Source organism: Pseudomonas sp., assembly GCF_017744435.1.
In the GTDB taxonomy this organism is placed as follows: domain Bacteria; phylum Pseudomonadota; class Gammaproteobacteria; order Pseudomonadales; family Pseudomonadaceae; genus Aquipseudomonas.
On sequence record NZ_JAGIBG010000012.1, the window covers coordinates 77,633 to 134,652 of the forward strand.

Genomic DNA, 57,020 nt, shown 5'->3' on the forward strand with positions numbered 1-57,020 from the left:
TGCGAAGGTTACGTCCCCTTCGTCTAGTGGCCTAGGACACCGCCCTTTCACGGCGGTAACAGGGGTTCGAGTCCCCTAGGGGACGCCATTTTTACCCGCGTTTTGCGGGACTTTAAAGGCTCATTCGCTTATTGAATGGGCCTTTTGTTTTTCTCCCTTCCTAAAAATCCCGGCGCCGACAAGTGGTGGCAAATTCTGCTTGCCAAAAAATATGATGAGAATAATATTTCGATCATCATATTTTGCGAGACGAGCCGCCGAATGAGCGACAAGAAGAGCAAGACCCGCGAACGCATTCTTGAAGCGGCCCGCAGCGCGCTGATCCAGCATGGCCCGGCCGAACCGAGCGTCAGCCAGGTCATGGGCGCGGCAGGCCTGACCGTTGGTGGTTTCTATGCACACTTCGAGAGCAAGGACGAGCTCATGCTCGAGGCCTTCCGCCAGTTGTTGAGCGAGCGCCGTGCCTTGCTTGCCCAGGTCGACCCGAACCTGGATGGGGAAGGGCGTCGGGCTTTGGTCAGCGCCTTCTACCTGTCGCGCAAGCACCGTGACGCCGAAGTGCATGCCTGCCCGCTGCCCAACTCGCTCGGCGAGATGCAGCGCCTGCCCGAAGCCTTCCGTGAGGTGCTGGCCGAGCATATCGAGCTGATGACGGCGGCCATGGTCGACCGCCCGGAAGACGCCGACAAAGCCTTGGCTGACCTGGCCTTGATGATTGGTGGCCTGGCCCTGGCGCGGGCCTTGGGCCCGGGTGAGTTGTCTGATCGCATTTTGCGTGCCGCCAAGTCGGCAGTTCTCTGATACCCCTGATCCTGGAGCAAGGCAATGACTACCCTGAGCTGGATTCGTGGCGTGAATGGCACCCTGGGTCGACTGGCCCCCGAACACATTGCCGGCAAGATGCGCCGTGCCTTCATGACCCCGCGCAACCTGCCGCCCCGGCAGTGGGAGCTGCCGCTGCTGGCCAGTGCCGAGCGCATCACCTTGCGCTTCGGCCTGTCGGCCTTGCGTTGGGGCAAGGGGCCGACGGTGTTGCTGATGCATGGCTGGGAGGGGCGCCCAACCCAGTTCGCGGCGCTGATCGAAACCCTGGTGCAGGCGGGGCATACGGTGGTATCGCTGGAGGGTCCGGCCCATGGCCGCTCGCCCGGCCAGCAGGCGCACGTGGTGCTGTTTGCCCGGGCGCTGCTGGAAGCGGCCGCCGAGCTACCGCCTTTGCGCGCCGTGATCGGTCATTCCATGGGGGGCGCCAGTGTGTTGCTGGCCCTGCAGATGGGGCTGCGTGCCGAGGCCGCAGTGAGCATTGCGGCGCCAGCGCAGTTGCTCGATGTACTGCGTGGTTTTGCCCGTCGTCTGGGCTTGCCGGCGCGGGCCAGGGCGGCGTTCATTCGTCAGGTCGAACAGGATGTCGGCATGCAGATCGCCCGTCTCGATGTCAGTGGCTATCAGCTTGAGCTGCCGGGGCTGGTGGTGCATGCCGCAGATGACGCGCTGGTGCCTGCGGGTGAGGCGCAGGTCATCCACAAGGCCTGGTTCGACAGCCGGCTGATGCTGCTGGAGGAGGGCGGGCACCAGCGCGTGCTGGCTGATCCGCGCCTGGGCGAGGCGGTGCTCGAGCTGCTGGCCCGTGAACCTGCGCGGCAGAGTGCTTGAACATCCGTTACACTCGGCCCGTTCACTGACATTGGGAGCGGGCATGAGCTGGGACCTGGCAACGCCATTCATCATCGACCTGCGCGTCGGCAGCGAGGACATCGACGGCCTCGGCCACGCCAACAACGCGGTCTACGTCACCTGGCTGGAGCGCTGCGCCTGGCGCCACTCCCAGCGCCTGGGCCTGGATCTGGCCGAATACCGGCGCCTGGACCGGGCCATGGCGGTGGTGCGCCACGAAATCGACTACCTCGCCGCAGGCTACGAAGACGATGAGCTGCAACTGGCCACCTGGATCATCGACTGGGACCAGCGCCTGCGCATGACCCGGCGCTTCCAGCTCAAGCGTCCACGCGATGGTGTGACCTTGCTGCGTGCGCAGACCACCTTCGCCTGCATCGAGCTGTCCAGCGGCAAGCCCAAGCGCATGCCGGCAGAGTTCCTCGACGGTTATGGGCCGGCGCTGATCGGCAGCTGAAGCGGCAGCATTTTTTGCTAGACTGCCGCCTTTTTCCGCCGAGACCCAGACATGCAAATTGCCCTGGCCCCCATGGAGGGGCTGGTCGACAACATCCTGCGCGACGTCCTGACCCGAGTGGGCGGCATCGATTGGTGCGTCACCGAGTTCATCCGCGTGTGCGACCGCCTGCTGCCGGCGTCCTCGTTCGACAAGCTCGCCCCTGAGCTGCGCCAGGGTGCACGCACGGCGGCTGGCGTGCCGATGCGCGTGCAGTTGCTGGGTTCGGACCCGGTATGCCTGGCGGAAAACGCCGCGCTGGCCTGCGAACTGGGCGCGCCGGTCATCGACCTGAACTTTGGCTGCCCGGCCAAGACCGTGAACAAGTCGCGTGGCGGCGCGGTGCTGCTCAAGGAGCCGGAGTTGCTGCATGCCATCGTCCGTGAAGTGCGGCGTGCGGTGCCGGCGCATATCCCGGTCACTTCCAAGATGCGCCTGGGTTTCGACAGCCCGGATGGGGCGCTGGAGTGCGCCACGGCCTTGGCCGAGGGCGGCTCGGCGCACCTGGTGGTGCATGCGCGGACCAAGGTTGAAGGCTACAAGCCACCCGCTCACTGGGAGTGGGTGGCGCGGGTGCAGGATGTGGTTCGGGTGCCGGTGTTTGCCAACGGTGAAATCTGGACCGTTGACGACTGGCGGCGTTGCCGCGAGGTCAGCGGTGCCGAAGACATCATGCTGGGGCGCGGGCTGGTGTCGCGCCCGGACCTGGCCCTGCAGATCGCGGCGGCGCGTGATGGGCGCGAATACCAGCCGATGAGCTGGGATCAGTTGCTGCCATTGCTGCGCGAGTTCTGGCGCCAGGCCCAGGCCAAGCTGTCGCCGCGCTATGCGCCGGGGCGGATGAAGCAGTGGTTGGCGATGCTGACCCGCAGTTATCCCGAGGCGGTGGTGTTGTTTGCCGAGTTGCGTAGAGAGGACGATTGCGCCCGCATCAGCCGGTTGCTTGGCGTTGAGGCGACCACCGTTGAGGCATGTGTTGCCTGATCTGGCCCCTTCGCGGGCACGCCCGCTCCCACAGGGATAGCACAAGACTTGAGGGCAGTGCTGTACCTGTGGGAGCGGGCGCGCCCGCGAAAAGCCCAACACTGATTTCAGATTTTTTCAGCTCGCCCCTTGAAAGCTTTCCCGCCGACCTTATCTCTTGAGTACGCGATGCCGAAGTCGGGTCGCGTAGTGACTTTACTTGCTGAATCTCAGGAGTTTATGACCATGACTACCGCTTTCTCTCTCGCTCCACTGTTCCGCCATTCCGTTGGCTTCGACCGTTTCAATGACCTGTTCGAATCCGCGGCACGCAATGAGGCGGGTAGCAGCTACCCTCCCTACAACGTGGAAAAACATGGCGATGACCACTATCGCATCGTGGTTGCCGCAGCCGGTTTCCAGGAGCAGGACCTCGACCTGCAAGTCGAAAAGGGTGTCCTGACCGTCATCGGTGGCAAGCGCGAAAACGGCGCCGCTGAAGTGACCTACCTGCACCAGGGGATTGCCCAGCGCGCCTTCAAGCTGTCGTTCCGCCTGGCTGACCATATCGAGGTCAAGTCGGCGGGCCTGGCCAACGGCCTGCTCAGCATCGATCTGCTGCGCATCGTGCCTGAAGAGGCCAAGGCCAAACGCATCCCGATCAATGGCGACAAGCCGGCTCTGAACTGAGTTCGGCGGGATGAAAGAAAGGGCACCTTCGGGTGCCCTTTCTTCGTTTCAGTAATCCGCCGGTGCTTCCAGCAACATCTGCCTGAACTCCGGCAGCGGCAGCGGCCGGCTGTGCAGGTAGCCCTGGTACAGGTGGCAGCCCAGGCGTTCGAGGAACGCCAGTTGCTCGGTCAGCTCCACCCCTTCGGCAATCACTGCCAGGTCCAGGCTACGGGCCATGGCCACGATGGCGCGGACAATCTCGGCATCGTTGGGGTCTTCCGGCGCGTCGCGGACGAACGTCTGGTCGATTTTCAGCGCATCCACCGGCAGGCGCTTGAGGTAGGTCAACGAGGAATAGCCGGTACCGAAGTCGTCCATGGCAAAGCTCACGCCGTAGCGCTTGAGTTCACGCATCTTGCTGATGGTGTCTTCCAGGTTCTGGATGACGATGCCCTCGGTGATCTCCAGTTTCAGCATCTGCCGCGGCAGGTGATAGTCGTCCAGGCTGCGCAGCACCCGCTCGACGAAATCGTTCTGGCGGAACTGCCGCGGGCTGATGTTCACGCACAGGCTGAAGTCATTGGCGTCGATCAGGCCGTCTTCCAGCAAGTGTGCACAAGCGTCGCAGGCTTCGTCGAGGATCCAGCTGCCAACTTCGAGAATCAGGCCGCTTTCTTCCAGTACCTGAATGAATTGCGCGGGAGGTTGCTGGCCCAGCTGTGGATGGTGCCAGCGCAGCAGCACTTCGGCACCGACGATGCGATTGTCGCGGGCATCGACCTGGGGCTGGAAATGCAAGGCCAGCTCGCCGCGGGCCAGGGCCAGGCGCAGGTCGCTCTCCATGCGCAGGCGCTCGCTGGCGGCCTTTTGCATGGTGGTGTGGAATAGCTGGGTGGTGTTGCGCCCAGAGTCCTTGGCCCGGTACAGGGCAATATCGGCGCGCTTGAGCAGGTCGGCCGGGGTCGCACCATGGTCGGGGATCAGCGCCACACCGATGCTCGGTGTCACCTGCAGGCGCTGGCCGTCCAGCGACATCGGCTCGGCCAGCAGTTCGCGCAAGGTGTCGGCAAGCTCGCGGACCTTGCTTTCCACGGCCTCGCGGCTGCCTTCCAGACCGCTGAGCAGCACCACGAACTCATCGCCACCCAGGCGCGCCACGGTGTCTTCCAGGCGTACGCTGGCCTCCAGGCGGGCGGTAATGATCTTCAGCACCGTGTCGCCTACCGGGTGGCCGAGCGAGTCGTTGATGTGCTTGAAGTGGTCGAGGTCGAGGAACAGCAGCGCGCCACGCAGGTTGTGGCGGCGCAGCAGGGCGATCTGCTGGCTCAGGCGGTCCATCAGCAAGGCGCGGTTGGGCAGGTTGGTCAGCGGGTCGTGGTAGGCGAGGTGGCGGATCTGCGCCTGGGCGTTCTTCAGCTGGCTGACATCGCGGGCGGTCAGCAGCAGGCAGTCGACCTCATTGAGGCTGATCGGCTCCACCGACACCTCCACAGTGAGGATGTCGCCGCGCTTGTTGCGCCCCAGCATCTCCCGGTGGTGCACCCGGCCGCGCTCCTTGAGCTCGGTGAGCAGGGCGCTGCGCTGCTTGTCGTCGGCCCAGATGCCGATTTCGTAGACGCTGCGGCCGATCACTTCGTCAGCGCTGTAGCCGGTCAGCCGGCAGAAGCCGTCGTTGACTTCCAGGTAGCGGCCACTGCGGCGTTCGGTGATGGTGATGGCGTCGGGGCTGGAGTGGAAGGCCTTGGCGAACTTCTCTTCGCTGGATTTGAGCGCCGCCTCGGCGCGTTGCTGCTGGGTGATGTCGCGCAGGGTGGTGACGCTGCACGGCTGGTCATCGACGCTGATCAGGCGGCTGGCGATGACACAGGTCAGCGGCGAGCCATTGCGGTGGTTGACCACCACCGCCACATTGCTCAGTGCCTGTTCGCGAATCACCCGTTCGATGCGCTGGGCGCGTTCGATCGATTCGGCCCACAGGCCGATCTCTTCGGCGGTGCGGCCGATCACCTGTTCGGCATTCCAGCCGAAAGTCTGGGTGAAGGCCGGGTTGATCTCGATGAACTGGCCCGTGTCCTGGCGGGTCACGCAGATCGGGTCGGGGCTGACCTGGAACAGGCTGGCGAATTTTTCTTCCGAGGCGCTCAGGCGCTGTTCGCGTTCAACTTGCTCGGTGATATCGAGCAAGGTGCCCGCCATCCGCAACGGGTTGCCCTGGTCATCGCGATACAGGCGTGCACGGCTTTCGATGTAGCGCGAGGTGCCGTTTTCCAGTTGCACGCGGTAGGTGATCTGGTAGTTGCCGGCCGGGCCCTCGCGCAGGCTGCGGTAGGCCTGGCGCATGCTGGCGCGCTCGTGTTCCGGTACGCCTTCGAAGAACGAGTCGAACGACTCATGGAACGGCACCGGGTCCAGCCCGTGCAGTTGTGCAGCGCGGGCCGAGCCGTAGAGCATGCCGCTGGGGATGTGCCAGTCCCAGGTGCCCAGTTGCGCCGAGTCCAGCGCCAGGTCGAGGCGCTCCTGGCTGTCCTTGAGGGCCTGTTCGGCGCGTTTGCGCTCGGTGGTGTCGACGAAGGTGCTGATCAGGTAGGTGACGCCCTCCATCTCGATGCTCTGGGTGCACAGGATGCCGTCGTGGAGCTTGCCGGTGCTGGCGCGAAACTGCACTTCCATGATCGTCGGGCCGTGGTTGCTGCGGGTGGCCTCGATAACCTGATGGCGTTGTTCGGGGTTGACCCACAGGCCCAGCTCGATGCTGGTCTTGCCGATCACCTGGCCGCCGGGCCAGCCGAACATGTCCTCGAAGTGCTGGTTGACCTCGATGATCATGCCGTCCTGGCGGCGGCTCAGCAAAATGGCGTTGGGGCTCAGGTGGAACAGCGTGGCGAAGCGCTTTTCCGAGTTGATCAGCGCGGTTTCCCGCTCGCGCTGGCGGGTGATTTCGCGGATCACCCCGATCATCTGCCGTCGGCCGTGGCGGTCGTGGGTCAGGCTGCCGTTGATTTCCAGCCAGTGCAGGCTGCCGTCCGGCCAGCGGATGCGATGGCGCATGGCCTGTTCCACCGGCTCGCCATTGACCACAGCGTGGAACAGCTGGCGGGTGCGGGCGCGGTCTTCTTCCGGTAGCAGGTCGAGGTAGTCGATGTCGTTGGGCAGCGGGCGTTGCGGGTCGAAGCCGAACAGTGCCTGGGTGCCCCGTGACCAGCTGATCCGACCGGTGTCGATATCCCACAGCCAGGCACCCAGGCGTGCGCCATTGAGTGCGGCCAGCAGCTGCGGGGCGTTCTGCCAGGCCTGCTCCGATTCCTGCGGGTCGGCCGCAGGGATACGCGGCAGGCGCGGAAAGCGATTTGCTGATTTGGGCATTGGTACCAGACCTTTGGCGTATGACGCGTCCATGAGTTGGAAATGCCGAGCTGACGACCGGTCAGGCGGACCCTGCGTGGCTGTCGAGCAGGGCCATGAAGGCCCTTGCAGCGTTCGATAGCGTGCGCTCCGTGTGCAGAATGTAGCCTAGCTGGCGCGACAGCTGTATGCCGGGCAAGGCGATCGGTGCAACCTGATCATCCAGCATAGTCCGGGGCAGCACACTCCACGCCAGGCCGATCGAGACCATCATCTTGATGGTCTCCAGGTAGTTGGTGCTCATGGCGATGTTCGGCGTCAGGCCCTGGCTTTCGAACAGGCGCTGGACGATGTGGTGGGTGAAGGTATTGCCGCCGGGGAATACCGCCGGGTGGCGGGCGACATCGGCGAGGCTGACCGCCTGGTTGCTGGCCAGTGGATGCTCGGGCGCCGCCACGAAATCCAGGGCGTCGTCCCATACCGGTACGGCCCTGACCAGGTGGTGAGGCTCGGGAGCGAGGGTAATGACGGCAATTTCAGCGCGGCCATGGAGGATTTCATCGTAGGCCTGTTCTGAATCCATGAACTGAATATCCAACGCCACCGCAGGGTGCTGGCGGGTGAATGCCCGCAACAGCGGCGGCAGGCGGTGCAGGCCGATATGGTGGCTGGTGGCCAGGGTCAGGCGACCGCTCACCTCGCCGTTGAGGTTGGTCAGCGCCCGTCGGGTATCATCGAGGACGTTGAGGATCTGGTATGCGCGGGGCAGCAGGGCGCGGCCGGCTTCGGTCAGGGTCACCTCGCGGCCCAGGCGATCGAACAGGCGTACGTCCAGTTGCTGTTCCAGGCCGGCGATGCGTTTGCTGATGGCTGGCTGGGTCAGGAACAGGCGTTCGCCAGCGCCAGAGAAGCTGCCGGTCTCGGCAATGGCAATGAACGCGCTCAGGTTGGCCAGGTCCACGATTTCGGATTCCTTTTGGTTATCCAAAGCATAAAAATTATGAATTTGAGTTATTCAATCTAACCCCATAGCATCGTCCGTACAAGCCAAGGGGTCTTTGGCATAGAAAGACGCTGATGAGGAACAGTCTGATGGCTGGCAAAACGCTCTACGACAAACTCTGGGAAGCCCATGAGGTCAAGCGCCGTGATGACGGCTCGTCCTTGATCTACATCGACCGCCATATCATTCACGAAGTGACGTCGCCCCAGGCCTTCGAAGGCCTGCGCCTGGCCAACCGCAAGCCGTGGCGCATCGATGCCAACATCGCCACCCCGGACCACAACGTGCCGACCACGCCAGAGCGCAAGGGCGGCATCGAAGCCATCGTCGACCAGGTGTCGCGTCTGCAGGTGCAGACCCTCGATGAGAACTGTGACGAATATGGCATCGTCGAATTCAAGATGAACGACGAACGCCAAGGCATCGTCCACGTCATCAGCCCGGAGCAGGGCGCCACCTTGCCAGGCATGACGGTGGTCTGCGGCGACTCGCACACCTCCACCCACGGCGCGTTCGGTGCCCTGGCCCACGGCATTGGCACATCCGAGGTCGAGCACGTGCTCGCCACCCAGTGCCTGGTCGCCAAGAAGATGAAGAACATGCTGGTGCGTGTCGAAGGCCAGTTGCCGGCCGGCGTCACCGCCAAGGACATCGTCCTTGCCGTGATCGGCAAGATCGGCACTGCCGGTGGTAACGGCCATGCCATGGAATTCGCCGGCAGCGCCATCCGCGAGTTGTCGATGGAAGGCCGCATGACCATCTGCAACATGTCCATCGAGGCCGGTGCCCGTGTGGGCCTGGTAGCGACTGATGCCACCACCGTTGCCTACGTCGAAGGCCGTCCGTACGCGCCGAAGGGCGAGGACTGGAAGCGTGCCGTCGAAGCATGGAAAGACCTGGTTTCCGACGACGATGCCGTGTTCGACACCGTGGTCGAGCTCGATGCTGCGCAGATCAAACCACAAGTCAGCTGGGGCACTTCGCCGGAAATGGTATTGGCCGTCGACCAGCGTGTCCCGGACCCGGCCGCCGAGCCAGACCTGATCAAGCGTGGTTCGATCGAGCGTGCCCTCAAGTACATGGGCCTCGCCGCCAACCAGGCAATCACCGACATCAAGCTCGACCGCGTATTCATCGGCTCGTGCACCAACTCGCGCATCGAAGACCTGCGCGCCGCCGCCGAAATCGCCAAGGGCCGCAAGGTCGCCGCGACGGTCAAGCAGGCGCTGGTGGTACCGGGCTCGGGCCTGGTCAAGGCCCAGGCCGAGCGTGAAGGCCTGGACAAGATCTTCCTCGAAGCCGGCTTCGAATGGCGTGAGCCCGGCTGCTCGATGTGCCTGGCGATGAACCCGGACCGCCTGGAAAGCGGCGAGCACTGCGCGTCCACCTCCAACCGCAACTTCGAAGGCCGCCAAGGGGCCGGTGGTCGTACCCACCTGGTCAGCCCGGCCATGGCCGCCGCCGCCGCGGTGACCGGCCACTTCATCGATGTCCGCGAGTTGATCCAAGGGAGCGCAGCATGAAAGCCTTTACCCAGCACACCGGTCTCGTTGCGCCGTTGGATCGTGCCAACGTCGACACCGACCAGATCATCCCCAAGCAGTTCCTCAAGTCGATCAAGCGCACCGGCTTCGGCCCCAACCTGTTCGACGAATGGCGTTACCTGGATGTCGGCCAGCCGTACCAGGACAACAGCAAGCGCCCGCTGAACCAGGAATTCGTGCTCAACCACGCACGTTACCAGGGGGCCAGCGTGCTGCTGGCGCGGGAGAACTTCGGTTGCGGTTCGAGCCGTGAGCACGCGCCATGGGCACTGGATGAGTACGGCTTCCGCAGCGTGATTGCACCGAGCTTCGCCGACATCTTCTTCAACAACAGCTTCAAGAACGGCTTGCTGCCGATCATCCTCAGCGACGAGGAAGTCGACGAGCTGTTCAAGCAGGTCGAAGCCAACCCGGGCTACCAGTTGACCATCGACCTGCAGGCGCAGGCGGTGACCCGCCCGGATGGCAAGGTGCTGCACTTCGAGATCGATGCGTTCCGCAAGCACTGCCTGCTCAATGGCCTGGACGACATCGGCCTGACCTTGCAGGACAGCGACGCGATCAAGGCATTCGAAGGCAAGCACCGCGTCGGCCAGCCTTGGCTGTTCCGGGATGCCTGATTATTTGTAGGTGGCAGTACCGGCCTCTTCGCGGGCAAGCCCGCTCCCACAGCGATAGGTGATCCCTGTAGGAGCGGGTTTACCCGCGAAGGGGCCAGAACAGGCAACAAAAAACTTAAAGGATTTAGCCATGACCAGCACCACCCACACCGATGTGGTCCAACGCCAGTTCGGCGAACAGGCCAGCGCCTACCTCAGCAGCGCCGTGCACGCCCAGGGCAGCGAATTCGCCCTGCTGCAGGCTGCACTGGCGGGGCAGGGCGATGCCCGCGTGCTGGACCTGGGTTGCGGTGCCGGTCATGTCAGTTTTCACGTCGCGCCCCTGGTCGCCGAAGTGGTCGCCTACGACCTCTCGCAATCGATGCTCGACGTGGTCGCCAGCGCTGCCAGCGAACGCGGCCTGGGCAATATCTCCACCGAGTGCGGTGCCGCCGAACGCCTGCCGTTCGCCGACGCTTCGTTCGATTTCGTTTTCAGCCGCTATTCGGCGCACCACTGGAGCGACCTCGGCCTGGCCCTGCGCGAAGTACGCCGGGTGCTCAAGCCGGGTGGCGTGGCAGCGTTCATCGACGTGATGTCGCCGGGCAGCCCGTTGCTCGACACCTACCTGCAAACCGTGGAAGTGCTGCGTGACACCAGTCACGTGCGCGACTACTCCGCCGCCGAATGGCAGCGTCAGGTCAGCGAAGCCGGCCTGCATGTGCGCAGCCACACGCGTCAGCCGTTGCGCCTGGAGTTCGCCAGCTGGGTCGAGCGCATGCGCACCCCTGAGCCGATGCGCGTTGCCATCCTTCAATTGCAGCAAGCCATGGGCGAAGAAGTACGGCAGTATTACCAGATCGAGGCCGATGGCTCGTTCAGCACTGATGTGCTGGTGTTGTGGGCCGAGCGATAAGAACTTTTCGGTGGGGCCCGCTTGGCCACACCGCGTGAATGGATAGAGGAAAGCATGAGCAAGCAGATTCTGATTCTCCCAGGTGATGGCATTGGTCCGGAAATCATGGCCGAGGCGGTCAAGGTGCTGGAGCTGGCCAACGACAAGTTCCAGCTCGGTTTCAGCCTTGAGCACGACGTGATCGGCGGCGCCGCCATCGACAAGCACGGCGTACCACTGGCCGATGAAACCCTGGAGCGTGCCCGCAAGGCCGACGCCGTGCTGCTGGGCGCCGTGGGCGGCCCGAAATGGGACAAGATCGAGCGTGACATCCGCCCGGAACGCGGCTTGCTGAAAATCCGTTCGCAACTGGGCCTGTTCGCCAACCTGCGTCCGGCCATTCTCTACCCGCAGCTGGCCGACGCTTCCTCGCTGAAGCCGGAAATCGTCTCGGGCCTGGATATCCTCATCGTCCGTGAGCTGACTGGTGGCATCTACTTCGGTGCTCCGCGTGGCCAGCGCGAGCTGGAAGGCGGCGAGCGCCAGGCCTACGACACCCTGCCGTACAGCGAAAGCGAAGTGCGCCGTATCGCCCGTGTCGGCTTCGACATGGCCCGCGTGCGCGGCAAGAAGCTGTGCTCGGTGGACAAGGCCAACGTCCTGGCCTCCAGCCAGCTGTGGCGTGAAGTGGTCGAAGACGTGGCCAAGGACTACCCGGACGTCGAACTGAGCCACATGTACGTCGACAACGCTGCCATGCAGCTGGTCCGCGCACCGAAACAGTTCGACGTGGTAGTGACCGACAACATGTTCGGTGACATCCTGTCGGATGAGGCTTCCATGCTGACCGGTTCCATCGGCATGCTGCCTTCGGCATCCCTGGACGCCAACAACAAGGGCATGTACGAGCCTTGCCACGGTTCGGCTCCGGACATCGCCGGGCAGGGCATCGCCAACCCACTGGCGACCATCCTGTCGGTGTCGATGATGCTGCGTTACAGCTTCAACCAGCAGGCGGCAGCCGAGGCGATCGAGAAGGCCGTCAGTGTCGTCCTGGACCAGGGCCTGCGTACCGGTGACATCTGGTCGGCCGGCTGCGACAAAGTAGGCACGCAGGAAATGGGCGACGCAGTAGTCGCAGCGCTGCGGAATCTGTAATCTCTCTGGCCCGCCACCAAAAACTCGAGGTGGCGGCCCACTTTTAGCAAAGGTGTAGTTGCGATGAAACGTGTAGGTCTGATCGGTTGGCGCGGTATGGTCGGTTCCGTGCTCATGCAGCGGATGCTGGAGGAGCAGGATTTCGACCTTATCGAGCCGGTGTTCTTCACCACGTCCAACGTGGGTGGCCAGGGCCCGAACGTGGGCAAGGATATTGCTCCGCTCAAGGACGCTTATTCGATTGAAGAACTCAAGACCCTCGACGTGATCCTGACCTGCCAGGGCGGCGACTACACCAACGAGGTGTTCCCCAAGCTGCGTGAAGCCGGCTGGCAGGGTTACTGGATCGATGCCGCTTCGTCGCTGCGCATGCAGGATGATGCGGTCATCGTGCTCGACCCGGTCAACCGCAAGGTCATCGACCAGCAGCTCGACGCCGGTACCAAGAACTACATCGGCGGCAACTGCACCGTCAGCCTGATGCTGATGGGCCTGGGCGGCCTGTTCGAAGCCGGCCTGGTCGAGTGGATGAGCGCCATGACCTACCAGGCGGCCTCGGGTGCTGGCGCCCAGAACATGCGCGAGCTGATCAAGCAGATGGGCGCTACCCATGCGGCCGTTGCCGATGACCTGGCCAACCCGGCCAGCGCCATCCTCGACATCGACCGCAAGGTGGCCGAGACCATGCGTGGCGAAGCGTTCCCGACCGAGAACTTCGGCGTGCCGCTGGCCGGCAGCCTGATCCCGTGGATCGACAAGGAGCTGCCCAACGGGCAGAGCCGCGAAGAGTGGAAGGCCCAGGCCGAGACCAACAAGATCCTCGGCCGCTTCAAGAGCCCGATCCCGGTCGATGGCATCTGCGTGCGCATCGGCGCCATGCGCTGCCACAGCCAGGCGCTGACCATCAAGCTGAACAAGGACGTGCCACTGGCCGACATCGAAGGCATGATCAGCCAGCACAACCCGTGGGTGAAACTGGTGCCGAACCAGCGCGAGATCAGCATGCAAGAGCTGACCCCGACCAAGGTCACCGGCACCCTGAACATCCCGGTTGGCCGCCTGCGCAAGCTGAACATGGGCTCCCAGTACCTGGGTGCGTTCACCGTGGGTGACCAGCTGCTGTGGGGCGCCGCCGAACCGCTGCGCCGCATGCTGCGGATCCTGCTGGAGCGTTGATCGCCTTTGCTGCACCGAAAACCCGCGCTGGTGACAGCGCGGGTTTTTTTATGCCTGTGCCGGCCTATTCGCGGGACAAGTCGGATCGCCGCACCGCCGCTCCTACAGGATTGTGCGGTACCTGTGGGAGCGGGCGTGCCCGCGAAGAGGCCAGCAAAGACAAACGCCTACAATCCAAGTAAAGTGCCGCCCCCCGCCGTTTCAGCAAAAGGATCTCTACCATGACCACCCCCCTGGACATCGCCGTCGTCGGCGCCACCGGCAGCGTCGGTGAAACCCTCGTGCAGATCCTCGAAGAACTGGCCTTCCCGGTCGGCACCCTGCACCTGCTGGCCAGCATGGAATCGGCGGGCAGCAGCGTGATGTTCGCCGGCAAGAAGCTCAAGGTACGTGAAGTCGACAGCTTCGACTTCGCCCAGGTCAAGCTGGCCTTCTTCGCCGCCAGCCCGGCCGTCAGCCGTAGCTTCGCCAGCAAGGCCGAACAGGCCGGCTGCACGGTCATCGACCTTTCCGGTGGCCTGGAAGATGCCCTGGCCGTGGTCCCGGAGGCCAATGGCGACTGCCTTGCCACATTGAAGCTGCCAGCACGCATCACCAGCCCCAGTTGCGCAGCCGTTGCCGTGGCGGTTGCCCTGGCACCGCTCAAGGGGCAGCTGGATATCGAGCGGGTGCAGGTCATGGCTGCCCTGGCGGTGTCCGCGCAAGGCCGCGAAGCGGTCAGCGAACTGGCCCGGCAAACCGCCGAGCTGCTCAATGCCCGCCCACTGGAGCCACGTTTCTTCGATCGGCAGATGGCCTTCAACGTGCTGGCCCAGGTCGGTGTCGTCGATGAGCAGGGGCATACTGCCGTGGAGCGCCGCCTGGTTGGCGAGCTGCGCGTGCTGCTGGGCCTGCCGGAGCTGAAGATTTCCGTGAGCTGCATTCAAGTCCCGGTGTTTTTCGGCGATAGCTTCAGTGTGGCGGTGCAGAGTGGTCGCCCGGTCGATCTGGCGCAGGTCAACCTGGCATTGGAACTGGCCGAAAGTGTCGAGCTGGTGGAAAACGATGATTATCCGACCCCGGTCGGTGACGCAGTCGGCCAAGACGTGGTCTATGTTGGTCGTGTACGCCATGGAATTGACGAAAACCAGCAGCTCAACCTCTGGTTGACCACCGACAATGTGCGCAAGGGCGCTGCTTTGAACGCCGTGCAAGTGGCGCAATTGTTGATTAAACACATGGCGTAAAAGATACTGGCGAGCACTTTTGTCCCGCGCCGCACGCAGGTTTTCGGGACGATTCATACAAGGGAAGAGGTCATGCTTCGAATTCGCAAACTGGTTCTGGCCATGGCGGCAGCGTCGGCGCTGACGTCGGGCATGGCGAATGCCCTGGGGTTGGGTGAACTGACATTGAAGTCGGCACAGAACCAGCCTCTGGACGCCGAGATCGAACTGCTCGACGTGCGCGACCTCACCGCAGCCGAAGTGGCGCCGAGCCTGGCGCCACCGGAAGAGTTCAGCAAGGCCGGGGTGGCGTTTCCGAGCTACCTCGAAGAGCTGACCTTCACCCCGGTGATCAACCCCAACGGCAAGAGCGTGCTGCGGGTTACCTCCAGCCAGCCACTGCCCGGTACAGTGGTCAAGTTCCTGGTGCAGGTCATGTGGCCCCAAGGTCGCCTGCTGCGTGACTACAGCGTGCTGCTCGACCAGGCCAAGGCCCAGGGCCAGCAGCCTGCTGCGGCCAATGTCAACCCGGCTACCAGCAGCGCAGGCAGCTACACCACCAAGCGCCGCGACACCCTATGGCAGATCGCCGCCCGCAATACCCAGGGCGGTGGCTCGGTGCAGCAGACCATGATCGCCATCCAGGCGCTCAACCCGGATGCCTTCATCGGCAACAACATCAACCAGCTGAAAGTTGGCCAGGTCCTGCGCCTGCCCGACCAGCAGCAGGCCCAGAGCATTCCCCAGGGCGAAGCCAATCGCGAAGTGGCCGAGCAGTACGCGGCCTGGCGTGAAGGGCGGCGCCTGGGGCCGCGTGCGCGGCAGCTGGATGCCACCCGCCGCGCTGCCGCCGATGCCGCGCCCGAGCGTATCGCCCAGGGCGACAACCTGCGCCTGGTCAGCCCCGGCAAGCAGGCTGGAGGCAACAGCGCCAAGGCCATCAGCGACAAGCTGGCGGTGGCCCAGGAGAGCCTGGATACCAGCCGTCGTGACAACGACGAACTGAAGAGCCGGGTGAGCGACCTGCAGAGCCAGATGGACAAGCTGCAGAAGCTGATCCAGCTGAAGAATGACCAGTTGGCGCGCCTGGAAGCCCAGGGCGCGGCACCTGAAGCACCGCCTGCGGGCGCCTTGCCGGGTGAGCCGAACCCTGCGCAGCCCCCTGCGGCAGAAGCGGCCCCGGCCGAGCCTGTGGTCGCACCGGCGCCGGCAGCTGTCGATACGGCACCGGCTGCAGCTCCCGCCGACGCGGCTGCGCCTGCGCCTGCGCAGCCAGGCGCTATCGACGAGATGCTGGCCAACCCTGTGTTGCTGGGCGTGATCGCCGGTTCCGCATTCCTCGTGCTGTTGCTGCTGCTGTTGCTGCTGGCGCGCAAGCGCAAGGCCCAGCAAGAAGCGGAAAAACACCTGCGCATGGCTCGCGCGCTGGCCGAGGAGGGCGAGCGTAGCCCGGATCTCGACCTGCCGCCGAGCAGCTTCGATGAGCTGGAAGTGTCCGCGCCGAGCGTGACCCTGTCGCCTGCCGTGGTGGCGGCTTCTGCTGCCGCTGCCGTGGCTGCGGAAAAACCGGCTGCCCCCGCACCTGTGGCCCCGGCTGCCGAGCCCGAGCCGGTACAGGACCCGAATGCCGAACTGCTGGCTGAGGTTGATCTGAGCCTGTCGCGTGGTCGCCTGAATCACGCGGCCGACCTGCTGGAAACAGCCGTGGCGGCGCAGCCGGAGAATGACACCCTGCGCCTCAAGCTGATGGACGTCTACGCTCGCCAGGGCGACCACAGCGCCTTCGTCGAGCAGGAGCGCAAGCTGCCTGGCAGCGAAGCGAACGCCGCGCAGGTCAACAGCCTCAAGGAACGCTACCCGGCCATGCTGGGCCTCGCTGCCGCCGCCGCCGTTGGCGTGGGTGCTGCGGCACTGGCCGCCGAAATGGATGAGCAGTATGTGCAGGAGTTGCTCCAGGACGAACCGCAGGCACCAGCTGAAGCAGAACCTGAGCCGCAGATGGTCGTCGAGCCAGAGCCGGCACCTGAGCCTGAGCTTGAAGCCGCCGCCGAGGCTTTCACCGAGACCTCGGTGCTCGATGATGGCGGCCTGGACAGCGCCTTCGACCTGAACCTGGGTGATGATCTGCCGGTTGATGATCAGCTCGAGCCGCCGATGCTGGATGAGGCGCCACTGGTCGAAACGCAGGTGGACGCCGAGCCGCCAGCCGTTGAGCCGCAAACCGATGCCGATGCCGATTTCGAAGCGTTGCTGGCCCAGGCCCAGGCCGAGCCGCAGAGCGTCGACGACCTGGCTGATTTCGACCTGGCCGATTTCGATCTGGGTGGTGGCGAAACGGCTGCTCCGGCTACCCCGGTTGCGGCGGAAGAAGAGCCGGTGGACGTTGCCGCCGAACTGGCAGCCTTCGACGCCATCCCGGAATTCGACCCGATTTCCGAGCTGGAACTGCCGGAAGACTTCGACCTGTCGCTGTCGCTGGATGACGACTCGCCGGCAGCCAAGAGCTTTGCTTCGGAGCTGAGCGACGTCAACGCCGAGCTCGACAAACTGTCGCAAAGCCTGGAGTCGCCTTCGCTGGAGTCGCACTTCACCGCCGAAGACGCCGCCGCCGAGCCCGAGCCGCTGGATGACCTCGACTTCGACTTCTTCTCCGGTGCCGACGAAGTAGCAACCAAGCTCGACCTGGCGCGCGCCTACATCGACATGGGTGACCACCAGGGCGCTCGCGACATCCTCGACGAAGTGGTCAAGGATGGTGATGACGGCCAGCGCCAGGAAGCCGAAGAGATGCTCTCGCGTCTGGTCTGATTTCGCTTCAGGCAGCAACAACCAAGACGGCAGCCCAACAGGGCTGCCGTTGTCGTTATAATCCCCGCCATTCCGTATCACCCACAGGTTTCACGCTCTTGGACATCATCGACACTGCCGCCACCGAATCGGCCGCCGAAGGCTTCACCCGCATTGCTCTGGGTGTGGAATACAAGGGCTCGCGCTACCGCGGCTGGCAGCGCCAGGCCAGCGGTGTGCCCAGCGTCCAGCAGGCCCTCGAGCAGGCGCTGTCGAAGGTGGCCGACGAGCCGATCAGCGTCATCTGCGCCGGGCGCACCGATGCTGGCGTGCACGGCTGCGGGCAGATCGTGCATTTCGACACCCGCGCCGTGCGTGACGAGCGTGCCTGGACCCTGGGCACCAATTTCAACCTGCCCCACGACATCAGTGTGGTCTGGTCGCGGCCGATGCCGGCGGACTTCCATGCGCGCTTCAAGGCCTGTGCCCGGCGCTACCGCTACGTGATCTACAACGACCCGATCCGCCCTGCGCACCTGGCCGAGGAGGTGACCTGGAACCACCGCCCGCTGGACGTCGAGCGCATGGCCCAGGCTGCCCAGTACCTGCTCGGCACCCATGACTTCAGCGCCTTCCGTGCCAGCCAGTGCCAGGCCAAGTCACCGATCAAGCACATCCATCACCTGCGCGTGACCCGCCATGGCCAGATGATCGTGCTGGACGTGCGAGCCACCGCCTTCCTGCACCACATGGTGCGCAACATCGCCGGTGTGCTGATGACCATCGGTGCCGGCGAGCGCCCGGCTGAGTGGGCGCGCGAGGTGCTGGAAGGGCGTAACCGCCGTGAAGGCGGGGTGACTGCGCATCCTTATGGCCTGTACCTGGTGCAGGTGGAGTACCCGGAAGAATTCCAGCTGCCACAGCGTTACATCGGCCCACACTTTTTGACCGGTTACGAAGCGCTGGCCGACTGACGTGTCACAAGTCATTTGCTACCATCGGGCCTTTCACCACTCACTCAGGGTTTGCTGTCCATGAGCAACGTTCGCAGCAAGATCTGCGGGATCACCCGCGTCGAAGACGCGCTGGCCGCCGCCGAGGCGGGGGCCGATGCCATCGGTTTCGTCTTCTATGCCAAGAGCCCGCGTGCCGTGGACGTGCGCCAGGCGCGGGCGATCATTGCCGAGCTGCCGCCGTTCGTGACCACGGTCGGGTTGTTCGTCAATGCCTCGCGTTGCGAACTGAACGAGATTCTCGAGGTGGTGCCGCTGGACCTGCTACAGTTCCACGGCGACGAAACCCCAGCCGATTGCGAGGGTTATCATCGGCCCTGGATCAAGGCCCTGCGCGTGCGCCCGGGCGATGACCTGGAAGCCGCCTGCCAGCACTATGCCGGCGCCCGCGGCATTCTCCTCGACACCTACGTGGCCGGCGTGCCTGGCGGTACCGGCGAGGCCTTCGACTGGTCGCTGGTGCCAGCGCGGCTGAGCAAGCCGATCATCCTTGCGGGCGGGCTGTCGGCCGACAACGTCGGCCAAGCGATCGCCCAGGTGCGCCCGTATGCGGTGGATGTCAGCGGCGGGGTCGAGCAGGCCAAGGGCATCAAGGATGCGGCGAAGATCGAAGCCTTCATGCGCGCGGTAAAACAGGCGTGACGGCAGATGTGACGGCTGGCGGCGCGCCATCGTCCATAGGTTTCGCAGCCCTGCGGGGCGGCCAGCGGCATGCCGCATGGCCAAAACACAGATTGAAGACGGCGCGGTACGCAGGCGGCCCCTGCGGCCGGGCCGTCATCGTTTCATAGAAGAATTTGAGCTCAAGGGCAGGGCATGGCCGGCCAGTCCGGTCCCCGTCCGCCAATACTGGAGAAAGAAAGCATGAGCAACTGGTTAGTCGACAAACTGATCCCTTCGATCATGCGTTCCGAGGTGAAGAAGAGCTCGGTGCCGGAAGGCCTGTGGCACAAGTGCCCGGCCTGCGAGGCCGTGCTGTATCGTCCGGAGCTGGAAAAGACCCTGGATGTCTGCCCCAAGTGTAACCACCACATGCGCATCGGCGCACGTGCCCGCATCGACATCTTCCTCGACCCGGAAGGCCGCGCCGAGCTGGGTGCCGAGCTGGAGCCGGTCGACCGCCTGAAGTTCCGTGACGGCAAGAAGTACAAGGACCGCCTGGCCGGTGCGCAGAAGCAGACCGGCGAAAAAGACGCCCTGATCTCCATGAGCGGCACCCTGATGGGCATGCCGATCGTGGTCAGCGCCTTCGAGTTCTCGTTCATGGGTGGTTCCATGGGTGCCATCGTCGGTGAGCGTTTCGTGCGTGCCGCCAACTACGCCCTGGAAAACCGCTGCCCGATGGTCTGCTTCTCCGCCTCCGGCGGTGCGCGCATGCAGGAAGCGCTGATCTCGCTGATGCAGATGGCCAAGACTTCGGCCGTGCTGGCGCGTCTGCGCGAAGAAGGCATCCCGTTCATCTCGGTGCTGACCGACCCGGTCTACGGCGGCGTTTCCGCCAGCCTGGCAATGCTCGGCGACGTCATCGTCGGTGAGCCGAAGGCCCTGATCGGCTTCGCCGGCCCACGTGTGATCGAGCAGACCGTGCGCGAAAAACTGCCAGAAGGCTTCCAGCGCAGCGAGTTCCTGCTGGAGCACGGCGCCATCGACCTGATCATCTCCCGTGGCGACCTGCGTCCGCGTCTGGCTCGCCTGCTGGCGCAGATGACCGGCCAGGAGACGCCGGAGCAGGCCCGCGAGGTCGCTGCGGTCGCGTGATGAAACAACGATCCCTGGGCGAGTGGCTCGCCTACCTCGAGCAGTTGCACCCTTCGGCCATCGACATGGGCCTGGAGCGGTCGCAGAAGGTGCTTGCCCGGCTGGCGCTGGGCAAGCTGGCGCCACGGGTGGTCACGGTGACCGGCACCAACGGCAAGGGCTCGACCTGCGCCTTCGTGGCGTCGCTGTTGCGGGCCCAGGGGCTGAAGGTGGGCGTGTACAGCTCGCCCCACCTGTTGCGTTACAACGAGCGGGTGCTGATCGATGGCCAGGAAGCCAGCGATGAGCGTCTGTGCGAGGCCTTCGCCGCCGTCGAGGCGGCGCGGGGCGATATTTCCCTGACCTACTTCGAGATGGGCACGCTGGCGGCGTTCTGGTTGTTCTACCAGTCGCAGCTGGATGCCGTGGTGCTCGAAGTGGGCCTCGGTGGCCGCCTGGACACCGTGAACGTGGTGGATGCCGACCTGGCGCTGGTGACCAGCATCGGCGTCGACCATGTCGACTACCTGGGCGATACCCGCGAACTGGTGGCCTTCGAGAAGGCCGGCATCTTCCGCCAGGGCAAGCCGGCGCTGTGCGGCGATCTCGATCCGCCGCAGCCGTTGCTGGACAAGGCCGCCGATCTGTCGGCGCCGCTGTTCCTGCGCGGGCGTGATTTCGATCTGGCAAGCCGCGAAGGTGTCTGGGGTTGGCGCGGCGTCACAGCAGACGGCAAGCCGGTAGCGTTACACGATCTGCCACTGCTCGACCTGCCAATGGAGAACGCCACCCTGGCCCTGCAGGCCTACCTGCTGATGGGCTTGCCGTGGGATGCCGGGCAGATCCGTCAGGCCTTGCTCGACACCCGCATCACCGGTCGCCTCGATCGTCGCCAGCTGACCTGGCAGGGCAGGGCTGTGGAATTGCTGCTGGATGTCGGGCACAACCCGCACGCTGCGGAGTACCTGGCCCGGCGTCTGGCTGCGCGTCCGCTGAAGGGGCGGCGCCTGGCAGTGTTCGGCCTGCTCGCCGACAAGGACCTGCAGGGCGTCATCGCGCCGCTGCACGGCCTGGTCGACGACTGGGCGGTTGCGCCGCTGCACACCCCGCGTAGCCGTCCGGCTGCCGAACTGGCCGCTGCCTTGACGAACCATGGCGCAGCGGTGAAGTCTTACGCCAGCGTCGACGCCGCCCTTGAAGGGCAATGCGCGCAGGCGGCGGCGGATGATCAGATTCTGCTGTTCGGTTCGTTTTTCTGTGTCGCCGAGGCCCTGGAATGGCTGGAGCGGCAGGCCCTGGAGGGGTGACTAGATGGCAGTGCTGGACAAAGGGATGAAACAGCGCATGGTGGGTGCGTTGGTGCTGGTGGCGCTGGCGGTGATTTTCCTGCCGATGCTGTTTACCCGCCAGGACGAGATGCGCCAGGTGCGTGTCGACGCCCCGCAGGCGCCGGCCATGCCGACCCTGCCGGAGGTCAAGGTGGAGCAGGTAGCGGTGCCTGAGCCGCAGCCGCTGCCAGAGGAGCCCGAGCAGCCGCCAGTGGTGGTCAACGAGTCGACGGCGCCGGTGAGGACGCCAAGCCAGCCGATCACACCGTCGCCGCAGACCCAGCCGCAGCCCCAGGTGCAAGCCCAGCCCAAGCCGCAGACGCCAGTGCCAACGCCGGCGCCCGCTGCCAAGCCAGCCGCGCCAGTGGCAACTGCGCCAGTGGCAACTGCGCCAGCGCCTGCGCCGTCGAAGATCGACGTCAATGGCCTGCCGGTGAGTTGGTCGATCCAACTGGCCAGCCTGTCCAGCCGGGCCGGCGCCGAGAACCTGCAGAAGACCTTGCGCAGCCAGGGCTATAACGCCTACATCCGCTCGGCCGGAGGCATGAACCGGGTGTACGTCGGGCCGTTGATCGAGCGGGCCGAGGCTGACAAGCTGCGTGAAACGATCAACCGCCAGCAGAAGCTCAATGGCTTCGTGGTGCGCTTCCAGCCCGAAAAAGGCTAAGCACGGGTCAGTGTGGTTCCTGTAGGAGCAACTGTCCTGGTCACCTGCTTAAAGCTGGCGCAATCCCTGTGGGAGCGACGCAGGCGTGAAAACCTGACTCGGGGATCCACCTGACATTCTGCTTACTCCCCGCCTTTTGCTCTGATAAAATGCGCCGCCTCAAACGTCTGCAGGCAGCACCGTGGCCTTTACTCTGGTTGATTGGGCGATCATCGCGATCATCGCCGTCTCCGCACTGATCAGTCTCAAGCGCGGCTTCGTCAAGGAAGCCTTGTCCCTGCTCATCTGGATCGTTGCAGGGGCGGTCGCCTGGATGTTCGGTGGGTCGCTTTCGGTGTACCTTGAAAGCTATATCCAGACGCCGTCGATGCGCACCATCGCCGGCTGCGCCATTCTTTTCGTCGCCACCCTGCTGGTGGGGGCCATGCTCAACTTCCTTATCGGCGAGCTGATCCGCGTGACCGGGCTGTCCGGCACCGATCGTTTCCTCGGCATGGCCTTCGGTGCCGCGCGTGGGGGCTTGCTGGTGGTGGTGGCTGTCGGCCTGCTCAGCCTGGGGCCGGTGCAACAAGACACCTGGTGGCAGGAATCACGCCTGATACCACAGTTTCTATTGGTCGCTGACTGGTCGAAAAACCTGATCCTGGGTTTCACCGGTCAGTGGACTCCCAGTGGGCTGATCAGCGCTCCTGCTGATCTTCCATTCAAGGAGCAGTTGCTCGGGCCGGCAAAGCCCTGAGTGCTGTTCGTTCAAGTTTCATCAAAGTAGGGGTTGCGTCGCATGTGTGGCATCGTCGGTATCGTCGGTAAGTCGAACGTCAATCAGGCGCTGTATGACGCGCTTACGGTCCTCCAGCACCGCGGCCAGGACGCTGCCGGTATCGTGACCAGCCACGACGGCCGGTTGTTCCTGCGCAAGGATAATGGCCTGGTGCGTGACGTCTTCCAGCAGCGCCACATGCAGCGCCTGGTCGGCAGCATCGGCATCGGTCACGTGCGCTACCCGACCGCGGGCAGCTCGACTTCGGCCGAAGCCCAGCCGTTCTACGTCAACTCGCCGTACGGCATCACCCTGGCGCACAACGGTAACCTGACCAACGTCGAGCAGTTGGCCAAGGAGATCTACGAGTCCGACCTGCGCCACGTCAACACCAACTCCGACTCGGAAGTGCTGCTGAACGTGTTCGCCCATGAGCTGGCCGTGCGTGGCAAGCTGCAGCCGACCGAAGAAGACGTGTTCGCCGCCGTTTCCCACGTGCACAGCCGTTGCGTTGGCGGTTACGCAGTGGTCGCGATGATCACCGGCTACGGCATCGTCGGCTTCCGTGACCCGAACGGCATCCGCCCGGTGGTGTTCGGCCAGCGTCACACCGACGAAGGCGTGGAATACATGATCGCCTCGGAAAGCGTCGCGCTCGACGTGCTCGGCTTTACCCTGATCCGCGACCTGGCGCCGGGTGAAGCGGTGTACATCACCGAAGAAGGCCAGCTGTTCACCAAGCAGTGCGCCGATGCACCGAAGCTGCAGCCGTGCATCTTCGAACACGTCTACCTGGCCCGTCCGGACTCGATCATCGACGGTATCTCGGTGTACAAGGCCCGTCTGCGCATGGGTGAAAAACTCGCCGACAAGATCATGCGCGAGCGCCCGGAACACGACATCGACGTGGTCATCCCGATCCCGGACACCAGCCGCACTGCCGCGCTGGAGCTGGCCAACCGTCTGGGCGTGAAATTCCGCGAAGGCTTCGTCAAGAACCGCTACATCGGCCGTACCTTTATCATGCCTGGCCAGGCCGCCCGCAAGAAGTCGGTGCGCCAGAAGCTCAACGCCATCGAGCTGGAATTCCGCGGCAAGAACGTGATGCTGGTGGACGACTCGATCGTGCGCGGCACCACCTGCAAGCAGATCATCCAGATGGCCCGCGAAGCCGGCGCCAAGAACGTCTACTTCTGCTCCGCAGCCCCTGCGGTGCGCTACCCCAACGTCTACGGCATCGACATGCCGAGTGTTCACGAGCTGATCGCCCACAACCGTACCACCGAACAGGTGGCCGAGTTGATCGGCGCCGACTGGCTGGTCTATCAGGACCTGCCGGACCTGATCGACTCGGTCGGTGGCGGCAAGATCAAGATCGATCACTTCGATTGCGCGGTGTTCAACGGTGAATACGTCACCGGCGACATCGACGAAGCCTACCTCGACCGTATCGAGCAGGCCCGTAACGACCTGGCCAAGGTCAAGAACCAGGCGGTCAGCGCGATCATCGACCTCTACAACAACTGATTTGGGAGCGACGGCATGACGGATCAATGGGATGCCGGACGACTGGACAGTGACCTCGAGGGTGTCGGTTTCGACACCCTGGCGGTGCGCGCCGGTCAAAACCGTACACCGGAGGCCGAGCACAGCGAAGCGCTGTTCCTGACCTCCAGCTATGTGTTCCGCACGGCGGCCGATGCCGCTGCGCGCTTTGCCGGCGAAACGCCGGGCAACGTCTACTCGCGCTATACCAACCCGTCCGTGCGTGCGTTCGAAGAGCGCCTGGCGGCCATGGAAGGCGCCGAGCAGGCCGTGGGTACCTCCACCGGCATGGCGGCGATCCTCGCCGTGGTCATGTCGCTGTGCAGTGCCGGCGACCACGTGCTGGTGTCGCAGAGCGTATTCGGCTCGACCATCAGCCTGTTCGAGAAGTACTTCAAGCGCTTTGGTGTGCAGGTGGACTACGTGCCACTGGTCAATCTCGCTGGCTGGGAAAAGGCCATCAAGGACAACACCAAGCTGCTGATCGTCGAGTCCCCGTCCAACCCGCTGGCCGAGTTGGTCGACATTCCTGCGCTGGCTGAAATTGCTCACGCCCGTGGTGCCATGCTGGTAGTGGACAACTGCTTCAGCACCCCGGCCTTGCAGCAGCCGCTCAAGCTGGGAGCCGACATCGTGTTCCACTCAGCCACCAAGTTCATCGACGGCCAGGGCCGTTGCATGGGTGGCGTAGTCGCCGGCCGTGCCGAGCAGATGAAAGAAGTGGTGGGCTTCCTGCGTACTGCCGGGCCGACCCTCAGCCCGTTCAACGCCTGGATCTTCACCAAGGGCCTGGAGACCCTCAAGCTGCGCATGCGTGCGCACTGCGAGAGCGCCCAGATCCTGGCTGAATGGCTGGAGCAGCAGGAGGGCGTGGAGAAGGTGCATTACGCCGGCTTGCCGAGCCACCCGCAGCACGAACTGGCCAAGCGCCAGATGAGCGGCTTCGGTGCGGTGGTCAGCTTTGAGGTCAAAGGTGGCAAAGAGGGCGCCTGGCGCTTCATCGACGCGACCCGGGTGATCTCGATCACCACCAACCTCGGCGACAGCAAGACCACCATCGCCCACCCGGCCACCACCTCCCACGGCCGTCTGACGGCGCAGGAGCGTGAGGCTGCGGGCATCCGCGACAGCCTGATCCGGGTTGCCGTGGGCCTGGAAGACGTGGCTGACCTGCAGGCGGACCTCGCCCGTGGACTGGCAGCTCTGTGATGGAAATCCGCGGCGGTGTACCAGGCCATAACGGTCGGGTTGCCCTGGTTACCGGTGCCGCTCGCGGCATCGGCCTGGGCATTGCCGCCTGGCTGATCTGCGAAGGTTGGCAAGTGGTGCTCAGCGACCTTGACCGCCAGCGCGGTGCCAAGGTAGCCAAGGCCCTGGGCGAAAACGCCTGGTTCATCACCATGGATGTGGCCGACGAGGCCCAGGTCAGTGCCGGGGTATCGGAAGTGCTCGGCCAGTTCGGGCGCCTCGATGCCCTGGTGTGCAACGCGGCGATTGCCAACCCGCACAACCAGACCCTGGAAAGCCTGAGCCTGGCGCAGTGGAACCGGGTGCTGGCGGTCAACCTCAATGGGCCGATGTTGCTGGCCAAGCATTGTGCGCCGTACCTGCGTGCGCACAATGGCGCAATCGTCAACCTGACCTCGACCCGTGCCCGGCAGTCCGAACCGGACACCGAGGCCTACGCGGCGAGCAAGGGCGGCCTGGTGGCCTTGACCCATGCCCTGGCCATGAGCCTGGGGCCGGAGATCCGCGTCAATGCGGTGAGCCCGGGCTGGATCGATGCCCGTGACCCGTCACAGCGCCGTGCCGAGCCCTTGACCGAGGCCGACCATGCCCAGCACCCGACGGGCAGGGTAGGGACGGTGGAGGATGTGGCGGCCATGGTCGCCTGGCTGCTGTCGCGCCAGGCCGGGTTCGTCACTGGCCAGGAGTTCGTGGTCGACGGCGGCATGACCCGCAAGATGATCTACACCTGAGCAGACTGCTGTAAGGGAAGGGGACCGAAAGGTCCCTTTTCCGTTTTTGCCTTTTTTGAAAAAAATTCAACGGGGCTATTGACTTAGCATCGGTACCTGCGTAAATTTCGCGGCCTCAGCGAAGCAAACGCAACAAGCAACATCGCGAGGGTGATTAGCTCAGCCGGGAGAGCATCTGCCTTACAAGCAGAGGGTCGGCGGTTCGATCCCGTCATCACCCACCACTTCCTGAGATTGTTTCTAGCGCTGGACACTTCTTGTGAAGTCGATAGCCGGAGAGAAACGCACTGCGCAGCGGTAGTTCAGTCGGTTAGAATACCGGCCTGTCACGCCGGGGGTCGCGGGTTCGAGTCCCGTCCGCTGCGCCATTTTTCAGTAACAGATGGGTGCCTGGCACCGGTCTGAAGTCGAAGGCAAAATGCCTGAGGCTGATCCCAGTTTCAATCGGGCGCAAGCCTGAACGATACGCAGCGGTAGTTCAGTCGGTTAGAATACCGGCCTGTCACGCCGGGGGTCGCGGGTTCGAGTCCCGTCCGCTGCGCCATCTTCGTTTCGAGGTCCCTAGAACACCTTGAAGCAAACACAAATGAAGCGATTAGATGTCGCTTTTTTTGTGCCTGCCCTGAGGCCATCGCGCCGGAAGGGTAGACCCAGGTTTCAATCGGGCGAAAGCCTGAATGATACGCAGCGGTAGTTCAGTCGGTTAGAATACCGGCCTGTCACGCCGGGGGTCGCGGGTTCGAGTCCCGTCCGCTGCGCCATCTTCGCCTCAAGGCCCCTTGAACGCCTTGAAGCAACGAGAAAGCGACCTTCGGGTCGCTTTTTTCGTTTCTGGGCCATGCCGGTGACCGGATTTACACGATCCTGACAGACTCTTCACCGATCAACGGTTCCTGTGCCTGCCTGCAGTGATGCACAATAGGCATCTTTTGACTTACCCGGAATTCGCAATGACCAGATCATCCGTCTTTGGTGCGCTCGGGCTGGCCCTGGTGCTGGCGGGCGTGACCGGTTGCTCTTCGAAGAAAGCCGCCGTCTACGAGCACGAAAACTTCGACGACTCGGGGACCTACTCGCGCAGCTTCCCGGTGACCGACGCCGGTTCCTGCGAAGCGGCTCGCCGTGCGTTGCTCAGCCAGGGCTACATCATCACCAGCAGTGGCGCCAACCAGGTGATGGGCAACAAGAGCTTCCAGCAGAATAGCGAAAACCACCTGCAGATCAGCTTCAACGTGACCTGTGCGCCGGACGTCAACGACGACAAGCGTTCGACCATGTTCGCCAACGCGCTGCAGGACCGTTACAGCCTGAAGAAGTCCAACAGCTCGGCCAGCTTGGGTGTCGGCGTGCTCGGCTCGGTGTCGATGCCGATCGGCTCAAGCGATGACTCGATGGTCAAGGTCGCCAGCGAGACGGTGACGGCGTCACAGTTCTACGACCGTTACTTCGCCCTGGTCGAAAGTTTCCTGCCGAAGCCGAAGAAGGTCGCCAAGGCCAAGGTCGAAGCGCCTGTGTCCAAGCCCGAGAAGCCAGCGCCGGACCTGGGCTTGCCGGAGCAGGCCTCGGCGGCGCCAGCTGTCGCAGCGCCAGTGGCTGCGCCACGGGTTGACGCCACGCCCGCGCCTGCGGCGCTTGCACCTGCCAGTGAAGCTGCGGCCAAACCGGTGGTCGATGACAGTCAGAGCTCGCAACCGGTGGCGCCGCCAGCGGAAGCCGCCCCGATTCAGGTGCAGCAGGACGCGCAGCCTGCACCGTCGTCGCTTTAATTCGCTGTAACAGATGAGCGGCGATAAGTTCCAGAACACCTGCTACGTTTACCACTCATGAGCTTGTCATCATTCCTTCACCCGACCCGCTTAGGTTGAAGACATGACCAACGAAGACAAATGAGAAGAGGACGCAGGGCGATGGATGACTATCAGGAAGAGCTGCTCGAGTTTCAGGCTTACGAACTGGATCCGCCAGAACCGGCAGACGACGCCACAGAGCTTTAACCTGCCCGCCGCTGGCTGCGGCGAAACTCCCCCGGCGTAACGCCCGTCCAGCGCTTGAATGCGCGCTGGAAGGCCTCTGCCGATGCAAACCCCAACAGATAGGCGATCTCGCCAAAGGCCAGCTCCGTATCGCGGATATAGGCTTCGGCAAGGTCGCGTCGCGTGTCGTTGAGCAGGTCGCGAAAGCGTGTGCCTTCTTCAGCCAGTTTGCGCCGCAGTGTCCAGGTGGGCAGTTGCAGGTGCAACGCCACTTCTTCGAGGTCAGGCTCGCGGCCGCCATTGAGCAACGGGCCGAGCAAGTGGGTAATGCGCTCGCCCAGGCTGCGCACCCGGGTGCGCTGGAGCATTTCCGCTTCGCACAGCTGTAGCAGGTGGCCGAAAGTGCTCGGGCAGTGCTGCGGGTTGGCCTGCTCAAGGGTGCTGCGGCTCAGCCGCACGCGGTTGGCGCTGGCGCCGAACTGCACGGGTGTGGTGCAAAGGGGCTGGTACCCGGCGGCGTATTCGGGCGCATCGAATTCGACTTCCAGGCGCTCGGCCTGCAAGGGGGCGCCAGCCAGCGCGGCGAGCTGCGCCAGCCAGCCGGCCAGCAGCGAATCGACCACAAAACGGTTGTAGTCGTTGTAGGGGCTGATCGAGTAGAAACGAAGCCACGCGCCCTGGGCGTCTTCCTGGTAGCTGGAGTGGCCACGGTAGTTGGCGGCGTACAGGGGCTCGAAGCGCAGCAGGGTACGTGCCGCCTCGCCCAGGGTAGGGGCCTGGGCTGCCGTGACGCCGGCCAGCCCGGCCTGGGCCAGGCGACTGAGGCGCCCCATGCGCAGGCCCAGCGCTGGCTCGCCACACAGCGCGATGGCCGCATGCCCAAGGTGCATGTAGCGCGGAATCGACAGGCGCGCGCCAGCTTCGGCCAGGCGTGCGGCATCTAGCCCGTATTGCTGCAATAGCGAAGCCGGATCATGACCTTGCTCGCGCAGGGCTTCGGCCAGAGGCTGGACGAAGCCCACCGACAGGTCGCCCAGGCGCACGCGGGGGCGGCTCATGTGCCTACAGCCACAGGTTCAGCAGGCGCGCACCGTGGCTGGGAGGCCCCGCCAGCAGCTCACCTGACTGATGGGCAAAGCCCTGACCGTCGCTGCCCTGTTCCCAGAACTGCCCACGCATGAACACGCTCATGCTGCTGACGCCGTCACCTGCGGCCTGGGTCAGGCGTTGCCAGGCGGCCTGCTCGCTGACTTCGCCGCGTTGCAGTGGCAGCTCGGCAGCGGCGTCCTGGTGGCGATTGCCGCGCCAGGGTTCATCCCAGCTGCCTTTGCCGCTGAGAAACACCGGGTTGGCGATCAACTGGACCTGCTGTTGCTGCAACTGGCGCTGGTTCTCGGGGTACCAGCTGTCGCTGCCGATCAGCACGCCGAGACGCCCGGCGGGGGTCTGCAGCACCTGCAGCGGGAAATGCCGGCCGTGGTGGATGTAGCGCCGTGTTTCGCTGTCGGGGTATTGCTGGTGTTGCGGTTGGCCCAGCGGTGAGCCATCGGCGGCGAATACCAGGCTGCTGTTGAACAGCGGCCCGTGGCCAATGTGCAGCACGCCCTGTTCGACGTACGGGGCGGGCAGCACGATCGAGCCCGCCACCAGGGTCACGCCGAACTCCTTGGCCAGGCCGCCGAACAGTTGCTGGTAGTCGCTGGCCATCTGCTGGGCTTTCATGCGCAGGTGGGCATCTGCGCGCCGATCGTCGCCATTGGCGCTCAGCATCGCCAGGCCATAGCGCAGCGGATTGCTCAGCTCCAGCCATTGCTCGGCGTCGCGGTTGCGGGTGACCTGGTACAGCTCGTTCTTCTCGCCACGTGCCCATAGCCAGGTGCCGATGTGTTCGGGCAGCACCACGACCGTGCGTGGGCCAACCAGGCCCTGGGTGCGCGCCTGTTCCAGGTAGGCGGAAAGCTTGCGATGCAGGCGTTGCAGGTTCTGGTAGTCGCTGGGGAACAGCAACGGCTCGATGCCGAGCAGGTTGCCATGCTCGCCTGGCACGCCATGGTTGAGCGCCAGTTCGATGCGCAGGTCGGAAAGGTAGTGGCCTTCCGGGCGCTGTTGGGTCCAGAAAACGTAGCCGCACAGAGCGGTGATCATTACCAGCGCCAGGGCGCCTGCCAGGAGTTTTCGCATCAAGCGGTACAGCGCCTTGGGAATCGAGGGTTCCTTAGGGTAGTCCCGCTGCGCGGGAGGATCAATAAGTTGTCAGTTTCGATCATTGAGCGCGTTCAAACGGCTGTTTAATGTCGCAGTCAGATAAACGACGGGGCCCGCAGAGGTACCCGCATTCCGTGATCACGCCACCTGGGGAACCTACCATGGCTGCCGACCGCTACCCGCATTTGCTGGCCCCGCTCGACCTGGGCTTCACCACCTTGCGCAACCGCACCCTGATGGGCTCGATGCACACCGGCCTTGAGGAGCGCCCGGGCGGTTTCGAACGCATGGCGGCATTTTTTGCCGAGCGCGCCCGCGGTGGTGTCGGCCTGATGGTCACTGGCGGCATCGCGCCGAACGACGAAGGTGGCGTGTATTCCGGTGCTGCCAAGCTCAGCACCGAGGAAGAGGCCGACAAGCACCGCATCGTCACCGATGCCGTGCATGAGGCCGGGGGCAAGATCTGCCTGCAGATCCTGCATGCCGGGCGCTACGCCTATAGCCCGCGCCAGGTGGCACCCAGCGCGATCCAGGCACCGATCAACCCGTTCAAGCCCAAGGAGCTGGATGAAGCGGGCATCGAGAAGCAGATCGCCGACTTCGTCAATTGCGCCGAGCTGGCTCAGCGTGCCGGCTACGATGGCGTCGAGATCATGGGGTCCGAAGGCTACTTCATCAACCAGTTCCTCGCCGCCCACACCAACCACCGCACCGATCGCTGGGGGGGCAGCTACGAGAACCGCATGCGCCTGGCGGTGCAGATCGTCACCCGTGTGCGCGACGCGGTAGGGCCGAACTTCATCATCATCTTCCGCCTGTCGATGCTCGACCTGGTCGAGGGCGGCAGCACCTGGGATGAAGTCGAGCTGCTGGCCAAGGCCATCGAACAGGCTGGCGCGACGCTGATCAACACCGGCATCGGCTGGCACGAGGCGCGCATCCCGACCATCGCCACCAAGGTACCGCGCGCGGCGTTCAGCAAGGTCACCGCCAAGCTGCGCGGCGTTGTGAAGATTCCGCTGATCACCACCAACCGCATCAATACCCCGGAAGTGGCCGAAGCCGTGCTGGCCGAGGGCGATGCCGACATGGTCTCCATGGCCCGACCGTTCCTCGCCGACGCGGACTTCGTCAACAAGGCGGCTGAAGGGCGCGCCGACGAGATCAACACCTGCATCGGTTGCAACCAGGCCTGCCTGGACCACACCTTCGGTGGCAAGCTGACCAGTTGCCTGGTCAACCCCCGCGCCTGCCATGAGACCGAGCTCAACTACCTGCCGGTGCGCGCCGTGAAGCGCATCGCCGTGGTGGGGGCCGGCCCGGCGGGCCTGGCAGCGGCTACCGTGGCGGCCGAGCGTGGCCATGAGGTGACGCTGTTCGATGGTGCCAGCGAGATTGGCGGGCAGTTCAACGTGGCCAAGCGAGTGCCGGGCAAGGAGGAATTCCACGAGACCCTGCGCTATTTCCGCAACAAGGTGAAAAGCACCGGCGTCGATCTGCGCCTGAATACCCGGGTCGATGTGCAGGCGCTGGTCGGTGGCGGTTACGACGAGATCATCCTGGCCACCGGTATCGCGCCGCGTACCCCGGCCATCCCGGGTGTCGAGCATGCCAAGGTGCTCAGCTACCTGGACGTGCTGCTGGAACGCAAGCCGGTGGGCAAGTCGGTCGCGGTGATTGGCGCGGGCGGCATCGGTTTCGACGTGTCCGAGTACCTGGTGCATCAGGGCGTGGCCAGCAGCCAGGACCGTGAGGCGTTCTGGAAAGAGTGGGGGATCGATACCCACCTGGAGGCACGCGGTGGTGTTGCCGGGATCACGGCCGAGCCGCATGCGCCGGCGCGGCAGGTGTATCTGTTGCAGCGCAAGAAATCCAAGGTGGGCGACGGGCTGGGCAAGACCACTGGCTGGATTCACCGTACCGGGTTGAAGAACAAACAGGTGCAGATGCTCAACAGCGTCGAGTACCTGCAGATCGATGACGCTGGCCTGCACATTCGCATTGGCGAAGGGGAACCGCAGGTGCTGGCAGTCGACAATGTGGTGATCTGTGCCGGGCAGGAACCATTGCGCGAGCTGCATGAAGGGCTGGTTGCGGCGGGGCAGTCGGTGCACCTGATCGGTGGCGCCGATGTGGCGGCCGAGCTGGATGCCAAGCGGGCGATCAACCAAGGGTCTCGGTTGGCCGCTGAACTTTGAAATCGCCGGGGCCGCTTCGCGGCCCATTCGCGACACAAGGCCGCTCCTACAGAAAACGCGATCCCTTGTAGGAGCGGCCTTGTGTCGCGAAAGGGGCGCACAGCGCCCCCGGCGATTTCACTGATAAACTCCGCTCCATGCATGTACTTCAAGCCCCACTACAGCCCCTGAATCTATCTTGGCTGACAAAAGCCAAGGTAGAAACCGCCATCCTGCGCCTGGACCTGATCGACCCCCTGATCAGCGGCAACAAGTGGTTCAAGCTGCGCCACCACTTGCAGCATGCCCATGCTGCAGGCACCCCCGGCCTGATCAGCCTGGGCGGCAACCACTCCAACCACCTCCATGCCCTGGCCGCCGCTGGCAAGCGCTTCGGCTTCGCCACCGCCGGCCTGCTGCGCGGTCACCCGCAAGACACCCCCACCGTGCGCGACCTGCAAGCCTTGGGCATGGAAGTGCACTGGCTGGGTTACGGCGGCTATCGGGCACGCCATGAACCGAGCTTCTGGGAGCCTTGGCAGGCCCGTTATCCGGGCTGGCACTGTATTCCCGAAGGCGGTGGCGGGGCGGCCGGCGCCGAGGGGTGTGCGCTGATCGTCGAACAGGCCCGTTCGCAGCTGGCGGCGCAGGGATGGTCGGGTTACGACGCCTGGTGGCTGGCGGCAGGTACCGGCACGACATTGGCCGGCCTGGTCCTTGCCGAGGCAGGGGAACACCCGGTGCATGGTGCCCTGGCGGTGCCGATGGATCACGGCGTGCCGGAAACAGTCGCTGCACTGGCCGGCCCAAAGGGCTACCGGCTGCACGACGCCTGCCGAGGTGGCTTTGGAAAAGTCGATGATGAGTTGCTGGCGTTCATCGCCGACAGCGAACGGCACACTGGCGTGCCGCTGGAAGCCCTGTATACCGGCAAGGCCTTGCTGGCCCTGCGCGATCAGGTCGGGGCCGGGCTGTTCGCGCCCGGTACCCGCCTGATCTTCGTGCACACCGGCGGCCTGCAGGGCCGTCGTGGTTACTTGTAGGGCAGCATGCGCAGCAGCGTGTTGTCGCGCTGCACGTAGTGGTGATACAGCCCGGCCACGGCATGCAGGCCGATCAGCCAGTAACCCCAAGTCGCCACCCGCTCATGCCAGCCCTTGATGAACTTGGCCTGGTCCGGGTCGGCGCCGATCAGGTGCGGCAGTTCCAGGCCGAAGAATGGCACTGGCTTGTCGGCGGCGCTGAGGATCAGCCAGCCGGCCAGGGGCAGGCCGATCATCAGCAGGTACAGCGCCAGGTGCATCAGGTGCGCAAGGCCGGTCTGCCAAGCCGGCGGCTTGGGTACGATGGGCGGGGCCGGGGAGATCAGGCGCGCGGCCAGGCGCAGCCAGACCAGCACGAACACACTCAGGCCGAGCATGAAGTGCAGGTCTTTCATCAGGTTGCGTTCAGCGCTGTCCTTGGGGAACAGGCCGCGAAATTCGATACAGGCGTAAACGGCGGCCAGCAACACCAGCATCAGCCAATGCAGGGCGATGGACAGGCGTGCGTAATGGGGCGCGGGGGTGGATGAAACCATGATCGGTCCTCGTCATCAGGTCGGAATGGCGCTCTTGCTGGCGCTCAGATAGCACTCTAATGGCTATTTGAAACAAATCTTTGCGCTGGATCTGTGAAAATTCTGTTGTCTGGCAAATGTGGCCAACTGTCCGCCACCAGAAACACCCGTTCGACTTCCTGCCAGGCCCCTTCGCCATCCGGCTCCAGCCTGACCAGCAACTGCGCGGGGGCATGCTCGTCCAACCGAGCCAGCCAGGCCTCGAACTGCGGCACGGTCCAACATTCGTCTGGCTCTGCCCGCGCCGGCGCCAGCCAGGCATGCCGTGGCAGCGGTTGCCAGCATTCGTCTGCTGCCGCTGCCCAGTTCTGCCGTCGTATCCAGCGCCCGCGTAAATGCCGGGGGTTGGCCCCCGCCGGCGGCTCGGCGTGCCCCGGCCACGGATAGAACAGGTAGCCGCCCAGCCACAGGTGCGCCTGCACCTGGTCGACCCCTATGGCGGCCAGTGCTTCGCGACTCTGCGCGTCTGCCGACATGGGCAGCTGGTGCCCGGCCAGGTGTGCCAGCTTGCTGCCGAGCCGATCGTGGCACCCAGGCCCGAGCCAGTGCGCCGGGTCGCGGCCGTCGTCCTCGGTCGGCCCCAGGTACAGCTTGATGGCCAGCTCCAGATGATGGGTGCCTTGGCCATCACGCAGCAGAATGTCCAGCTCGCCCAGGGTCCGCCCACCTGCACGAATCGCCAGGTTGGACGCCAGCAGCTCGACCCCGGGCGCGTGCGCCAGGGCGAATTGCCACAGACCTTCGTAGTACAGCCCCAGGCGCCGGCTGGTGATCCTTGCCAACCAGTCGCGCAAGGGCAGGTCATGCGCATCCAGTGCACACAACCAGTCGTGCAGGCGTTGCGGATCGCCCGCCCAGCCGCTGCCCGCCAGCGGATGGCGCTGGGGGCAGGGCGGGGCGCTCAGCAGCGCGGGCGACAGCAGGGTCCAGGCCAGGTCGCGCACGGCAGGGCAGTGCAAGCGGCGGTGCAGCTCATGGAGCTCGGCAAATGGCATCATGCTGCGAGCATAGCCGGTTTGCCGCTGCCCGGTCGTTTCGCCCATAATCGCGACATCGTCACCCCGCCGCAGAGCCTCGCAGGAGCCCCATGGAGCAATTTCGCAATATCGGTATCATCGGCCGCCTTGGCAGCTCGCAGGTGCTCGACACCATTCGCCGACTGAAAAAATTCCTCCTCGAGCGCCACCTGCACGTGATCCTCGAGGACACCATCGCCGAAGTGCTGCCCGGCCACGGCCTGCAAACCTCCACGCGCAAACTGCTCGGCGAGGTCTGTGACCTGGTCATCGTGGTCGGTGGCGACGGCAGCCTGCTCGGCGCCGCCCGTGCCCTGGCCCGGCACAATGTGCCGGTACTGGGCATCAACCGTGGCAACCTGGGCTTCCTCACCGACATCCGCCCGGACGAGCTGGAGCAGAAGGTCGCCGAGGTGCTCGACGGCCACTACCTGGTGGAAAACCGCTTCCTGCTGCAGGCTGAGGTGCGCCGCCATCACGAAGCCATCGGCCAGGGCGATGCGCTCAACGACGTGGTCCTGCACCCGGGCAAGTCGACGCGGATGATCGAGTTCGAGATCTACATCGACGGCCAGTTCGTCTGCAGCCAGAAGGCCGACGGCCTGATCGTCGCCACCCCGACGGGTTCCACTGCCTACGCGCTGTCGGCCGGTGGCCCGATCATGCACCCCAAGCTCGACGCCATCGTCATCGTGCCGATGTACCCGCACACCCTGTCGGGGCGGCCGATCGTGGTCGACGGCAACAGCGAGCTGAAGATCGTGGTGTCCAAGGACCTGCAGATCTACCCGCAGGTGTCCTGCGACGGCCAGAACCACTTTACCTGCGCCCCGGGCGACACCATCACGGTGAGCAAGAAGCCGCAGAAGCTGCGCCTGATCCACCCGCTCGACCACAACTACTATGAGGTGTGTCGCACCAAACTCGGCTGGGGCAGCCGCCTGGGAGGCAGGGACGACTGATGCTCGATCCGGCGCGCAGTTTCGACATCATCGGCGACGTGCACGGTTGTGCACTGACCCTCGAACGCCTGCTCGACGCCCTCGGCTACAAACGTGTCGGCGGCGTCTGGCGTCACCCGCGGCGCCAGGCCCTGTTCCTTGGCGACATCGTCGACCGTGGCCCGCGCATCCGCGAGGCGCTGCACATCGTGCATGACATGGTCGAAGCCGGCCAGGCGTTCTGCATCATGGGCAACCACGAGTACAACGCCCTGGGCTGGGTCACCCCGGCGCTGCCCGGCAGCGGCAAGTCGTTCGTGCGCGAACATACCCCGCGCCACGCCCGGCTGATCGACGAGACCCTGACCCAGTTCGCCCACCACCCCGGCGACTGGCACGACTTCGTGCAGTGGTTCTACGACATGCCATTGTTCGTCGACGCCGGGCGCTTCCGCCTGGTGCATGCCTGCTGGGACCCGCGGCTGATCGAACCGCTGCGCCAGCAATACCCCGGCGGGCGCATCGACGAGCATTTCATCCAGGCGTCGGCGGTGTCCGGCAGCTTTGCCGCCACCGTGTGCAACCGCCTGCTGCGCGGCACCGACATGCGCCTGCCGGACGGCCTGACCCTGACCGGCGGCGACGGCCTGACCCGCGCCTTCTTCCGCACCAAGTTCTGGGAAGAAGACCCGCAGACCTACGGCGACATCGTCTTCCAGCCTGATGCGCTGCCCGACGACGTTGCCCGCACGCCACTCAGCCATACCGAAAAGAATGCCCTGCTGCGTTACGCCGAGGACGAACCGTTGCTGTTCGTCGGCCACTACTGGCGCAGCGGCCGCCCGGCGCCGATCCGCGCCAACCTGGCCTGCCTGGACTACAGCGCGGTGCTGTATGGCAAGCTGGCGGCCTACCGGCTGGATGATGAAACCCGCATCGACCCGCACAAGTTCGTCTGGGTCGACGTCGAACGCCCTCAGGCCAATCAATGAAAATCATCGAAGTGATGCGCCTGCCGCTGTCGGTCGACCTCAGCGGCTTCGTCCACCTGCTGCAGCGCCTGCAGGTACCGCACCGGGTCAGCGAGGAAGGCGAGGAGCAAGTGCTCTGGGCCCCCGACACCCTGGTTGCCGACGTGCGCGAGCTGTACCAGCGCTTCCCCGACGGTAACGCCGACGTGCAGCTTGCGCCGGACCCTGTGGGAGCGGGCGTGCCCGCGAAAGCCCCCTCCCTGGCCGACCAGGCCAAAGCCTGCAAGGTCACCGCCACCATCCTGGTCCTGTGCCTGGTCGTCGCCGGCCTCACCAGCCTGGGCGACAACCTCAACGCCATCAGCTGGTTCACCTTCCTCGACTTCCGCGTCCAGGGTGAGTACCTGCATTTCACCCCGCTGGCCCAGGGCCTCGCCGAAGGCCAGTGGTGGCGCCTGGTGTCGCCCATGCTGCTGCACTTTGGCGTGCTGCACCTGGCGATGAACGGCTTGTGGTACTGGGAGCTGGGCAAGCGCATCGAACTGCGCCAGGGCCCCTGGCTGCTGCTGGGCCTGACCCTGCTGTTCAGCCTGGTGTCCAACCTGGCCCAGCACTACACCAGTGGCCCGAGTCTGTTCGGCGGCCTGTCCGGGGTGCTCTACGGCTTGCTCGGCCACGTCTGGCTGTACCAGTGGCTGGCGCCCAACCCTCACTTCAACCTGCCCAAGGGCGTGCTGGTGATGATGCTGATCTGGCTGGTGATCTGCCTGACCGGCGTGGTCGGCCAGCTCGGCTTCGGCCAGATCGCCAACGCCGCCCACGTCGGCGGGCTGCTCATCGGATGCCTGACCGGGCTCTTGGGCGGGGCGCTGGCCCGGCGTAAACTGTCGGCTTGAATCAGGAGACACTATGTCCACTTTCGCGCAAATGATCGAAAACATTACCCCGGAAATCTACGAGAGCCTGAAACTGGCCGTGGAAATCGGCAAATGGTCGGACGGGCGCAAGCTCACCGCCGAGCAGAAAGAACTGTCGCTGCAGGCGGTGATCGCCTGGGAGATGAAGAACCTGCCCGAAGAGCAGCGCACCGGTTACATGGGCCCGCAGGAATGCGCGTCGAAGTCGGCACCCATCGCCAACATTCTGTTCAAGTCGGACTCGGTACATTGATCGAACTCGCTCGTGGCTCTTTGAGCAAGATGGCGGTCAGCCTGCAGGCACCCGTGGTGCAATACAGCTTCCGTCTGGATGACACCCAGGTGCCGGTCAACCCGCTGATCGGCCAGCGCCTGCGCCTGGAATACCTCGGCGCGATTCACTGCAGCCATTGCGGCAAACGCACCAAGACCAGCTTCAGTCAGGGTTACTGCTACCCGTGCATGACCAAGCTGGCCCAGTGCGACGTGTGCATCATGGCCCCGGAAAAATGCCACTACGACGCCGGCACCTGCCGCGAACCGTCCTGGGGCGAGCAGTTCTGCATGACCGACCATGTGGTGTACCTGGCCAACTCGTCGGGGATCAAGGTCGGCATCACCCGGGCCACCCAGCTGCCCACCCGCTGGCTCGACCAGGGCGCCAGCCAGGCGCTGCCGATCATGCGCGTGGCCACCCGCCAGCAATCGGGCCTGGTCGAAGACATCCTGCGCAGCCAGGTACCGGACCGCACCAACTGGCGCACGCTGCTCAAGGGCGACGCCGAAGTGCTCGACCTGCCCGCCATCCGCGATCAGATTTTCGACGCCTGCGCCGACGGCCTGCGCGCGCTGCAGGGCCGCTTTGGCCTGCAGGCGATCCAGCCACTGCCTGACGCCGAAGTGGTGGAAATGCGTTACCCGGTCGAGGCCTATCCGAAGAAGATCGTCAGCTTCAACCTCGACAAGGACCCGGTGGCCGAAGGCACGCTGCTGGGCATCAAGGGCCAGTACCTGATCTTCGACACCGGCGTGATCAATATTCGCAAGTACACGGCCTACCAGTTGGCCGTGCTCCAGTAAAAAGGACCTGCACATGCGTACCGAACAACCGCAAGTGATCTACCTCAAGGATTACCAGGCGCCCGAGTACCTGATCGACGAGACGCACCTGACCTTCGAGCTGTTCGAGGACCACACCCTGGTCCACGCGCAACTGGTCATGCGCCGCAACCCGGCACGCGGTGCCGGCCTGCCGCCACTGGAACTGGACGGCCAGCAGCTGGAACTGCTGCGTGCCTCGCTGGACGATGTCGAACTGCAGGCGAGCGACTACCAGCTCGAAGCCGACAGCCTGACGGTCCATCCCAAGGCCGAGCGTTTCACCCTCGACACCAGCGTGAAGATCCACCCGGAGAGCAACACCGCGCTGGAAGGCCTGTACAAGTCCGGCAAGATGTTCTGCACCCAGTGCGAGGCCGAGGGCTTCCGCAAGATCACCTACTACCTCGACCGCCCGGACGTGATGAGCACCTTCACCACCACGGTGATCGCCGAGCAGCATCGCTACCCGGTGCTGCTCAGCAACGGCAACCCGATCGGCAGCGGGCCGGCAGACGACGGCCGCCACTGGGCGACCTGGGAAGACCCGTTCATGAAGCCGGCCTACCTGTTCGCGCTGGTGGCCGGTGACCTGTGGTGCGTCGAAGACAACTTCGTCCGCCAGTCCGGCCGCGACGTGACCCTGCGCATCTATGTCGAGCCCGAGAACATCGACAAGTGCGACCACGCCATGGTCAGCCTGAAGAAGTCCATGCGCTGGGATGAGGAAGTCTACGGTCGCGAGTACGACCTGGACATCTTCATGATTGTTGCGGTCAACGACTTCAACATGGGCGCCATGGAAAACAAGGGCCTGAACATCTTCAACTCGAGCTGCGTGCTGGCCCGCGCCGAAACCGCCACCGATGCCGCCCACCAGCGCGTCGAAGGTGTGGTCGCCCACGAGTATTTCCACAACTGGTCGGGCAACCGCGTGACCTGCCGCGACTGGTTCCAGCTGTCGCTGAAAGAAGGCTTCACGGTGTTCCGCGATGCCGAGTTCAGCGCCGACATGAACTCGCGCACGGTCAAGCGCATCGAGGACGTCGCCTACCTGCGCACCCACCAGTTCGCCGAAGACGCCGGCCCCATGGCCCACCCGGTGCGCCCGGACAGCTTCATCGAAATCTCCAACTTCTACACCCTGACCGTGTACGAGAAGGGCGCCGAAGTGGTGCGCATGGTCCGCACCTTGCTGGGTGCAGACGGCTTCCGCAAGGGCAGCGACCTGTACTTCGAACGCCACGATGGCCAGGCCGTGACCACCGACGATTTCATCAAGGCCATGGAAGACGCCAACGGCGTCGACCTGGCCCAGTTCAAGCGTTGGTACAACCAGGCCGGCACCCCGCGCCTGGAGGTCAGCGAAGCCTATGACGCCGCCGCGCAGACCTACAGCCTGACCTTCCGCCAGAGCTGCCCGCAGACCCCGGACAAGGCCGAGAAGCTGCCGTTCGTGATCCCGGTCGAACTGGGGCTGCTCGATGCCGAGGGCAACGATCTGCCGCTGCAACTGGCTGGCGAAGCTGCCGCAGCGGGCACCTCGCGTGTGCTGTCGGTGACCGAGGCCGAGCAGACCTTCACCTTCCAGGGCATCACCGCCAAGCCGTTGCCGTCGCTGCTGCGCGGTTTCAGCGCCCCGGTCAAGCTGAGCTTCCCGTACGACCGTGACCAGCTGATGTTCCTCATGCAGCACGACAGCGACGGCTTCAACCGCTGGGAAGCGGGCCAGCAACTGTCGGTGCAGGTGCTGCAGGAGCTGATCGGCCAGCATCAGCGTGGCGAGGCGCTGAAACTCGACCAGCGCCTGATCACCGCGCTCGGTACCGTGCTGGGCAATGAGTCGCTGGACGCCGCCATGGTCGCCGAGATGCTCTCGCTGCCAGGCGAGGCCTACCTGACCGAGATCAGCCAGGTGGCCGATGTCGATGCCATCCACGCCGCCCGCGAGTTCGCCCGCCAGCAGATCGCCGAGCAGCTGTTCGATGCCCTGTGGGCGCGCTACCAGGCCAACCGCGAGGTGTCGCGCAACACTGCCTACGTGGCCGCCGCCGAGCACTTCGCCCGCCGCAGCCTGCAGAACATCGCCCTGTCGTACCTGATGCAGAGCGGCAAGCCGCAGGTGCTGGAAGCGACCCTGGAGCAGTTCGAGCACTGCGACAACATGACCGAGCGCCTGACCGCGCTGGCCGTGCTGGTCAACTCGCCGTTCGCGGCCGAGCGTGCGAAGGCGCTGGAGACCTTCGCCGAGCACTTCAAGGACAACCCGCTGGTCATGGACCAGTGGTTCAGCGTACAGGCCGCCAGCACGCTGCCGGGCGGGCTGGCGCGGGTCAAGGCGCTGATGCAGCACCCTGCGTTCACCCTGAAGAACCCGAACAAGGTGCGGGCGCTGATCGGTGCCTTCGCCGGGCAGAACCTGGTCAACTTCCATGCCGCTGATGGTTCGGGTTATCGCTTCCTGGCGGACCTGGTGATCGAGCTGAATGCGCTGAACCCGCAGATTGCCTCGCGCCAACTGGCACCGCTGACCCGCTGGCGCAAGTATGACGACGCGCGGCAGGTGCTGATGAAGGGCGAGCTGGAGCGGATTCTCGCTTCTGGCGCGCTGTCCAGCGATGTCTATGAAGTGGTGAGCAAGAGCCTGGCGTAAGCCTGGTAGATCCTGGGGCTGCTGTGCAGCCCTTTCGCGACACAAGGTCGCTCCTACAGGGACTCGCATCCCCTTGTAGGAGCGGCCTTGTGTCGCGAAAGGGCCGCAAAGCGGCCCCAGCTTTTTTGGCGGTTAACAAAACATAACGTCCCGCGCGTTGTAATCGCGCAACCTTCCCCGATACGATCCCCCAAGCCTCTAAAACAGGCTTTTCACAGCACAGACCCATCAAGAAGAACACAACAGGGGATGGTCATGAAGCAGCGGGTGATGACGCAGGCCAGGCGTGGTGCCTGGCCGTTGGCGACCGGCGCGATGCTGGCGCTGGCACTGGGGATGTGGGCCGACAGCGCGCAGGCCGCTGCCGCCGACGAGTACTCGACCGAATCAGCCAAGGCCAGCCAGAGCCTGCTGATTGGCGCCGCCCATGCCGGCAAGCGCCTGGTGGTGGTGGGTGATCGCGGCCATATTCTGTTCTCCGACGACCAGGGCAGTACCTGGACCCAGGCCCGGGTGCCCACCCGCCAGTTGCTCACCGCCGTGTTTTTCCTCGACGACAAGCGTGGCTGGGCAGTCGGCCACGATGCGCAGATCCTCACCAGCAGCGACGGTGGCGCCACCTGGAGCAAGCAGTTCGAAGACCTTGCCCGTGAAGCGCCACTGCTGGACGTTACCTTCCTCGACGCCCAGCACGGCTTTGCCGTGGGTGCCTACGGCGCGCTGCTGGAAACCCGCGACGGCGGCCAGCACTGGCAGGACATTGCCGAACGCCTGGACAACCCCGACCAACTCCACCTCAACGGCATCACCCGGGTGCGCGACGCTGGCCTGTTCATCGTCGGCGAGCAGGGCGGCATGTACCGCTCCAGTGACGACGGCCAGACCTGGAGCAAGGTCCAGGGCCCTTACGAGGGCTCGCTGTTCGGCGTGATCGGTACCGCCAAGGCGAATACGCTGCTGGCCTACGGCCTGCGCGGCAACCTGTTCCGCTCCACCGATTTCGGTGACAGCTGGCAGCCGATCGCGCTCAAGGCCGCCCGTGGCGAGCTCGAATTCGGCCTGGCAGGCGCTACGCTTGTCGAGGATGGCAGCCTGGTGCTGGTCGGCAATGGCGGCAGCGTGCTGCGCAGCACCGATGATGGCCAGACCTTCAGCGTCTACAACCGCAGTGATCGCATCGCCCTGGCCGGCGTCACTGGCCTGGCCGACGGTGGCCTGCTGCTGGTGGGGCAGGGGGGCGTGCACCTGGCCAGCGCCGAAGGTGCAGAGCAGGCAGCCAAGGAGGTGCGTCCATGACCAGCAGGGAGAGCATCACCATGCACCCGCACCATCAGGACAAGGCCACGCTGCTCGAACGCCTGATCTTCAACAACCGCCCGGTGGTCATCGCCCTGTGCCTGTTGGTCAGCATCTTCCTGTTCTGGCAGGCCACGCAGATCCGCCCCTCGACCAGCTTCGAGAAGATGATCCCGCTGCAGCACCCGTTCATCGAACAGATGATGGAGCACCGCAACGACCTGGCCAACCTCGGCAATACCGTGCGCATCTCGGTCGAGGCGGTCAACGGCGACATCTTCGACAAGGATTACATGGAAACGCTGCGGCAGATCCATGACGAGGTGTTCTACATCCCCGGTGTCGACCGCGCCGGCCTCAAGTCGCTGTGGAGCCCCAGCGTGCGCTGGAGTGAGGTCACCGAGGAAGGCTTCTCCGGTGGCGAAGTCATCCCCAACACCTACAACGGCTCCCAGGACAGCCTCGACACCCTGCGCGACAACGTGCTCAAGTCCGGCCAGGTCGGGCGCCTGGTGGGCAACAACTTCAAGTCGAGCATCGTCGACGTGCCACTGCTGGAAAGCTTCCCTGACCCGCAGGACCCCGGCAAGCAGGTCAAGCTGGATTACCAGCAGTTCTCGCACCAGCTCGAAGAGAAGATCCGCGACAAGTTCCAGGCGCAGAACCCCAATGTGAAGATCCACATTATCGGCTTCGCCAAGAAGGTCGGCGACCTGATCGACGGCCTGGTGATGGTGGCGATGTTCTTCGGTGTGGCCCTGGTGATCACCTGGATCCTGCTGTACTGGTTCACCTGGTGCATCCGCAGCACCATCGCCGTGCTCATCACCACCCTGGTGGCGGTGGTCTGGCAGCTGGGCCTGATGCACGCGGTGGGCTTCGGCCTGGACCCGTACTCGATGCTGGTACCGTTCCTGATCTTCGCCATCGGCATTTCCCACGGTGTGCAGAAGATCAACGGCATCGCCTTGCAGTCCAGTGACGCCGACAATGCCTTGACCGCAGCCCGGCGCACGTTCCGCCAGCTGTTCCTGCCGGGGATGATCGCCATCCTTGCCGACGCCGTGGGCTTCATCACCCTGCTGATCATCGACATCGGCGTGATCCGCGAGCTGGCCATCGGTGCGTCCATCGGCGTGGCGGTGATCGTGTTCACCAACCTGATCCTGCTGCCGGTGGCGATTTCCTACGTCGGCATCAGCAAGAAGGCCATCGAGCGCAGCAAGAGAGACGCGACCCGCGAGCATCCGTTCTGGCGGCTGCTGTCGAACTTCGCCAGCGCCAAGGTCGCCCCGGTGTCGATCACCCTGGCGCTGATCGCCTTCGCCGGCGGCCTGTGGTACAGCCAGAACCTGAAGATCGGCGACCTCGACCAGGGCGCGCCGGAGCTGCGCCCGGACTCGCGCTACAACCAGGACAACAACTTCATCATCAGCAACTACTCGACCAGTTCCGACGTGCTGGTGATCATGGTCAAGACGCCACCGGAAAGCTGCTCGATCCACTCGACCATGGCGCCGATCGACGAGCTGATGTGGACCATGCAGAACACCCCCGGCGTGCAGTCGGCGATCTCCCTGGTGACCGTGTCCAAGCAGGTGATCAAGGGCATGAACGAGGGCAGCCTGAAGTGGGAGACGCTGTCGCGCAACCCGGACGTCCTCAACAACTCCATCGCCCGCGCCGACGGCCTGTACAACACCGACTGCTCGCTGGCGCCGGTACTGGTGTTCCTCAACGACCACAAGGCCGAGACCCTGGAGCGTGTCACCGCGGTGGCCAAGGCGTTTGCCGACAGCCATGACAAGGAGGGCCTGCAGTTCCTGCTGGCGGCGGGCAACGCCGGGATCGAGGCGGCCACCAACGAGGTGATCAAGTCGGCCGAGCTGACCATCCTGATCCTGGTCTACCTCTGCGTGGCAGTGATGTGCATGATCACCTTCCGCTCGTTCGCCGCGACCCTGTGCATCGTCCTGCCGCTGGTGCTGACCTCGGTGCTGGGCAACGCGCTGATGGCGTTCATGGGGATCGGCGTCAAGGTTGCCACCTTGCCGGTGGTGGCCCTGGGCGTGGGTATCGGCGTGGACTACGGCATCTACATCTACAGCCGCCTGGAAAGCTTCCTGCGTGCCGGCCTGCCGTTGCAGGAGGCTTACTACCAGACCCTGCGCTCGACCGGTAAGGCGGTGTTGTTCACCGGCCTGTGCCTGGCGATCGGCGTGTGCACCTGGATCTTCTCGGCGATCAAGTTCCAGGCCGACATGGGCCTGATGCTGACCTTCATGCTGCTGTGGAACATGTTCGGCGCGCTGTGGCTGCTGCCGGCGCTGGCGCGGTTCCTGATCAAGCCGGAGAAGATGGTGGGCAAGGAGGGGGGCTCGATCTTCGCCCATTGATGTATCCCCGAGGGCCGCAATGCGGCCCTCGGGTTATACTGCCGGCTCATTTCTGACCGGTATTCCCATGTCCCCCCTCGCCACCGCCCTCGCATCCTGCGACATGCTCCTGATCGACGGCCTGCACGCCTTCGATTTCACCTGCGACGATTCCGGCCTCACCGTCGAATGCATGGACGGCCGCCAACTCCGCCGCTGGTCGTTCAACCCCGAGCAGCTCGCTGCCGCCGTCGGCGCCGGTGATGAATGGCAACTCAACGATGCCCAGGGCGAGCATCGTCTAGTCTGTATGAGTGCCTTTCGCGCCCCGGATGAAGACGACGATGAACCGGATCTGGACGAGCCTGCTGACCGCTAGCCTGATGAGCCTGACAATCACCGCCCACGCCGCCACGTTGCTGGTGGGCAGCTACACCGATGGCCAAAGCCAGGGCATCTACCGCTACCAGTTCGACAGCAAGACGGGGCAGATCGACCCGACGCCGCAACAGGTGGTCAAGAGTGTCAGCCCATCGTGGCTGGTGTTGTCGGCCGACCAGCGCCAGTTGTTCGCGGTCAATGAAACCCCGAACGGCAAAGTCAGCAGCTTCAGCGTCAGCGCCAAGGGCGAGATCAAACCGCTGAACCAGGTGGCCAGCCGTGGCGACGAACCGACCCACGCCAGCCTGAGCCGTGACCAGCGCTACCTCTTTGTGGCCAACTACGCCGTTGCCCCCGACCCGGGCGGCAGCCTGGTGGTGATCCCGGTGGCCAAGGATGGCAAGCTCAAGGACGTGGTCCAGCAACTGCGGCACAAGGCCAGTGGCGCCAACCCCGAGCGCCAGGCCGGGGCCCACGTGCATTCGCTGGTGCTGTCGCCGGACGGCCTGCATGTGTATGCCTGCGACCTGGGCGCCGACAAGGTCTTCATCTATCGCTACGACGGCGCCAGCACCGATCACCCCCTGAGTGCGGCGATCCCGGCGTCGGTAGACCTGCCGCCCGGCAGCGGGCCGCGGCATCTGCTGTTCGATGCCAAGGGTCGGCATGCCTACCTGACGCTGGAAATGAGCGGCGAAGTGGTGATGTTCGACGTCAAGGACGCTGCCTTGCTGGAGCGTCAGCGCCTGCCACTGACCGAACAGCAGGATGCCGCTGCCAAGGCCTCGGGGGGGCTGCACCTGTCGGCGGACGGGCGCTTTCTGTACGTCAGCAACCGCGGCACGGCGAACGAGATCGTGGTGTTCAGCGTGGGCAAGGAAGATGGCCAGCTGACCTTCCTGCAGCGCCGTTCGGTAGAGGGCGACCACCCACGGGAATTCGCCCTGGACCCGAGCGACAACTTCCTGCTGGTGGCCAACCAGAAGAGCAACCAGATCGTGGTCATGCACCGCGACCCGCGCAGCGGCAAGCTCGGCGAGACGGTGCAGACCTTCACCCAGGATGCGCCTTCGGACCTCAAGTTCATCGAATGAGGCTCGCTACCAGGATTATCGATAGCGGTAATAGTCCCTACCAGCGCAATGAATTTCTGCGGGCGACCTCAGCGGCGTAAGTTTGACCCAAGGCCCAAGCGGCTGAACGTCAAACCACACACGTCGAGGTCAGCCACCATGAACTTCAATCTCTTCCCCGTGATTGCCGCATCCGCCATCTCCGCCTCCGTCGTGCTGCCGGCCCATGCCCATGCCGACAGCAGCAAGACCACGGCTACCCACAGCTACACCGAGCAGTACCTGCGCCAGAGCGCCAACTTTCATGCGGCACTGAGTGGTAAGCACAGCCACTGATTGAGACCTTGCACGGTCCCTATGGGAGCGGGCATGCCCGCGAAGCAGACACCGCGGTGTGTGGCACCGGCTTTGCCGGTGTTCGCGGGCGAGCCCGCTCCCACAGAGACCGAGTTGCAGCCTGAAGCGCTTTAGCGAGCCATGACCGAGTTGAAGAGCGCCGAAGCCAACCACCCCTCCAGCCAGCTCCGCACCCGCGGATAAGCCGCCTCGGCGAACCACAGCGGTTCGACCCCGGCAAACTGGCGCATCAGGGGCAACAGCGCGGCATCGGCCAGGCTCGGGTGATCGGCCAGCAGGTATGGCCGGCCTTCGAGCAACTGTTCAAGCTCCGCCAGCCAGGCCTCGGCCTGCAGGCGATAGTGCTCGCGTGAGTACTCCGGGTAGCGCTCGGCGTACTTGTACAAGTTCACCTGGGCCTTGAACGTGCTGTCGTTGCGGGCTATCAGCGCCTCGGCGTGCTGCGCGGCGGCCGGGTCGGCCTGCAGGCGCCAGTCCTGCGGGTCGTGTTGCTCGAGCGCCCAGCGCATGATGTCCAGGCTCTCCTCCAGTACACCGTCACCGGTATCCAGCACCGGCACCGTACCCTTGGGCGACAAGGCCAGCAGTGCGGCCGGCTTGTTCTTCATCGCCACCTCGACGACCTCCACCGTGCAGCCGGCATAGCGCAGCGCCAGGCGTGCACGCATGGCCCATGGGCAGCGACGGAACGAGTAGAGGATCACCCGCACACCTCCACGTCGCTCAGGCCATTGCCCTGGCGGCGCACCTGGATCTGCACCGGAATGCGCTCGTGCATCTCCTGCACGTGGGAGATCACCGCAACCTTGCGCCCCTGCGCCTGCAGGCCGTCGAGGGCGTCCATGGCCAGTTGCAGCGATTCCGGGTCGAGGCTGCCGAAGCCTTCGTCGATGAACAGCGACTCGATGCGCAGGGTGCTCGAGGCCATCGATGCCAGGCCCAGGGCCAGGGCCAGCGAGACCAGGAAGGTTTCACCGCCGGACAGCGAGTGTACCGAACGCAGCTCGTCGCCCATTTCGGTGTCCAGCACCAGCAGGCCCAGGGCACTGCCACCGCGTTTGAGGCGGTAACGGCGCGCCAGCTGGCGCAGTTGGGCGTTGGCGTGGTGCAGCAGCAGGTCGAGGTTGTAGCCCTGGGCGATCTTGCGGAACACGTCGCCCGAGGCCGAGCCGATCAGCGCGTTCAGCCGCGCCCAACGCTGCCATTGCTGGTAGGCCTGCTCGATTTCCCCGGCCAGGGCCTGGCTCGCCTGCTGGCGGCGCTGGTCGTCGGCCTGTTGCGCGCGCAGTTCGGCGCATTGCTGTTCATGGCCGGCCAGCCGCTCGCGCAGCTCGCCCAGCGCTTGCTCCAGGTCTTCGACCGAAGCGTCGACGCTCATCTGCGCGGCGTGCTGCTGCAGGCGCTGGTCGCGCTCCTGAAGCAGCACCCGGCTCTGCTCGATGGCCTTCTCGGCGCCTTGCAGGCGCTGGCGCAGCTCACCCAATTGGGCGTCGTCGATGGCCAGCAGGCGATCCAGCCCGGCATCGTCCAGCTCCGGATGCTCGGCGCGCCATTGGGCAATGTCGCCCTGCAGCTGCTGGCACTCGCTTTCCAGCGCCTGCTGCTGCTGGGTATTGGCCTTGAGTTCGCTGGCCAGTTGCACGCCTTGGGTGCGCAGGTCCTGCAGGCGCTGGGCGGTGTCTGCATCGACAGCGCGCGCCTGCTCCAGCTGGCTGTCCATGTGCTGTTGCCAGGCTTCGGCGCTGGCCTGCTCGCCAAGCAGCTCGGCCAGCGCGGCCTGGGCCTGCTGACGTTGGGTGTCGAGTGCGGCGAGCTGTTGCTGCGCCTGCGTCAAGGCTTGAGCGCGCGCCTGTTGCTGGTCGCGCAGCTTGTCCAACTGCACCTGGCGTGCCTGCTGTTCTTCCTGCTCGTCCTTGCGCTGCTCCAGTTGCTGCAGGCGCTGGGCGATCTGCTGGTCAAGGGCCAGGAAGGCATTGGCCGGGTCATCGCCAAGGGCTTTGAGTACATCGCCCGGGAGCACATTGGCCAAGTCATTGAGGCCCTGCTCCAGCTGTTGTTCATCACTGGCCAGGGCCTGGTGCTGCTGGTCGAGATGGCGCTGGGCCTGTTGCTGGGCTTCCTGCGCTGCCTGCAGGTGCTGGTTGAGGCGCGCGGCATCCTTCTGCAGGGCGAGCAGGGCGCTCTGGCGCTTCTCGTCCTTGCCGATTTCGTCGTCCAGGCGCCGCAGCTGGCTGTCGAGCCAGGCGCTGCGGGCCTTGTCGTCCTGTGGGGCGAGGGCGGGCCAGAGGCTGTGCGCCTGCACCTGCGCCACCAGCGGCTGCAACTGCTCGCCAAGCTGCTGCTGTTGCTGCTGAGCGTCCTTGAGCTGGGCGTTGACCACGCCGAGCTGGGTGCGCAGTTCGACCAGCTTGCCGTTGAGGGCTTCGACCTGTTTCTGCGCCGCGTCCTCTTCGGCCTGGTCGTGGCGGCCAAGGCTCTGCAGCAGGGCCTCAGGCTGATGGAACGGGTGTTCGGCACTGCCACACACCGGGCAGGGCTCGCCATCGCGCAATTGGCCGCGCAGTTCTTCGACACTGGTATTGCGCGCCAGGCGCTGGCGCTCCAGCAACTGGCGGGTGAGGTTGAGCGCCTGTTCGGCGGCTTCCAGTTCGGCCTTGGCCGCCGTGCCTTCGCCGATCAGTTGCTGGCGATGCTGCATGGCCTGCTGCTGACGCTCACGCAGGGCATCGAGCTGCTGGCGCAGTTCCTGCTCACGGCCATGCAGGCGCGACAGCTCCTCGACGGCGCGTTGCTGTTTGCGGTTGTCCTGCAGCATGTTGCCGAGCAGGTCGATCTGTTCGGCCAGGGCCTGGGGTTCGGCCTTGGCTTCACGGAACAGCAGCTCGAAGTGGTCGCGCTGGCTCTGCAACTGGACATTGGCCTGGCTGGCCAGAGCCTGCAGACCGGGTAGTTCCTCGCGGCCCTTGGCCAGGCGGCCACCGATCAGCATCACCTGCTTGAGTTGCGGCAGGTAGGCCTGCCAGGCATTGGCCAGGCCGGCCAGGTGCTGGCTGTCGGCCAGGGCAGTGTCGATCTGCGCCAGTTGCAGCTGGCTGCGCTGCTGGTTCACTCCCGTTTGCTGCAGTTGCTGCTGGCTTTCGGCAACGTGCTGCGCGGCCTGATCGCAGGTGCTGCGTTGCCCCGCCAGTTCCTGGTCAAGACGCACCAGGTTGTCCTGGCCCGCGAAGGCCTGGCGCAGGCGTGGGGCATTTTCGCTGTGCAGGGTCTGGCGCTGTGCCAGGGCCTCGCGAGACGTCAGCAGTGCCTGTTCCAGTTCTGCGGTGCGCGTCTGCAATTCGCTTTGCTGGCGCTGTTGCTCGGCGATCTGCGCCGCGACCGGGGCCAGTTGCGCGCCGAGCATCTGCTGGCGGTGGAATTGGTGGCGTTGTGGTGCCAGGCGCTCCAGGCGTTGCAGGTCGAGGCGCTGCTCGGCCAGCTGCTGCCAGTCCTGTTCGGCAGCTTGCAGGGCGGCGCCGGCTTCGGCGTGCTGGGCCTGCAGCTGGCGTTGTTCATCGAGCCAGCTGCGTTGCTGCTCCAGCTGGCGCTCGCCGGCCTGGTCGGCCTTGACCTGTTGCAACGCCTGCTCCAGGCGCTGGTCAAGTTCGGCACGGGCCTCGGCGGCCATCGGCAGCAAGTGACTGGCGCGGTCATTGAGGGCTTTGTGTGCTTCGCCGGTTTCCCGTGCCTTGCTGAAGGCGCGCTGGCCGAGGCGGGTGTAGATGGCGGTGTTGGTGAGCTTTTCCAGCAGCTCGCTGCGCTCTTTGTCATCCGCCTTGAGGAAGGCGCCGAACTCGCTTTGCGCCAGCATCACCGCGCGGGTGAACTGCTCGAAATTCAGGCCCAGGCGGGCTTCGATCAGTTGCTTGTACTCGCTCTTGCCGCTGCCCAGCACCTGTTCGCTGTCCAGGTCATACAGGCTCTGGCGGCTGAATTGCAGCTTGCCGTTGGCCTTGTCGCGGGCGCGGTTGGCTTCCCAGCGGGCGCGGTAGCGGTGGCCGTCGATGCCGACGAAGTCGACTTCGGCAAAACCGCTGCCGGTGCCACGGCGCAGCAGGTTGCGCGGGTCGGACGTGGGGATTTCGCCGTCGGCGTCCGGCACCTTGGCTTCGCGGCCGATGTCGTTCAGGCGCGGCACGGTGCCGAACAGGGCCAGGCACAGGGCATCGAGCAAGGTGCTCTTGCCGGCGCCGGTGGGCCCGGTGATGGCGAACAGGCCAGCGCTGGCCAGGGGCTCGGCGGTGAAGTCGATGTCGACCGGGCCGGCCAGGGATGCCAGGTTCTTCAGGCGGATGGCGAGAATCTTCATGGCTGTTCCTCTTCCAGCTGGACGTCCTGCAGCAGCAGGGCGAAATCGGCCAGGGCCTGCTCGTCGACGGGGTTGCCGTAGGCCTGCTCCCAGGCGCGGCTGAACAGGTCCTGCGGGGTCATCTGCGCCAGTTCGACGAATGCCAGGTCGTCGTCTTCGCTGTTGTTGCGGCCAGCGTACTCGGCGCTGATGCGGATCAACCGCACAGCTTTGCCCTCAAGCGCGGTTTCGATCTGCTGGCGCAGATCGGGTTGAGGTTCATCCAGAATCACTCGAACCTCCAGCCAGGGCTGGCGGTTGGGGTCTTCGAGCAGGTCGATCACCGGCAGCTCGGCCAGCTGTTCGAGCAGTTCGCCCAGCGGCGCCGGGCCGACCCGCTGCAGGGCTACCGCACGGGGTACCGGGCGCGGCTCGACACTGACCAGCTCGCTGCCCTCCAGTTCGACTTCCAGCACCTGGTGCGGGTAGTTGATTTCGGCGAACGACAGCGGGATCGGCGAGCCGCTGTAACGGATGCGGCTTTCGCGGTTGACCTTCTGCGGCTTGTGCAGGTGGCCGAGCGCGACGTAGCTGATCGACTTGTCGAACAGCTTGGCCGGCAAGGCCTCGGCATTGCCGATGATCAGGCTGCGCTCGGAGTCTTCGGACACCGCGCCACCGGCCATGTGCGCATGGCTGATGGCGATCAGCGCCTGGTCCTTCTTGCGCTTTTTCTGCGCCGCGCCAATCAGTTGCTGATGCACCTGGGTGATGCCTTGCAGGTAGTCGTCGCCCAGCTGCGGGCCGGTCACTTCGGCCGGGCGCAGGAAGGGCAGGGCCAGGCACCAGGCAGCGACCTTGCCGCGGCCGTTGGTCAGCGGAATCAGCAGGCGCTCGGCATCCAGCTGGCCCTCGTCGAGCCAGTGCACCCGGCCCAGCGCGTGGGTGCGCAGGCGGCGCATGAGTGCGGCGGGCAGCTCGATGCGCGAGCCGGAGTCGTGGTTGCCGGCGATCATCACGATGTCCAGCTTGGGCTGCTGCTCGTGGGCCTGGACGATGAAGTCGTAGAGCCGCTCCTGGGCTTTGACCGGCGGGTTGACCGTGTCGAAGATGTCGCCGGCAATCAGCAGCGCGTCCGGCTGGCGCAGGCGCAGCTGGCCGAGCAGCCAGTCGAGGAAGCAGGCGTGTTCGAAGTCGCGTTCCTGGCCGTGCAGGCTTTGGCCCAGGTGCCAGTCGGAGGTGTGAAACAGACGCATGGATGACCTGTCGGTGTCGAGTCAGCAAGCCGGGGCTTGGCGTGAATGATGGGCTTTGCGGAGCCGGGTATGGTAACCCAAGCCTGGGTGACAAGGCAGTTGCTCTCACTGGCGCAAGCGATACATCCAGCAGCAATCAGCTTGTTTCACGCACTTGGCTGCTTTACGCTCTCAGCCGACCGGATAAGCTGGTCAGTAGACACGGATGACAAGTACAGGAGCTCCCCCATGGAAGGTATCCCGCAATCCCAATCCACCACTTGCAACCTCAAGCCTAAATGGCAGGAGCGTTTCGCCTTCTTCGACCAGTACGGCAACCCGAGCAGCGCCGCCTACAAGGCCGCCCTGAAAGCTGCGCCCTTCGGTAAAAGGCTGCTGATCGGAATGAACTTCATCGCCTTCTTCTTCGGCCCGATCTACTTGTTTGTGCTGGGCCTGTGGAAAAAGAACCTGTCCCTGCTGGGCATCTCCGCAGTCGTCCTCGTGTTGATTGAAATTTTGCAGGGTGCTACCGGCATCGCCATACCGAGGGCGCTGGATACTGGCATCAATGTGGCGATCAACGTGATGTATGGTGTTCTCACCAACTATGCCTATTACCTGAAGAAGACCACGGGCCAGCAGGGCTGGAACCCGTTCGAAGGCCTGCGCGTCCTCTGAAGCAGCTCCGTCATTTGGGATAGAGCGGCGGCAGGCTGCCGCTCTCGCCCGCAGGCAACAACACCTGCTCGGCCGGTGGAATGGTGCCGATTGCCCGCCATAGATCCTCACCCTGCCAATACTGCCCGCTCTCGCTATACAGCGCCCCGTTCAACCCATCCAGCGCGTCCGACAGCGGCACGAAGCGCGCCGCCATCTCGGCCAGGGTTTCCGGCTGCTGCCGGGCCCAGGCATCGAGCGCCTGGCGGGTGGCCTGGGGGTCGTTGGCCTGGCACGCGCGCTTGAGGTCATCCAGCAAAGTACGCGGGCTCGGCCCGTTCTGCGCAGCGCGCAGCACTGCCGGCTGCGAGCGGGCGCGCCACCACAGGGCGAAACCCAGCACCGTGGTCAGGGCGAACAGCAGGGTGGCGAGCTGCCAGGGCCAGAGCAGGTGGCTGGCGTCGCTGCTGTCGCCGGCCGGGGACTCGGCGCTCAGCGCCGGATTGTCCAGCACGTCCAGGGTGCGCGCCGGCAGGCTGCTGTGCTCCAGATGGTCTTCGCGGGTGTTCCACCAGGTGACTTCCAGCGCCGGCAAGGCCAGGTTGCCGCTGTGGGTCGGCACCAGGGCTTCGCGTTCCTCGCGGTTGGCCGTCATGCCGCGCTCACTGATCTCGTTGCGCAGCACCGGCTGGTCGGGGTAGCGGCGCAGACCGACGATTTCGGTGGCGGGCAGCTGCGGCAGCTGGGTGCTCGACAGGCCCTCGGCGCGCAAGGTGATGCTGCGCGTGAGGGAGTCGCCGATCTGTGGCTGCTGGCTGGCCGGGTCGGGGTTCCAGTGTTCTTCCAGGGTCAGGTCACGTGCCGGCAGCCAGGGCACGTTGGCCGGCCAGTCGGCGGGGATCGGGCGCACGGTCAGGCGCAGCGGCAGTGAGCTGACTTGCACCTGGCGGCCCGCCCGGGCGGTGCCGGCGGGTTGCTGAGCGTTGTCGGCGGCGGTGGCGGTGAAGGTCAACGGTGGGATGTCCAGGTCGCCGCTCTGCTGCGGATACACCGCGTAGCGGGTTTCGATCACCCCGTGGCGCACGCCGTTGATTTCTTTCTCGTAAGTGCGCGATTCACCCAGCGGCTCGACCTTGGCGTTTTCCAGTTGCAGCGGGCTCAGGCTGCTGTCGTCGTACAGCGACACCGAATGGTAGATGCGCAGGGTCAGCACGGCCTGGGCCTGGACGTATACTTCGTTGCTGTCCAGGGTGGCCTCGACGAACACCTGCGAGGCGATCTCCGGGCGGCTGCTGTCGGCCTGCAGCACCTGCAGGTCGATGGCCTGGCTGTGCGACTGGCCCAGTTGCAGTTCGGGGATGCGCAGGCTGCCGCTGCGCCGTGGCAGCAGGGTGATGATCCAGCGGGTGCTGGCGCGGGTTTCGCCGTCGAGGGTGTGCAGGCTGTTCAGCTGGCGCGTGCCGCGCACTTCGAAGTCGCTGTCCAGGGCGCGCAGGTCGGGCTTGCCGAACTGGGTCACGTCCTGGCTTTCGAGGGTCAGCTCAAGGGTTTCGCCGGCTTCCAGGCGCGTGCGGTCGACGCTGGCCTGCAGCGTGGGTAGGGCCTGGGCCATGACGGCCCACAACAGGCCGAGTAGAAAGACGCCGAAGCGACTCATCGTGTTTTTTCCTGATGCAATTGCTGTTCATACCAGAATTTGCGCCGCAACAGCTCCGCCGGGTTGTCGGGGATCTCGCGCAGCCATTGTTCCAGGGCCTGGCGCTGTTCGGCATCGAGGCTGGTCGACACCGGGCGCTGCGGCGGCTGGGTGATGCTGTCGTCATCGCCGCCCTGGTTGCCGGGTGCCGCCTGGCTGTTGTTGCTGCCTTCGCCGGGTTGTTCGGCGTTGGCCTGTTCCTCACTGCCGGGCGTGCCTTGGGTGGGGCTGCTGGCCGAGCTGCTGTTGCCTTCGGTTTCGCTGCCGGGGGTGCCTTGGGCATCGCTGTTGGCCGGTTGTTCTTCGGCCTGGGCCTCGCGTTGCTGCAGCAGTTGCTGCACCAGCGCCTGGTTGGCCAGCGCCGGCTGCAGGTCGGGCTGGCGCTCCAGGGCCTGTTCGTAGGCATCCAGGGCGGCTTCCAGCTCGCCACTGCGGGCCAGGGCATTGCCTCGATTGTAGTGGGCTGCGGCGCTGTCGCCCTGGGCAAAGGCCTCGGCGGCACCGGCATAGTCGCCGGCCTGGTACAGCGCCATGCCGCGCCATTGCGGGTCCTGGAAGTGCCGGGCGGCGTCTGCCGGGCGCTGTTTGCGCAGCAGCATCTGGCCCTGTTGATCGGGGCGCAGCCACAGGTCGTTGAACTCGAAGGCCTGGCTGGGTTGCGGCAGGGCCAGCAGCAGCGGCAGGCAGAACAGCCAGCCGCGGCGCCCGGCACAGGCAGCCAGCAGCAACAACGGCAGCAGTAACCAGTAGCCCTGGTCGGCCCAGCTGTCCAGTTGCAGGGTCTGGCCGGCATCGTGCAGGCGGCGCGGGTTGTCGAACAGGCCAAGGCCGCGCAGGTCGAGGTCGTCGATGCGGGCATGGCGGTAGCGCCCGCCGGTACCACTGATGAAGGCCTTGAGGCTGGCGCTGTCGAGCCGTGGCAGGAGGATGCCACCCTGGTCATCCTTGAGGTATTCGCCATTGGCCTGTCGCACTGGCGCGCCGTCGCCGGTGCCGATGCCGAGCATTAGCAGGCTCGGGCCCTGGCGGCCGAGGGCCTGGGTGATGCCCTGACGCTCCGGCGCGCTCAGCGCCGAGCCGACCAGCAGCAGGCGACCCTGGCCGAGGCCGCTCTGGGCCAGCAGGGCCAGGCCTTTTTGTACGGCCAGGTCGGCGCGCTGGCCGGTTTTGGGCATGATCGACGGGTCGATGGCTTCCAGCAGGTTGCGCGTGGTGCCCAGGTCATCCGACAGCGGCACCAGGGTGTGGGCGCTGCCGGCATAGACGATCAGCGCGGTCTGGCTGTCGTTGCGGTGTTCGAGCAGATCGAGGATCTTGCGCCGGGCCTGTTCCAGGCGGTTGGGCGCAACGTCGTCGGCAAGCATCTGCGGGGTCAGTTCGAGCAGGATCACCAGCGGGTCGGCCGGGCGCTGGCGGGTTTCCTCCAGGCGCTGCCAGCTCGGCCCGAGCAGGGCCAGCACCACCAGCAGCCAGGCCAGGCCCAACGCCACCCAGGGCAGCTTGCTGTTGCT

At 64.9% G+C, this 57,020-nt stretch carries 47 protein-coding genes and 5 tRNA genes (1 of these 52 cut by a window edge); 41 read left to right on the forward strand and 11 right to left on the reverse strand.

The features are described from left to right. Window positions 1-12: 12 nt before the first annotated feature. From J7573_RS10580 to J7573_RS10605, 6 genes are all read left to right on the forward strand, one after another. Window positions 13-88 (forward strand) — tRNA-Glu (locus J7573_RS10580). 173 nt (window positions 89-261) lie between these two features. After that, window positions 262-801 (forward strand): TetR/AcrR family transcriptional regulator, encoded by a 540-nt coding sequence (locus J7573_RS10585; RefSeq protein WP_110638347.1) that lies wholly within the window; start codon window positions 262-264, stop codon window positions 799-801. Between the two features lie 24 nt (window positions 802-825). Continuing rightward, window positions 826-1,653, forward strand: coding sequence for an alpha/beta fold hydrolase (locus J7573_RS10590; protein WP_294334431.1), 828 nt, complete (start codon window positions 826-828; stop codon window positions 1,651-1,653). A gap of 43 nt (window positions 1,654-1,696) precedes the next feature. Then, complete coding sequence (locus J7573_RS10595; RefSeq protein WP_085675562.1) at window positions 1,697-2,131, forward strand: thioesterase family protein; 435 nt, start codon at window positions 1,697-1,699, stop codon at window positions 2,129-2,131. A 51-nt stretch (window positions 2,132-2,182) separates the two neighbouring features. Continuing rightward, window positions 2,183-3,154 carry a tRNA-dihydrouridine synthase gene (locus J7573_RS10600; protein ID WP_294334435.1) on the forward strand — a complete coding sequence of 324 codons (972 nt, stop codon included), beginning with the start codon at window positions 2,183-2,185 and terminating at the stop codon, window positions 3,152-3,154. 225 nt (window positions 3,155-3,379) lie between these two features. Continuing rightward, on the forward strand, window positions 3,380-3,823 hold the full coding sequence (locus tag J7573_RS10605) for an Hsp20 family protein (RefSeq protein WP_012313453.1): 444 nt from the start codon (window positions 3,380-3,382) through the stop codon (window positions 3,821-3,823). A 48-nt stretch (window positions 3,824-3,871) separates the two neighbouring features. On the opposite strand, the gene J7573_RS10610 is transcribed toward J7573_RS10605, so the two are convergent. Together J7573_RS10610 and J7573_RS10615 are read right to left on the reverse strand one after the other, a co-directional pair. After that, a complete protein-coding gene (locus J7573_RS10610; protein ID WP_294334440.1) occupies window positions 3,872-7,168 on the reverse strand; it encodes a bifunctional diguanylate cyclase/phosphodiesterase in 3,297 nt (1,098 codons plus the stop codon). A gap of 61 nt (window positions 7,169-7,229) precedes the next feature. Then, the gene (locus J7573_RS10615) at window positions 7,230-8,108 is read right to left on the reverse strand and encodes a LysR family transcriptional regulator (RefSeq protein WP_294334442.1); all 879 of its coding nucleotides are present in this window, start codon (window positions 8,106-8,108) and stop codon (window positions 7,230-7,232) included. A gap of 131 nt (window positions 8,109-8,239) precedes the next feature. Between J7573_RS10615 and leuC the strand changes: the two genes are divergently transcribed. From leuC to J7573_RS10720, 21 genes are all read left to right on the forward strand, one after another. After that, window positions 8,240-9,673: a 3-isopropylmalate dehydratase large subunit gene (leuC, locus tag J7573_RS10620; RefSeq protein ID WP_103449728.1), complete on the forward strand. Its 1,434-nt coding sequence runs from the start codon at window positions 8,240-8,242 to the stop codon at window positions 9,671-9,673. Continuing rightward, on the forward strand, window positions 9,670-10,314 hold the full coding sequence (leuD, locus tag J7573_RS10625; RefSeq protein WP_294334445.1) for a 3-isopropylmalate dehydratase small subunit: 645 nt from the start codon (window positions 9,670-9,672) through the stop codon (window positions 10,312-10,314). Before leuC ends, leuD begins: the two co-directional genes overlap by 4 nt. Window positions 10,315-10,444: 130 nt before the next feature. Then, window positions 10,445-11,209, forward strand: coding sequence for a class I SAM-dependent methyltransferase (locus J7573_RS10630; RefSeq protein WP_294334447.1), 765 nt, complete (start codon window positions 10,445-10,447; stop codon window positions 11,207-11,209). 54 nt (window positions 11,210-11,263) lie between these two features. Then, window positions 11,264-12,346, forward strand: a complete 1,083-nt coding sequence (leuB, locus tag J7573_RS10635; RefSeq protein WP_294334448.1) for a 3-isopropylmalate dehydrogenase — start codon at window positions 11,264-11,266, stop codon at window positions 12,344-12,346. Between the two features lie 63 nt (window positions 12,347-12,409). Continuing rightward, window positions 12,410-13,522: an aspartate-semialdehyde dehydrogenase gene (gene asd, locus J7573_RS10640; protein WP_079227077.1), complete on the forward strand. Its 1,113-nt coding sequence runs from the start codon at window positions 12,410-12,412 to the stop codon at window positions 13,520-13,522. A gap of 221 nt (window positions 13,523-13,743) precedes the next feature. After that, the gene (locus J7573_RS10645) at window positions 13,744-14,748 is read left to right on the forward strand and encodes an aspartate-semialdehyde dehydrogenase (protein WP_294334451.1); all 1,005 of its coding nucleotides are present in this window, start codon (window positions 13,744-13,746) and stop codon (window positions 14,746-14,748) included. 72 nt (window positions 14,749-14,820) lie between these two features. Beyond that, window positions 14,821-17,535, forward strand: a complete 2,715-nt coding sequence (locus J7573_RS10650; protein WP_294334453.1) for a FimV/HubP family polar landmark protein — start codon at window positions 14,821-14,823, stop codon at window positions 17,533-17,535. Between the two features lie 98 nt (window positions 17,536-17,633). Next, window positions 17,634-18,488 (forward strand): tRNA pseudouridine(38-40) synthase TruA, encoded by an 855-nt coding sequence (gene truA, locus J7573_RS10655; RefSeq protein WP_294334455.1) that lies wholly within the window; start codon window positions 17,634-17,636, stop codon window positions 18,486-18,488. A 60-nt stretch (window positions 18,489-18,548) separates the two neighbouring features. Further along, a complete protein-coding gene (locus J7573_RS10660; RefSeq protein ID WP_294334457.1) occupies window positions 18,549-19,169 on the forward strand; it encodes a phosphoribosylanthranilate isomerase in 621 nt (206 codons plus the stop codon). Window positions 19,170-19,391: 222 nt separating this feature from the next. Continuing rightward, window positions 19,392-20,285: an acetyl-CoA carboxylase, carboxyltransferase subunit beta gene (accD, locus tag J7573_RS10665; RefSeq protein WP_103449736.1), complete on the forward strand. Its 894-nt coding sequence runs from the start codon at window positions 19,392-19,394 to the stop codon at window positions 20,283-20,285. Further along, on the forward strand, window positions 20,285-21,571 hold the full coding sequence (gene folC / locus J7573_RS10670; RefSeq protein WP_294334461.1) for a bifunctional tetrahydrofolate synthase/dihydrofolate synthase: 1,287 nt from the start codon (window positions 20,285-20,287) through the stop codon (window positions 21,569-21,571). The genes accD and folC overlap by 1 nt, the downstream gene beginning before the upstream one ends. Window positions 21,572-21,575: 4 nt before the next feature. Next, complete coding sequence (locus J7573_RS10675; RefSeq protein ID WP_294334463.1) at window positions 21,576-22,259, forward strand: SPOR domain-containing protein; 684 nt, start codon at window positions 21,576-21,578, stop codon at window positions 22,257-22,259. 181 nt (window positions 22,260-22,440) lie between these two features. Continuing rightward, the gene (locus J7573_RS10680) at window positions 22,441-22,998 is read left to right on the forward strand and encodes a CvpA family protein (RefSeq protein ID WP_103449739.1); all 558 of its coding nucleotides are present in this window, start codon (window positions 22,441-22,443) and stop codon (window positions 22,996-22,998) included. 42 nt (window positions 22,999-23,040) lie between these two features. Next, window positions 23,041-24,546 (forward strand): amidophosphoribosyltransferase, encoded by a 1,506-nt coding sequence (purF, locus tag J7573_RS10685; RefSeq protein ID WP_110638363.1) that lies wholly within the window; start codon window positions 23,041-23,043, stop codon window positions 24,544-24,546. A 15-nt stretch (window positions 24,547-24,561) separates the two neighbouring features. After that, a complete protein-coding gene (locus tag J7573_RS10690) occupies window positions 24,562-25,773 on the forward strand; it encodes an O-succinylhomoserine sulfhydrylase (protein WP_294334466.1) in 1,212 nt (403 codons plus the stop codon). Next, window positions 25,773-26,543, forward strand: coding sequence for an SDR family oxidoreductase (locus tag J7573_RS10695; RefSeq protein WP_165837365.1), 771 nt, complete (start codon window positions 25,773-25,775; stop codon window positions 26,541-26,543). Before J7573_RS10690 ends, J7573_RS10695 begins: the two co-directional genes overlap by 1 nt. A 148-nt stretch (window positions 26,544-26,691) precedes the next feature. Next, window positions 26,692-26,767, forward strand: a tRNA-Val gene (locus tag J7573_RS10700). Window positions 26,768-26,834: 67 nt separating this feature from the next. Then, window positions 26,835-26,911, forward strand: a tRNA-Asp gene (locus J7573_RS10705). 99 nt (window positions 26,912-27,010) lie between these two features. Continuing rightward, window positions 27,011-27,087, forward strand: a tRNA-Asp gene (locus tag J7573_RS10710). 140 nt (window positions 27,088-27,227) lie between these two features. Further along, a tRNA-Asp gene (locus tag J7573_RS10715) sits at window positions 27,228-27,304 on the forward strand. Window positions 27,305-27,493: 189 nt separating this feature from the next. Beyond that, window positions 27,494-28,309: a DUF2242 domain-containing protein gene (locus J7573_RS10720; protein ID WP_294334469.1), complete on the forward strand. Its 816-nt coding sequence runs from the start codon at window positions 27,494-27,496 to the stop codon at window positions 28,307-28,309. A gap of 224 nt (window positions 28,310-28,533) precedes the next feature. Here J7573_RS10720 and J7573_RS10725 read toward each other — a convergent pair whose 3' ends face one another. Then, window positions 28,534-29,574 (reverse strand): AraC family transcriptional regulator, encoded by a 1,041-nt coding sequence (locus J7573_RS10725; protein WP_294334470.1) that lies wholly within the window; start codon window positions 29,572-29,574, stop codon window positions 28,534-28,536. Window positions 29,575-29,578: 4 nt separating this feature from the next. Continuing rightward, window positions 29,579-30,697, reverse strand: coding sequence for a nitrilase-related carbon-nitrogen hydrolase (locus tag J7573_RS10730; protein ID WP_294334596.1), 1,119 nt, complete (start codon window positions 30,695-30,697; stop codon window positions 29,579-29,581). Window positions 30,698-30,882: 185 nt separating this feature from the next. Here J7573_RS10730 and J7573_RS10735 point away from each other — a divergent pair, with 185 nt between their 5' ends. Both J7573_RS10735 and J7573_RS10740 read left to right on the forward strand, forming a co-directional pair. After that, entirely contained in the window at window positions 30,883-32,919 is a 2,037-nt protein-coding gene (locus tag J7573_RS10735) for an NADPH-dependent 2,4-dienoyl-CoA reductase (protein WP_294334472.1), read from the forward strand. Between the two features lie 137 nt (window positions 32,920-33,056). Continuing rightward, window positions 33,057-33,941: a pyridoxal-phosphate dependent enzyme gene (locus J7573_RS10740; RefSeq protein ID WP_294334474.1), complete on the forward strand. Its 885-nt coding sequence runs from the start codon at window positions 33,057-33,059 to the stop codon at window positions 33,939-33,941. On the opposite strand, the gene cybB is transcribed toward J7573_RS10740, so the two are convergent. Next, window positions 33,932-34,477 carry a cytochrome b561 gene (gene cybB, locus J7573_RS10745; protein ID WP_294334475.1) on the reverse strand — a complete coding sequence of 182 codons (546 nt, stop codon included), beginning with the start codon at window positions 34,475-34,477 and terminating at the stop codon, window positions 33,932-33,934. The genes J7573_RS10740 and cybB overlap by 10 nt on opposite strands. Window positions 34,478-34,533: 56 nt before the next feature. After that, entirely contained in the window at window positions 34,534-35,559 is a 1,026-nt protein-coding gene (locus J7573_RS10750) for a DUF1853 family protein (protein ID WP_294334477.1), read from the reverse strand. A 44-nt stretch (window positions 35,560-35,603) separates the two neighbouring features. Between J7573_RS10750 and J7573_RS10755 the strand changes: the two genes are divergently transcribed. From J7573_RS10755 to J7573_RS10805, 11 genes are all read left to right on the forward strand, one after another. Next, window positions 35,604-36,494 carry an NAD(+) kinase gene (locus J7573_RS10755; protein ID WP_027919132.1) on the forward strand — a complete coding sequence of 297 codons (891 nt, stop codon included), beginning with the start codon at window positions 35,604-35,606 and terminating at the stop codon, window positions 36,492-36,494. Then, window positions 36,494-37,465, forward strand: coding sequence for a metallophosphoesterase (locus J7573_RS10760; RefSeq protein ID WP_294334479.1), 972 nt, complete (start codon window positions 36,494-36,496; stop codon window positions 37,463-37,465). Before J7573_RS10755 ends, J7573_RS10760 begins: the two co-directional genes overlap by 1 nt. After that, a complete protein-coding gene (locus J7573_RS10765) occupies window positions 37,462-38,340 on the forward strand; it encodes a rhomboid family intramembrane serine protease (RefSeq protein WP_294334481.1) in 879 nt (292 codons plus the stop codon). Before J7573_RS10760 ends, J7573_RS10765 begins: the two co-directional genes overlap by 4 nt. A gap of 13 nt (window positions 38,341-38,353) precedes the next feature. Beyond that, a complete protein-coding gene (locus tag J7573_RS10770; RefSeq protein ID WP_016485539.1) occupies window positions 38,354-38,614 on the forward strand; it encodes a DUF1315 family protein in 261 nt (86 codons plus the stop codon). Further along, on the forward strand, window positions 38,611-39,441 hold the full coding sequence (locus J7573_RS10775; protein WP_294334490.1) for a DUF2797 domain-containing protein: 831 nt from the start codon (window positions 38,611-38,613) through the stop codon (window positions 39,439-39,441). Before J7573_RS10770 ends, J7573_RS10775 begins: the two co-directional genes overlap by 4 nt. A 13-nt stretch (window positions 39,442-39,454) precedes the next feature. Then, complete coding sequence (gene pepN / locus J7573_RS10780) at window positions 39,455-42,112, forward strand: aminopeptidase N (RefSeq protein WP_294334492.1); 2,658 nt, start codon at window positions 39,455-39,457, stop codon at window positions 42,110-42,112. A gap of 255 nt (window positions 42,113-42,367) precedes the next feature. Next, entirely contained in the window at window positions 42,368-43,408 is a 1,041-nt protein-coding gene (locus J7573_RS10785) for a YCF48-related protein (RefSeq protein ID WP_294334493.1), read from the forward strand. Window positions 43,409-43,428: 20 nt separating this feature from the next. After that, window positions 43,429-45,804, forward strand: a complete 2,376-nt coding sequence (locus J7573_RS10790) for an RND family transporter (protein ID WP_294334598.1) — start codon at window positions 43,429-43,431, stop codon at window positions 45,802-45,804. 67 nt (window positions 45,805-45,871) lie between these two features. Beyond that, window positions 45,872-46,162, forward strand: coding sequence for a DUF5629 family protein (locus J7573_RS10795; RefSeq protein ID WP_294334494.1), 291 nt, complete (start codon window positions 45,872-45,874; stop codon window positions 46,160-46,162). Further along, entirely contained in the window at window positions 46,128-47,258 is a 1,131-nt protein-coding gene (locus tag J7573_RS10800) for a lactonase family protein (RefSeq protein ID WP_294334496.1), read from the forward strand. Before J7573_RS10795 ends, J7573_RS10800 begins: the two co-directional genes overlap by 35 nt. Window positions 47,259-47,396: 138 nt before the next feature. Beyond that, entirely contained in the window at window positions 47,397-47,573 is a 177-nt protein-coding gene (locus tag J7573_RS10805; RefSeq protein ID WP_294334498.1) for a hypothetical protein, read from the forward strand. A gap of 131 nt (window positions 47,574-47,704) precedes the next feature. Here J7573_RS10805 and J7573_RS10810 read toward each other — a convergent pair whose 3' ends face one another. Genes J7573_RS10810 through J7573_RS10820 form a run of 3 tightly spaced genes read right to left on the reverse strand, consistent with a single transcriptional unit; the run spans window position 47,705 to window position 53,174 of the window. Beyond that, window positions 47,705-48,298, reverse strand: coding sequence for a glutathione S-transferase (locus J7573_RS10810; protein WP_294334499.1), 594 nt, complete (start codon window positions 48,296-48,298; stop codon window positions 47,705-47,707). Beyond that, window positions 48,295-51,939 (reverse strand): AAA family ATPase, encoded by a 3,645-nt coding sequence (locus J7573_RS10815; RefSeq protein ID WP_294334501.1) that lies wholly within the window; start codon window positions 51,937-51,939, stop codon window positions 48,295-48,297. Before J7573_RS10815 ends, J7573_RS10810 begins: the two co-directional genes overlap by 4 nt. Then, entirely contained in the window at window positions 51,936-53,174 is a 1,239-nt protein-coding gene (locus J7573_RS10820) for an exonuclease SbcCD subunit D C-terminal domain-containing protein (protein ID WP_294334503.1), read from the reverse strand. The genes J7573_RS10815 and J7573_RS10820 overlap by 4 nt, the downstream gene beginning before the upstream one ends. Window positions 53,175-53,402: 228 nt before the next feature. Between J7573_RS10820 and J7573_RS10825 the strand changes: the two genes are divergently transcribed. Beyond that, window positions 53,403-53,834 (forward strand): DUF2628 domain-containing protein, encoded by a 432-nt coding sequence (locus J7573_RS10825; protein ID WP_294334504.1) that lies wholly within the window; start codon window positions 53,403-53,405, stop codon window positions 53,832-53,834. Window positions 53,835-53,844: 10 nt separating this feature from the next. Here J7573_RS10825 and J7573_RS10830 read toward each other — a convergent pair whose 3' ends face one another. Both J7573_RS10830 and J7573_RS10835 read right to left on the reverse strand, forming a co-directional pair. Further along, window positions 53,845-55,470: a BatD family protein gene (locus J7573_RS10830; RefSeq protein ID WP_294334506.1), complete on the reverse strand. Its 1,626-nt coding sequence runs from the start codon at window positions 55,468-55,470 to the stop codon at window positions 53,845-53,847. Then, on the reverse strand, window positions 55,467-57,020 hold the 3' portion of the coding sequence (locus J7573_RS10835; RefSeq protein WP_294334508.1) for a tetratricopeptide repeat protein. It continues 165 nt past the right edge of the window; 1,554 of the gene's 1,719 nt are visible here — the last part of the coding sequence; its start codon lies beyond the right edge, outside the window; the stop codon is at window positions 55,467-55,469. Before J7573_RS10835 ends, J7573_RS10830 begins: the two co-directional genes overlap by 4 nt.

Excerpts from the sequence above, each read along its gene's own strand:
- cybB (WP_294334475.1), bottom strand. The coding sequence starts at position 34,477 with ATGGTTTCATCCACCCCCGCGCCCCATTACGCACGCCTGTCCATCGCC.
- accD (WP_103449736.1), top strand. The coding sequence starts at position 19,392 with ATGAGCAACTGGTTAGTCGACAAACTGATCCCTTCGATCATGCGTTCC.
- J7573_RS10590 (WP_294334431.1), top strand. The coding sequence starts at position 826 with ATGACTACCCTGAGCTGGATTCGTGGCGTGAATGGCACCCTGGGTCGA.
- asd (WP_079227077.1), top strand. The coding sequence starts at position 12,410 with ATGAAACGTGTAGGTCTGATCGGTTGGCGCGGTATGGTCGGTTCCGTG.
- J7573_RS10770 (WP_016485539.1), top strand. The coding sequence starts at position 38,354 with ATGTCCACTTTCGCGCAAATGATCGAAAACATTACCCCGGAAATCTAC.
- J7573_RS10595 (WP_085675562.1), top strand. The coding sequence starts at position 1,697 with ATGAGCTGGGACCTGGCAACGCCATTCATCATCGACCTGCGCGTCGGC.
- J7573_RS10605 (WP_012313453.1), top strand. The coding sequence starts at position 3,380 with ATGACTACCGCTTTCTCTCTCGCTCCACTGTTCCGCCATTCCGTTGGC.
- J7573_RS10750 (WP_294334477.1), bottom strand. The coding sequence starts at position 35,559 with ATGGGCGAAACGACCGGGCAGCGGCAAACCGGCTATGCTCGCAGCATG.
- J7573_RS10660 (WP_294334457.1), top strand. The coding sequence starts at position 18,549 with ATGAGCAACGTTCGCAGCAAGATCTGCGGGATCACCCGCGTCGAAGAC.
- J7573_RS10650 (WP_294334453.1), top strand. The coding sequence starts at position 14,821 with ATGCTTCGAATTCGCAAACTGGTTCTGGCCATGGCGGCAGCGTCGGCG.
- leuB (WP_294334448.1), top strand. The coding sequence starts at position 11,264 with ATGAGCAAGCAGATTCTGATTCTCCCAGGTGATGGCATTGGTCCGGAA.
- J7573_RS10795 (WP_294334494.1), top strand. The coding sequence starts at position 45,872 with ATGTCCCCCCTCGCCACCGCCCTCGCATCCTGCGACATGCTCCTGATC.
- J7573_RS10600 (WP_294334435.1), top strand. The coding sequence starts at position 2,183 with ATGCAAATTGCCCTGGCCCCCATGGAGGGGCTGGTCGACAACATCCTG.
- J7573_RS10610 (WP_294334440.1), bottom strand. The coding sequence starts at position 7,168 with ATGCCCAAATCAGCAAATCGCTTTCCGCGCCTGCCGCGTATCCCTGCG.
- J7573_RS10820 (WP_294334503.1), bottom strand. The coding sequence starts at position 53,174 with ATGCGTCTGTTTCACACCTCCGACTGGCACCTGGGCCAAAGCCTGCAC.
- J7573_RS10690 (WP_294334466.1), top strand. The coding sequence starts at position 24,562 with ATGACGGATCAATGGGATGCCGGACGACTGGACAGTGACCTCGAGGGT.
- leuC (WP_103449728.1), top strand. The coding sequence starts at position 8,240 with ATGGCTGGCAAAACGCTCTACGACAAACTCTGGGAAGCCCATGAGGTC.
- J7573_RS10585 (WP_110638347.1), top strand. The coding sequence starts at position 262 with ATGAGCGACAAGAAGAGCAAGACCCGCGAACGCATTCTTGAAGCGGCC.
- J7573_RS10800 (WP_294334496.1), top strand. The coding sequence starts at position 46,128 with ATGAACCGGATCTGGACGAGCCTGCTGACCGCTAGCCTGATGAGCCTG.
- J7573_RS10760 (WP_294334479.1), top strand. The coding sequence starts at position 36,494 with ATGCTCGATCCGGCGCGCAGTTTCGACATCATCGGCGACGTGCACGGT.
- J7573_RS10730 (WP_294334596.1), bottom strand. The coding sequence starts at position 30,697 with ATGCGAAAACTCCTGGCAGGCGCCCTGGCGCTGGTAATGATCACCGCT.
- pepN (WP_294334492.1), top strand. The coding sequence starts at position 39,455 with ATGCGTACCGAACAACCGCAAGTGATCTACCTCAAGGATTACCAGGCG.
- J7573_RS10825 (WP_294334504.1), top strand. The coding sequence starts at position 53,403 with ATGGAAGGTATCCCGCAATCCCAATCCACCACTTGCAACCTCAAGCCT.
- J7573_RS10735 (WP_294334472.1), top strand. The coding sequence starts at position 30,883 with ATGGCTGCCGACCGCTACCCGCATTTGCTGGCCCCGCTCGACCTGGGC.
- J7573_RS10675 (WP_294334463.1), top strand. The coding sequence starts at position 21,576 with ATGGCAGTGCTGGACAAAGGGATGAAACAGCGCATGGTGGGTGCGTTG.
- J7573_RS10695 (WP_165837365.1), top strand. The coding sequence starts at position 25,773 with ATGGAAATCCGCGGCGGTGTACCAGGCCATAACGGTCGGGTTGCCCTG.
- J7573_RS10645 (WP_294334451.1), top strand. The coding sequence starts at position 13,744 with ATGACCACCCCCCTGGACATCGCCGTCGTCGGCGCCACCGGCAGCGTC.
- J7573_RS10830 (WP_294334506.1), bottom strand. The coding sequence starts at position 55,470 with ATGAGTCGCTTCGGCGTCTTTCTACTCGGCCTGTTGTGGGCCGTCATG.
- J7573_RS10725 (WP_294334470.1), bottom strand. The coding sequence starts at position 29,574 with ATGAGCCGCCCCCGCGTGCGCCTGGGCGACCTGTCGGTGGGCTTCGTC.
- purF (WP_110638363.1), top strand. The coding sequence starts at position 23,041 with ATGTGTGGCATCGTCGGTATCGTCGGTAAGTCGAACGTCAATCAGGCG.
- J7573_RS10720 (WP_294334469.1), top strand. The coding sequence starts at position 27,494 with ATGACCAGATCATCCGTCTTTGGTGCGCTCGGGCTGGCCCTGGTGCTG.
- J7573_RS10790 (WP_294334598.1), top strand. The coding sequence starts at position 43,429 with ATGCACCCGCACCATCAGGACAAGGCCACGCTGCTCGAACGCCTGATC.
- J7573_RS10755 (WP_027919132.1), top strand. The coding sequence starts at position 35,604 with ATGGAGCAATTTCGCAATATCGGTATCATCGGCCGCCTTGGCAGCTCG.
- J7573_RS10785 (WP_294334493.1), top strand. The coding sequence starts at position 42,368 with ATGAAGCAGCGGGTGATGACGCAGGCCAGGCGTGGTGCCTGGCCGTTG.
- folC (WP_294334461.1), top strand. The coding sequence starts at position 20,285 with ATGAAACAACGATCCCTGGGCGAGTGGCTCGCCTACCTCGAGCAGTTG.
- J7573_RS10815 (WP_294334501.1), bottom strand. The coding sequence starts at position 51,939 with ATGAAGATTCTCGCCATCCGCCTGAAGAACCTGGCATCCCTGGCCGGC.
- J7573_RS10630 (WP_294334447.1), top strand. The coding sequence starts at position 10,445 with ATGACCAGCACCACCCACACCGATGTGGTCCAACGCCAGTTCGGCGAA.
- J7573_RS10805 (WP_294334498.1), top strand. The coding sequence starts at position 47,397 with ATGAACTTCAATCTCTTCCCCGTGATTGCCGCATCCGCCATCTCCGCC.
- leuD (WP_294334445.1), top strand. The coding sequence starts at position 9,670 with ATGAAAGCCTTTACCCAGCACACCGGTCTCGTTGCGCCGTTGGATCGT.
- J7573_RS10740 (WP_294334474.1), top strand. The coding sequence starts at position 33,057 with ATGCATGTACTTCAAGCCCCACTACAGCCCCTGAATCTATCTTGGCTG.
- J7573_RS10765 (WP_294334481.1), top strand. The coding sequence starts at position 37,462 with ATGAAAATCATCGAAGTGATGCGCCTGCCGCTGTCGGTCGACCTCAGC.